The organism is Streptomyces chiangmaiensis, assembly GCF_036281785.1.
Lineage (GTDB): Bacteria > Actinomycetota > Actinomycetes > Streptomycetales > Streptomycetaceae > Streptomyces > Streptomyces chiangmaiensis.
This window is the reverse complement of the sequence record NZ_JAYWVC010000051.1, coordinates 1-42,502: the sequence shown is the minus strand read 5'-3', so window position 1 is coordinate 42,502 and position 42,502 is coordinate 1. Positions and strand designations below refer to the sequence as shown.

38 protein-coding genes, 1 tRNA gene and 5 pseudogenes are annotated in these 42,502 nt (G+C 69.5%); 21 read left to right on the top strand and 23 right to left on the bottom strand.

Features of this window, described 5'->3' with window-relative positions:
- Positions 1–129: pseudogene (locus VXC91_RS17575) on the top strand (site-specific integrase); the annotation flags it as partial.
- Positions 130–210: 81 nt separating this feature from the next.
- Here the strand turns inward: VXC91_RS17575 and VXC91_RS17570 are convergent.
- Positions 211–284 (bottom strand) — tRNA-Thr (locus VXC91_RS17570).
- 225 nt (positions 285–509) lie between these two features.
- Here VXC91_RS17570 and VXC91_RS17565 point away from each other — a divergent pair.
- The 3 genes from VXC91_RS17565 to VXC91_RS17555 all read left to right on the top strand — a co-directional run bounded on the left by VXC91_RS17565 (position 510) and on the right by VXC91_RS17555 (position 3,109).
- Entirely contained in the window at positions 510–1,646 is a 1,137-nt protein-coding gene (locus VXC91_RS17565) for an ABC transporter ATP-binding protein (protein WP_329508200.1), read from the top strand.
- Between the two features lie 233 nt (positions 1,647–1,879).
- The gene (locus VXC91_RS17560; RefSeq protein ID WP_329508199.1) at positions 1,880–2,326 is read left to right on the top strand and encodes a hypothetical protein; all 447 of its coding nucleotides are present in this window, start codon (positions 1,880–1,882) and stop codon (positions 2,324–2,326) included.
- 51 nt (positions 2,327–2,377) lie between these two features.
- Positions 2,378–3,109 (top strand): nucleotidyltransferase family protein, encoded by a 732-nt coding sequence (locus VXC91_RS17555; protein ID WP_329508198.1) that lies wholly within the window; start codon positions 2,378–2,380, stop codon positions 3,107–3,109.
- An 88-nt stretch (positions 3,110–3,197) separates the two neighbouring features.
- Here the strand turns inward: VXC91_RS17555 and VXC91_RS17550 are convergent, their stop codons facing one another.
- The 6 genes from VXC91_RS17550 to VXC91_RS17525 form a co-directional block, all read right to left on the bottom strand.
- Positions 3,198–4,889, bottom strand: coding sequence for a DoxX family protein (locus VXC91_RS17550; RefSeq protein WP_329508197.1), 1,692 nt, complete (start codon positions 4,887–4,889; stop codon positions 3,198–3,200).
- Between the two features lie 137 nt (positions 4,890–5,026).
- Positions 5,027–5,968 (bottom strand): 23S rRNA (guanosine(2251)-2'-O)-methyltransferase RlmB, encoded by a 942-nt coding sequence (rlmB, locus tag VXC91_RS17545; protein ID WP_329508196.1) that lies wholly within the window; start codon positions 5,966–5,968, stop codon positions 5,027–5,029.
- Positions 5,969–6,064: 96 nt separating this feature from the next.
- A complete protein-coding gene (gene cysS, locus VXC91_RS17540) occupies positions 6,065–7,465 on the bottom strand; it encodes a cysteine--tRNA ligase (protein WP_329508195.1) in 1,401 nt (466 codons plus the stop codon).
- A gap of 275 nt (positions 7,466–7,740) precedes the next feature.
- Complete coding sequence (ispF, locus tag VXC91_RS17535) at positions 7,741–8,235, bottom strand: 2-C-methyl-D-erythritol 2,4-cyclodiphosphate synthase (RefSeq protein ID WP_329508194.1); 495 nt, start codon at positions 8,233–8,235, stop codon at positions 7,741–7,743.
- The gene (gene ispD / locus VXC91_RS17530) at positions 8,225–9,013 is read right to left on the bottom strand and encodes a 2-C-methyl-D-erythritol 4-phosphate cytidylyltransferase (protein ID WP_329508193.1); all 789 of its coding nucleotides are present in this window, start codon (positions 9,011–9,013) and stop codon (positions 8,225–8,227) included. Before ispD ends, ispF begins: the two co-directional genes overlap by 11 nt.
- 348 nt (positions 9,014–9,361) lie before the next feature.
- A complete protein-coding gene (locus tag VXC91_RS17525; RefSeq protein ID WP_003953493.1) occupies positions 9,362–9,844 on the bottom strand; it encodes a CarD family transcriptional regulator in 483 nt (160 codons plus the stop codon).
- Positions 9,845–10,476: 632 nt separating this feature from the next.
- Here VXC91_RS17525 and VXC91_RS17520 point away from each other — a divergent pair.
- On the top strand, positions 10,477–11,142 hold the full coding sequence (locus tag VXC91_RS17520) for a copper chaperone PCu(A)C (RefSeq protein ID WP_329508192.1): 666 nt from the start codon (positions 10,477–10,479) through the stop codon (positions 11,140–11,142).
- A gap of 220 nt (positions 11,143–11,362) precedes the next feature.
- Here VXC91_RS17520 and VXC91_RS17515 read toward each other — a convergent pair whose 3' ends face one another.
- Together VXC91_RS17515 and VXC91_RS17510 are read right to left on the bottom strand one after the other, a co-directional pair.
- On the bottom strand, positions 11,363–12,043 hold the full coding sequence (locus tag VXC91_RS17515) for a response regulator transcription factor (RefSeq protein ID WP_009340348.1): 681 nt from the start codon (positions 12,041–12,043) through the stop codon (positions 11,363–11,365).
- Positions 12,040–13,308 carry a sensor histidine kinase gene (locus tag VXC91_RS17510; RefSeq protein WP_329508191.1) on the bottom strand — a complete coding sequence of 423 codons (1,269 nt, stop codon included), beginning with the start codon at positions 13,306–13,308 and terminating at the stop codon, positions 12,040–12,042. Before VXC91_RS17510 ends, VXC91_RS17515 begins: the two co-directional genes overlap by 4 nt.
- Positions 13,309–13,549: 241 nt before the next feature.
- Between VXC91_RS17510 and phoU the strand changes: the two genes are divergently transcribed.
- The 3 genes from phoU to VXC91_RS17495 all read left to right on the top strand — a co-directional run bounded on the left by phoU (position 13,550) and on the right by VXC91_RS17495 (position 14,987).
- Positions 13,550–14,239, top strand: a complete 690-nt coding sequence (phoU, locus tag VXC91_RS17505; protein WP_329508190.1) for a phosphate signaling complex protein PhoU — start codon at positions 13,550–13,552, stop codon at positions 14,237–14,239.
- A 180-nt stretch (positions 14,240–14,419) separates the two neighbouring features.
- Positions 14,420–14,572 carry a hypothetical protein gene (locus tag VXC91_RS17500; RefSeq protein WP_329508189.1) on the top strand — a complete coding sequence of 51 codons (153 nt, stop codon included), beginning with the start codon at positions 14,420–14,422 and terminating at the stop codon, positions 14,570–14,572.
- A 163-nt stretch (positions 14,573–14,735) separates the two neighbouring features.
- Complete coding sequence (locus VXC91_RS17495) at positions 14,736–14,987, top strand: SCO4226 family nickel-binding protein (protein WP_329508188.1); 252 nt, start codon at positions 14,736–14,738, stop codon at positions 14,985–14,987.
- A gap of 355 nt (positions 14,988–15,342) precedes the next feature.
- Here the strand turns inward: VXC91_RS17495 and VXC91_RS17490 are convergent, their stop codons facing one another.
- The gene (locus tag VXC91_RS17490) at positions 15,343–16,539 is read right to left on the bottom strand and encodes a protein kinase domain-containing protein (protein WP_329508187.1); all 1,197 of its coding nucleotides are present in this window, start codon (positions 16,537–16,539) and stop codon (positions 15,343–15,345) included.
- 504 nt (positions 16,540–17,043) lie between these two features.
- Between VXC91_RS17490 and VXC91_RS17485 the strand changes: the two genes are divergently transcribed.
- Complete coding sequence (locus VXC91_RS17485) at positions 17,044–19,359, top strand: peptidoglycan recognition protein family protein (protein WP_329508186.1); 2,316 nt, start codon at positions 17,044–17,046, stop codon at positions 19,357–19,359.
- A 713-nt stretch (positions 19,360–20,072) separates the two neighbouring features.
- Positions 20,073–20,258 carry a hypothetical protein gene (locus VXC91_RS17480; protein ID WP_329508185.1) on the top strand — a complete coding sequence of 62 codons (186 nt, stop codon included), beginning with the start codon at positions 20,073–20,075 and terminating at the stop codon, positions 20,256–20,258.
- Positions 20,259–20,314: 56 nt separating this feature from the next.
- Here VXC91_RS17480 and VXC91_RS17475 read toward each other — a convergent pair whose 3' ends face one another.
- On the bottom strand, positions 20,315–20,668 hold the full coding sequence (locus VXC91_RS17475; RefSeq protein WP_329508184.1) for a hypothetical protein: 354 nt from the start codon (positions 20,666–20,668) through the stop codon (positions 20,315–20,317).
- A gap of 442 nt (positions 20,669–21,110) precedes the next feature.
- Between VXC91_RS17475 and VXC91_RS17470 the strand changes: the two are divergent.
- Positions 21,111–21,783 (top strand): annotated as a pseudogene (locus tag VXC91_RS17470) (tyrosine-type recombinase/integrase); the annotation flags it as partial.
- 201 nt (positions 21,784–21,984) lie between these two features.
- Here the strand turns inward: VXC91_RS17470 and VXC91_RS17465 are convergent.
- Complete coding sequence (locus VXC91_RS17465; protein WP_329508183.1) at positions 21,985–22,152, bottom strand: hypothetical protein; 168 nt, start codon at positions 22,150–22,152, stop codon at positions 21,985–21,987.
- Positions 22,153–22,258: 106 nt separating this feature from the next.
- On the opposite strand from VXC91_RS17465, the gene VXC91_RS17460 reads away from it, so the two are divergent.
- The 4 genes and pseudogenes from VXC91_RS17460 to VXC91_RS17445 all read left to right on the top strand — a co-directional run bounded on the left by VXC91_RS17460 (position 22,259) and on the right by VXC91_RS17445 (position 27,126).
- Positions 22,259–22,594, top strand: coding sequence for a trypco2 family protein (locus VXC91_RS17460; protein WP_329508182.1), 336 nt, complete (start codon positions 22,259–22,261; stop codon positions 22,592–22,594).
- Positions 22,595–22,607: 13 nt separating this feature from the next.
- On the top strand, positions 22,608–25,991 hold the full coding sequence (locus VXC91_RS17455; RefSeq protein WP_329508181.1) for an NACHT domain-containing protein: 3,384 nt from the start codon (positions 22,608–22,610) through the stop codon (positions 25,989–25,991).
- Positions 25,992–26,159: 168 nt separating this feature from the next.
- Positions 26,160–26,810 (top strand): annotated as a pseudogene (locus tag VXC91_RS17450) (tyrosine-type recombinase/integrase); the annotation flags it as partial.
- A 40-nt stretch (positions 26,811–26,850) separates the two neighbouring features.
- Positions 26,851–27,126 (top strand): ribosomal protein L7/L12, encoded by a 276-nt coding sequence (locus VXC91_RS17445; RefSeq protein WP_329508203.1) that lies wholly within the window; start codon positions 26,851–26,853, stop codon positions 27,124–27,126.
- Between the two features lie 103 nt (positions 27,127–27,229).
- Here VXC91_RS17445 and VXC91_RS17440 read toward each other — a convergent pair whose 3' ends face one another.
- Complete coding sequence (locus VXC91_RS17440; protein ID WP_329508180.1) at positions 27,230–27,991, bottom strand: phosphoglyceromutase; 762 nt, start codon at positions 27,989–27,991, stop codon at positions 27,230–27,232.
- A 175-nt stretch (positions 27,992–28,166) separates the two neighbouring features.
- Here VXC91_RS17440 and VXC91_RS17435 point away from each other — a divergent pair, with 175 nt between their 5' ends.
- Complete coding sequence (locus VXC91_RS17435) at positions 28,167–29,423, top strand: MDR family MFS transporter (protein ID WP_329508179.1); 1,257 nt, start codon at positions 28,167–28,169, stop codon at positions 29,421–29,423.
- Positions 29,424–29,452: 29 nt separating this feature from the next.
- On the opposite strand, the gene VXC91_RS17430 is transcribed toward VXC91_RS17435, so the two are convergent.
- Both VXC91_RS17430 and VXC91_RS17425 read right to left on the bottom strand, forming a co-directional pair.
- Positions 29,453–29,947: a cupin domain-containing protein gene (locus VXC91_RS17430; RefSeq protein ID WP_329508178.1), complete on the bottom strand. Its 495-nt coding sequence runs from the start codon at positions 29,945–29,947 to the stop codon at positions 29,453–29,455.
- Positions 29,948–29,979: 32 nt separating this feature from the next.
- On the bottom strand, positions 29,980–30,351 hold the full coding sequence (locus VXC91_RS17425) for a DUF4267 domain-containing protein (RefSeq protein WP_329508177.1): 372 nt from the start codon (positions 30,349–30,351) through the stop codon (positions 29,980–29,982).
- 86 nt (positions 30,352–30,437) lie between these two features.
- Here VXC91_RS17425 and VXC91_RS17420 point away from each other — a divergent pair, with 86 nt between their 5' ends.
- Positions 30,438–31,019 carry a TetR/AcrR family transcriptional regulator gene (locus VXC91_RS17420; RefSeq protein WP_329508176.1) on the top strand — a complete coding sequence of 194 codons (582 nt, stop codon included), beginning with the start codon at positions 30,438–30,440 and terminating at the stop codon, positions 31,017–31,019.
- Between the two features lie 4 nt (positions 31,020–31,023).
- On the opposite strand, the gene VXC91_RS17415 is transcribed toward VXC91_RS17420, so the two are convergent.
- The 3 genes from VXC91_RS17415 to mshA all read right to left on the bottom strand — a co-directional run bounded on the left by VXC91_RS17415 (position 31,024) and on the right by mshA (position 34,728).
- On the bottom strand, positions 31,024–32,703 hold the full coding sequence (locus tag VXC91_RS17415) for a glycosyl hydrolase family 28-related protein (protein ID WP_329508175.1): 1,680 nt from the start codon (positions 32,701–32,703) through the stop codon (positions 31,024–31,026).
- A 161-nt stretch (positions 32,704–32,864) separates the two neighbouring features.
- Positions 32,865–33,365 carry a type III secretion system chaperone family protein gene (locus VXC91_RS17410; RefSeq protein ID WP_329508174.1) on the bottom strand — a complete coding sequence of 167 codons (501 nt, stop codon included), beginning with the start codon at positions 33,363–33,365 and terminating at the stop codon, positions 32,865–32,867.
- Between the two features lie 22 nt (positions 33,366–33,387).
- Positions 33,388–34,728, bottom strand: a complete 1,341-nt coding sequence (gene mshA, locus VXC91_RS17405; protein ID WP_329508173.1) for a D-inositol-3-phosphate glycosyltransferase — start codon at positions 34,726–34,728, stop codon at positions 33,388–33,390.
- A 325-nt stretch (positions 34,729–35,053) separates the two neighbouring features.
- Here mshA and VXC91_RS17400 point away from each other — a divergent pair, with 325 nt between their 5' ends.
- The 3 genes from VXC91_RS17400 (at position 35,054) to VXC91_RS17390 (ending at position 38,727) form a co-directional block, all read left to right on the top strand.
- On the top strand, positions 35,054–35,872 hold the full coding sequence (locus tag VXC91_RS17400) for a class I SAM-dependent methyltransferase (RefSeq protein WP_329508172.1): 819 nt from the start codon (positions 35,054–35,056) through the stop codon (positions 35,870–35,872).
- 228 nt (positions 35,873–36,100) lie between these two features.
- A complete protein-coding gene (locus tag VXC91_RS17395; protein ID WP_329508171.1) occupies positions 36,101–37,183 on the top strand; it encodes a C40 family peptidase in 1,083 nt (360 codons plus the stop codon).
- A gap of 248 nt (positions 37,184–37,431) precedes the next feature.
- The gene (locus VXC91_RS17390; protein ID WP_329508170.1) at positions 37,432–38,727 is read left to right on the top strand and encodes a PP2C family protein-serine/threonine phosphatase; all 1,296 of its coding nucleotides are present in this window, start codon (positions 37,432–37,434) and stop codon (positions 38,725–38,727) included.
- Between the two features lie 81 nt (positions 38,728–38,808).
- Here VXC91_RS17390 and VXC91_RS17385 read toward each other — a convergent pair whose 3' ends face one another.
- The 4 genes from VXC91_RS17385 to VXC91_RS17370 all read right to left on the bottom strand — a co-directional run bounded on the left by VXC91_RS17385 (position 38,809) and on the right by VXC91_RS17370 (position 41,138).
- Positions 38,809–39,150 (bottom strand): DUF2516 family protein, encoded by a 342-nt coding sequence (locus VXC91_RS17385; RefSeq protein WP_329508202.1) that lies wholly within the window; start codon positions 39,148–39,150, stop codon positions 38,809–38,811.
- A 129-nt stretch (positions 39,151–39,279) separates the two neighbouring features.
- Positions 39,280–39,930: a hypothetical protein gene (locus tag VXC91_RS17380; protein WP_329508169.1), complete on the bottom strand. Its 651-nt coding sequence runs from the start codon at positions 39,928–39,930 to the stop codon at positions 39,280–39,282.
- 103 nt (positions 39,931–40,033) lie between these two features.
- Entirely contained in the window at positions 40,034–40,483 is a 450-nt protein-coding gene (locus VXC91_RS17375; RefSeq protein WP_329508168.1) for a helix-turn-helix domain-containing protein, read from the bottom strand.
- Between the two features lie 244 nt (positions 40,484–40,727).
- A complete protein-coding gene (locus tag VXC91_RS17370) occupies positions 40,728–41,138 on the bottom strand; it encodes a GNAT family N-acetyltransferase (RefSeq protein WP_329508201.1) in 411 nt (136 codons plus the stop codon).
- Positions 41,139–41,272: 134 nt separating this feature from the next.
- On the opposite strand from VXC91_RS17370, the pseudogene VXC91_RS17365 reads away from it, so the two are divergent.
- Positions 41,273–42,054, top strand: a pseudogene (locus VXC91_RS17365) (alpha/beta fold hydrolase); the annotation flags it as partial.
- A gap of 254 nt (positions 42,055–42,308) precedes the next feature.
- Here the strand turns inward: VXC91_RS17365 and VXC91_RS17360 are convergent.
- Positions 42,309–42,502 (bottom strand): annotated as a pseudogene (locus tag VXC91_RS17360) (ABC transporter permease); the annotation flags it as partial.

The following is a 42,502-nucleotide window of genomic DNA, read 5'->3' as shown; positions in this document are numbered from 1 at the left end:
ATGGAGATCCTCGGTCACAGCCAGATCAGCATCACAATGGATGTCTACACGCACGTGACATCGGACACACAGCGTGAGGCCATCAGCCACATGGACCGTCTGCTCAGGCGCCGCCTCGCCCGTGAGTGACCGTCCTCGTTGATGTCACCCGTGGATGTCAAACGCCCCGGACCGATCATGGTCCGGGGCGTTGGTACTGCTGGGAAAGGGAGCCCCCTGTCGGATTCGAACCGACGACCTTCGCTTTACAAGAGCGGCGCTCTGACCAGCTGAGCTAAGGAGGCGTGCGCATGCGTGCCCGAGCAGTGTACCCAGGTCCCGGCCCGGCCCTGTCGAAAATTTCCGCGAAGGTCACAGTCCTCCGGGTACTGACAGAGCAGGTGAATGGCAGGTACGGTCCAGATCCAGTTCACTCTTGTGGACTACACCACGACGGAACCCCGTAGTGGCAACCACCTTTGCAACGGATCGTCCGGCACGTTCCTGCCGGTGAAGGGGGCCCATTCACCATGGCCACTGTCTCGTTCGACAAGGCGACCCGGATCTACCCGGGTTCCGAGAAGCCCGCCGTCGACTCGCTCGACATCCAGATCGAGGACGGGGAGTTCCTCGTCCTGGTCGGCCCGTCGGGCTGCGGCAAGTCCACCTCGCTCCGCATGCTGGCGGGACTCGAGGACGTGAACGCCGGCACCATCCACATCGGCGACCGCGACGTCACGCACCTGCCGCCGAAGGACCGGGACATCGCCATGGTGTTCCAGAACTACGCGCTGTACCCGCACATGTCCGTCGCCGACAACATGGGCTTCGCGCTCAAGATCGCCGGCGTGCACAAGGCGGAGATCCGCAGAAAGGTCGAGGAGGCCGCGAAGATCCTCGACCTCACCGAGTACCTCGACCGCAAGCCGAAGGCGCTCTCCGGCGGTCAGCGTCAGCGTGTCGCCATGGGCCGCGCCATCGTGCGTGAGCCGCAGGTCTTCCTCATGGACGAGCCGCTGTCCAACCTGGACGCCAAGCTCCGCGTGTCGACCCGTACGCAGATCGCCTCGCTCCAGCGGCGCCTCGGCATCACCACCGTCTACGTCACCCACGACCAGGTCGAGGCCATGACGATGGGCGACCGGGTGGCCGTGCTCGACAAGGGCATCCTCCAGCAGGTGGACTCGCCGCGGAACATGTACGACCGTCCGGCCAACCTCTTCGTCGCCGGCTTCATCGGCTCCCCGGCCATGAACCTGGTCGAGGTCCCGATCACCGACGGCGGTGTGAAGTTCGGCAACAGCGTGGTGCCGGTCAACCGCGAGGCGCTGAAGGCCGCCTCCGACAGGGGTGACCGTACGGTCACGGTGGGCGTCCGCCCCGAGCACTTCGACGTGGTGGAGCACAACGGCGAGGCCGCCTCGTCGCTGTCCAAGCACACCGAGGACGCGCCGGCGGGCCTGGCCGTCTCCGTGAACGTCGTCGAGGAGCTCGGCGCCGACGGCTACATCTACGGCACCGCCGAGGTCGGTGGCGAGACCAAGGACCTGGTCGTCCGCGTCGGCGGCCGCCACGTGCCGGAGAAGGGCGCGAAGCTGCACGTCGTGCCGCACCCGGGCGAGACGCACGTGTTCTCGACCTCGACCGGCGAGCGTCTCTCCGACTGAGCTCGACCGCCGGCCGGACCGGCCCGACCCGCCCCCAGCGGGTCATATGCCCCGGCATAAAAAGAGGGCCCCGCAGCAGACTGCGGGGCCCTCTTCGTTGTCGATAAATACCCCAACATAAGAGACATTTCACCTGGCTGCGTCAACCCCATACCCCGAAATCGTCGCTTCTTCATCCCCCGAACCGGTGACAAATTGTCGCCAAATCACTACCGCGCGCTACCCTCACTCGCGTGAAGCACACCACTACTCCACGGACACGGCGCGGCCGTGGCCCCGCCCGCCGGATCGGGCGCACTTTCGCCCTCGTACTGCCCGTCGTCCTGGTGCTCTCCGGGACCCTCGCGGTCGCCCGCGTCAACTGGTCGGGGGCCCCTTCCAACTCGGTGCTCGCCGCCGCCTCCGGAGACGTCTCGACGCGCGCCTCATCCCGCGCGCCGCAGGAGGTGCTGCGCGACAGGCTGCTGCTGGAGCTCCAGGAGAAGGACCCGGGCACCGCGCTCACCCACCTCCAGCAGGCCGTCAACAACCGCCCCTCGCTGGCGAAGCACTGCGTGGCCATCGCCCGCGCACTGGGGCGCGCCGCCGTCCGCGTGTACGGCGCCTCGCGCGCCCAGTCCTACGCCCGCCCGGTCTGCGACACCTCCTTCGCCTCGGGCGTGGCCACACAGCACAGCTGAGGCCGCCGACCGCCCGACGTGAGGACGGGGCGCGCGACGTACAGTTCGGTCATGACCGATCCGAACGCCGCCGTGCGCCCCGTCCAAGCCGTCATCCTGGCTGGTGGCCAGGGCTCACGGCTGCGCCCGTACACCGACGACCGGCCGAAGCCGATGGTGGAGATCCCGGGTACCGGAACCCCGATCATCGGGCACCAGCTCACCTGGCTCGCCGAGGAGGGCGTCACGGACGTCGTGATCTCCTGCGGCCATCTCGCCGACGTCCTGCAGAAGTGGCTGGACACGGCGGACCTGCCCGTCCGCGTCACGACGGTCGTCGAATCGGAGCCGCTCGGCCGCGGTGGCGGCTTGCGCTACGCCGCCGGGCACCTTCCACACCCCGACAAGCCGTGGTACGCGACGAACGGTGACATCTGGACCCGGTTCTCGCTGCGCGACATGGCGGACTTCCACACCGAGCGCGACGCCGTCGCCACCCTCGCCCTGGCGCGTCCGCGCATCCCGTGGGGCGCGGTCAAGACGGACGGCTTCGGCCACGTCACCGACTTCATCGAGGCCCCGCCGTCGACGTTCGAGATCAACGCGGGCGTCTACGTCTTCTCCGCCGAGTTCGCCGGGATGCTCCCCGAGCGCGGCGACCACGAGCGCACCACCTTCCCCCGACTGGCCCGGGAACGCCGTCTGGCCGGCTTCACGATTCCCCAGGGCGCGTACTGGCGGGCCATCGACACCGCGAAGGACCTCACGGAGGCGGCGAAGGAGCTGGCGGCACTGGGGCGTTGACGCTCCGTCGGCGCGCCGCGCCCCGCCCGCGCCCCACCTCGCACGAAGGGCCCGCACACCGATGTGCGGGGCCCTTCCACGTGCAGGGCTACCCCAGCAGGCCGCCCACCAGGTGGTCCGAGCCTCCGGAGCCGCCCCCTCCGTCACTGCCTCCGCCACCGCTCGCTCCGCCCGAGGAGCCACCGGTGCCGCTGCCGCCCGAGGACGACGGGCCCGCGCTCGCACTCGGGGCCTGCTGTGCCGGCGCCGAGTGACGCGGCGGGGCCTGACCCGCGGCGCCCTGGGTCTGGCTCGGCCGGCCACCCGGGACGGTACCGGTCGCGCCCGGCGTCCTGGCCGGGCTGGACGGAGACGATGTCGTGTCCTGCGTCGACGCCGGGGAGCGCGAGGCCGAGGGGCTCGGCTCGTACTGCTGCTCGCCCGGCGTCTCGGGCAGCGGGGAACCCGGCAGTTCGTTGCGCGGTGCCTCGCCGGGTCCTGGTACGACCACGCGGTCCGCGTCCCGCACCGCCCCGCCGAGGAGCGATCCGACCAGCAGCGTCACCCCGGTCACGAGCGCCGTCACGAGCGCCCCGCGGCGCAGTACGTACTGCCGCAGCTCCCAGATGTCCGCCCGCGGCCCGAGCCTGCGCCACGCGCCACCCGCGAGGCGACCGTCCACGGAGTACACAGGCGCCCCCGCGATGATCAGCGGCGACCAGGCGGCGAGGAAGATGATGTCGGGCGTGTGGTATGCGGGGACCGTATGCCAGCTCACGGTGACGATCAGGGCGGCCGAGAGCATCGCCCCCACCGCGGCCGCGACCCGCTGCCACAGACCGAGGACCGTGAGCACGCCCACGATCACCTGGAGGAAGGCGATGACCAGCCCCGTGCCGACGGGGTGATGCAGGGCGAACTGCCGCAGTGGCTCGGCGACTTCCCAGGGATGCAGTGTGTGGAGCCATGTGACCATGGAGCCCCGCTTCCTGCCGTCGAAGTAGACGGGGTCGCAGAGCTTGCCCATGCCCGAGTAGACCGAGATGGAGCCGAGGAAGATGCGCAGGGGCAGCAGAACCACCCCGAGGTTCATACGACGGCCGGGATAGTAGGCGTGCCGCACGTGATCGCCGGCGTGCCGCCGCGTCCGCGGCTCGGCCCCGCCCCCCTCCGCACCGTCGTACGGGGATTCAGGGCGATCGGGTTCGTCGAGGGCGCGTTGGTCATAGCCGGGTGCCGCATGGACGGGTTCGTCGTACGCGCTGCCGACGCTCCGCATCTGCGGCAGCAGCCGGGTCTCGCCGTGACGGTGGCCACGTGGGACACCGATGACCGGGGCCTGGAGGGTCCGGCCGTCGTCGTAGCCGTCGGCGCCCGACAAGCCCTCGACGTCGATGCGCGGGATGACCTGGGTCGCGCCTGCGTCGACGGCCGCATCGTTGCCGTGGCGCACACTCGAGCTCCGCACGGCCTGCAGCAGCCGATGGGCGCCGGTGTCGTCGGGTGCGGACTTCCCGCTCCAGACGACGGGCCGACGGCGGCCGTCGGCGGCGTCTTCTCCACCCGCCGAACCGACGACGGGCATACGCACGCCGTTCTGGGCGATACCCGAGTACCGGGCGACCTGTGGGAACTGGGCGCGCCGCGTGGACGCGCCCAACTGCACGCGGAAGCTCGCGTGATTGACGATGACCTGCGCCGGGTCGCTCGGCACCTTGACCATGCTCAGCACGGGAGTGTCGTCGAATCCCGACGATCGGTCCCCCGTGGGTGTGCGGGGCGTTCTGGTCTCCACACTCATCTAACCGAGTGACGTGTGATTAGGACACTGCTTTGACCGCGTGGATCTGTCCGGACCCCGTCAAGCGTGCCCTGTACGACCGAATGACCCCGTACGAGTGAGGGTTCGAGCGTCCGTTCAGGCCCCCGGCCCCGGCGTCAGCCCCGCCTGCGGGCCGCCTCGTACAGCACGATGCCCGCCGCCACACCGGCGTTGAGCGACTCGGCGCCGCCCGGCATCGGGATCCGGACCCGGACGTCGCACGTCTCGCCGACCAGTCGCGAAAGCCCCTTGCCCTCGCTGCCGACGACGATGACGACCGGCCCGTCCAGAGCTTCCAGCTCGCCGAGTTCGACGTCCCCGTCGGCGGCCAGACCGACGACCATGATGCCCGCCTTCTGGTACGCCTCCAGGGCACGCGTCAGGTTGGTGGCGCGCGCGACGGGCGTACGGGCCGCCGCGCCCGCGGAGGTCTTCCAGGCGCCGGCGGTCATCCCGGCGGCACGCCGCTCGGGCACGACGACCCCGTGCCCGCCGAAGGCGGAGACGGACCGGACGACGGCGCCCAGGTTGCGCGGATCGGTCACCCCGTCGAGGGCGACGATCAGCGGGTCCTCGCCCTCGTCGTAGGCGGCGTCGGCGAGGTCCGCGGGGTGGGCGTACTCGTAGGGCGGGACCTGGAGGACGAGCCCCTGGTGGTTGAGGCCGTTGGTCATCCGGTCGAGCTCGGGGCGCGGAGCCTCCATGAGGTTGATCCCGCCGCGCTCGGCCGCGAGCTGCAGCGCCTCGCGCACACGCTCGTCGTTGTCGATGAACTGCTGGACGTAGAGCGTGGAGGCGGGCACACCCTCGCGCAGTGCCTCGACGACCGGATTGCGCCCGACGACCAGTTCGGACGAGGACTTCCCACCCGTGCGACGCTGCTGCGGGCGCCCCTGCGCCCGGCGCGTCTTCGCCTGGGCGGCACGCTGCTTGGCGTGCCCCTTGCGCATCTCGGCCGGCGGAGTCGGGCCCTTGCCCTCCAGCCCGCGGCGCCGCTTGCCGCCGCTGCCGACCTGCGCGCCCTTCTTGCCGGACATGCGGCGGTTGTTCGCGGCCATGACCTACCCGTCTGTTGAAGCGTCGTACGTACGTCTATGAAGTGTGCCGCCCGGAGGGCCGGGCGGCACAATCGATCACCGGATCCGGCGGTGGGCTCAGCGCGGGCCGAGTGACCACCGCGGGCCCTGGGGGCTGTCCTCGATGACGAGCCCCGACTGGTTGAGCTGGTCGCGGATGCCGTCGGCGGTGGCCCAGTCCTTGCGGGCCCGGGCCGCCTCGCGCTGGTCGAGGACCATGCGCACCAGGGTGTCGACGGCACCGTGCAGGTCCTCACCGCGGTCACCCTCCCCGGCCCACTCGGCATCGAGCGGGTCGAGGCCCAGGACGCCCAGCATGGCCCGCACCTCCGCGAGCCGGGCCACGGCGGCGTCCTTGTCGTCGGCGGCCAGCGCGCTGTTGCCCTGCCGGACGGTGGTGTGCACCACGGCGAGCGCCTGCGGCACGCCCAGGTCGTCGTCCATCGCCTCGGCGAAGGCGGGGGGCACCTCGTCGGCCGGCTCGACGACCCCTCCGGCCTTCTCGACGACCCGCTGCATGAAACCTTCGATGCGGGCGAACGCGGACTCCGCCTCGCGCAGCGACTCCTCGCTGTACTCGATCATCGAGCGGTAGTGCGGGGTACCGAGGTAGTAGCGCAGCACGATGGGCCGCCACCGCTTGACCATCTCGGAGACGAGCACCGAGTTGCCGAGGGACTTGGCCATCTTCTCGCCGGCGATGGTGACCCAGGCGTTGTGCAGCCAGTACTGGGCGAACGCGTCACCGAAGCCCTTGGCCTGGGCGATCTCGTTCTCGTGGTGCGGGAAGATCAGGTCGATGCCGCCGCCGTGGATGTCGAAGGCGGACCCCAGGTACTTGTGCGCCATCGCCGAGCACTCCAGGTGCCAGCCCGGGCGGCCGCGTCCCCACGGCGTCTCCCAGGTCGGCTCCCCCGGCTTCGCCGCCTTCCACATGGCGAAGTCGCGCGGGTCGCGCTTGCCGGTCTCGCCCTCCTCCGAGGGCTGGCGCAGGTCGTCGAGGTCCTGCTTCGACAGCGACAGGTAGCTCGGCAGGGAGCGCACGTCGAAGTAGACGTTGCCGTCCGCCTCGTAGGCGTGCCCGCGCTCGACGAGGCCGCGCATCATCTCGACCATCTCGGTCACATGGCCGGTGGCGCGGGGTTCGTAGGTGGGCGGCAGGCAACCGAGCGCGCGGTACGCCTCGTTGAACGCGCGCTCGTTCTCGTACCCGATGGCCCACCACGGGCGGTCCTGCTCGTGGGCCTTCCTGATGATCTTGTCGTCGATGTCCGTGACATTGCGGATGAAGGTCACGTCGAAGCCGCGGTACGCGAACCAGCGGCGCATGATGTCGAAGTTGAGGCCCGAGCGGACGTGCCCGATGTGTGGCGGGGCCTGCACGGTGGCGCCACACAGGTAGATCGAGACGCAACCCGGCTTGAGCGGGGTGAAATCACGGATCTGCCGGGCGCTGGTGTCGTACAGGCGAATCGTCACGAGTCCAGGGTAGTGGGCCGGAAGGAGTGCCTCACGCCCCTTGTGGTCGAGGAGCACGCATTCGTGACAAGCGGTTCGCCTGCATCCCGCCGTCCGCCCACTCGTACGGCGACGCAGGGTCCTGGACCACGACGCCCGCCCGGGGTCGCGGTCCAGGTTCTCCTTCCGGCGGGGTGCGAGGAGGGGCCCGAGCCGGCCGGGCGGTACGGCGGCCGCACCGAGGTCACCTCCGGGACCTCGGCCGTCGGTGACGCCCCGGGTGTCCTTGTGCGCCCTCAGTTCACCCGCGCCACGAGCGCGGTGGCGATCGCCATCAGTCCCTCGTCACGCCCGGGGAAGCCGAGACCGTCCGTCGTCGCGCCGGACACGGAGACCGGCGCGCCCACCGCGTCCGAGAGGATCTTCTGTGCCTCGTCGCGGCGCTTTCCGATCTTCGGACGGGGGCCGACGACCTGGACGGCGATGTTGCCGATGGTGAAGCCCGCCTCGCGGACGATCCGCGCGGCCTCCGTCAGCAGCGTGACCCCGGACGCCCCGGACCACTCGGGCCGCCCGGTGCCGAAGTGCTGCCCCAGATCTCCCAGCCCGGCCGCGGAGAACAGCGCGTTGCACGCGGCGTGCGCGACCACGTCGGCGTCGGAGTGGCCTGCGAGTCCCGGTCCCTCGTCCTCCCACTTCAGGCCCGCGCACCACAGCTCCCGCCCCTCCTCGAAGGCGTGGATGTCGGTCCCGATGCCCACCCGGGGCAGCAACGGCGCCTCAGAAGCCATCCGTCAGCCTCCTGCGTGCCAGGACCGCCTCGGCCAGCACCAGGTCCAGGGGCCGTGTGACCTTGAAGGCCTCCTCGTGGCCGGGGACGACCACGACATGCAGCCCGAGCTGTTCCACCATGCTCGCGTCGTCCGTGACGTTGTCCGTCACTGTCTCGTGGGCCCGGATCAGCGTCGCGCGGTCGAAGCCCTGCGGGGTCTGCACAGCCCGCAGCCGGGCACGGTCCGGTGTGGCGACGACGGGTTCCGGCTCGTCGGGCGCGGCGGCAGGCTCGACCTCCTTGACCGTGTCCGCGAGCGGCAGGGCCGGTACGACGGCCGGCGCACCCTCCCGCACCGCCTCGATCACCGCGTCCACCGTGTCCACCGGGACGAGCGGGCGGGCCGCGTCGTGCACCAGGACGATCTCGTACTCCGGCGGCAGCGCGTCGAGGCCCAGCTTCACGGATTCCTGGCGCGTCTCCCCGCCCGGCACGACCAGGAAATCGGTCCTCTCGGGCAGCGCGTGCGCGTCGAGCAGCGACTTGACCTCCGCGGCACCGTCCGGCGGGGCCACGACGATCACGAGGGAGACGGCACGGGACGCGGCCATCGCGCGCACCGCATGGATGAGCATGGGCGTGCCGTTCAGCGTGCGTAGCGCTTTGGGGGCGCCCGGGCCGAGGCGTACACCTCGGCCTGCGGCCGGAATCACGGCCGCGATGGGGGTCCCTGCTCGGGCGGAGTCGGGAGTTTCCGGGAGAGCTCCGGTGAGCGAAGGGCGCGAATCGTCAGACATCGGTTCCTGTCAGGTTTGTGTGCTCGGCCGGGATGGGTATGGCCACAGCGTGCCGGGCGCGACGCCTTGACCGGACCCTTCCGTGACCTCTGGTCGAGCCGACTGCCCGGGCCCGGCACGCCAAGTATCGGGGGTTTCCCGTGTCCGAGGGGTGTCCCGTCGGCGTACGGAATTCGGGCGGGGCTCCACCTTTCGGCAAGGCCTTACGTCGTGGCGTCCGGGTACGAACATGCCGCAGCGCCCGGCGACAGCTATTGCGTCATCGGGCACCGCGGCATGTGCAAACGTGCTGCGCGTTGCTCCGTCCGTCGCGCTCCCGGTCGGGGAGCGAGGGGGGCGGGATGGGCGTCAGGACGCGAGGACCTCGTCGAGCAGAGCCTCGGCCTTGTCCTCGTTCGTGTTCTCCGCGAGGGCGAGTTCGCTCACCAGGATCTGCCGGGCCTTGGCGAGCATCCGCTTCTCACCCGCGGACAGTCCACGCTCGCGCTCGCGGCGCCACAGATCGCGGACGACCTCCGCCACCTTGATGACGTCGCCGGAGGCGAGCTTCTCCAGGTTTGCCTTGTATCGACGCGACCAGTTCGTGGGCTCCTCGGCGTACGGCGCGCGCAGCACCTCGAAGACCCGGTCCAGCCCGTCCTGACCGACCACATCACGCACGCCGACGAACTCCGCATTGTCCGCTGGCACACGCACCGTCAGGTCGCCCTGGGCGACCTTCAGCACCAAGTAGGTCTTGTCCACGCCTTTGATCTGGCGAGTTTCGATGGCCTCGATCAGCGCGGCCCCGTGATGGGGATAGACCACGGTGTCGCCAACCTTGAACGTCATGTGACAGGTACCCCTTCCGTGGCTATCCAGGGTAACACGGAAACCGCGTCTTCTGAATGGCGTTTTCGCAGGTCAGGGCATATCTCGGGGCTTGACAACCACAACAGGAACGTGCTTCGAGGGGGCGACTGAAGGGGGTATTCGCAGGTCGGAGCGGCTCTGCGGGCGAAGGGAAACGCGCACGTTACACACATCGGAGTCCTCTGACTAGGTCCAGGATGCCCCTTTTTGTCCTCCCTCAAGCGATCGACTTCCGCTACTCCGTTCGGTGCCTCGAGGTGGGTACAAGACGAATCCGGAATTGATCACGGCGCACGGTGATCCCTGTTGTTGATCCGTTGATCCATTTTCGGTACCGCTGTGCATTCCTTGCGGTAAAACCCCGAGCCGGGGCTGGAGACGCTTATGTGAATACTGGACAACGTGAGGTCAAAGAGGCTGTTGCGGCGCTTGGGATCAGTGTGACGGGGGCCTCATCAACGAGCACGGCGAGGATGCCCCGCACACCTTGGGGCGGGTCGGGTGCGGCGGCCATGGAACGGCTCGGTAACCTAAGGCCGCTGACAGACACTTAGGGCGGCTTTATCAGGGAGTCGCCCTGCTCCGCCCACGTTCAAGGAGTTGCCGCCGCCGTGAGCAGCAGCCTTCGACGCGGCGCCCTCGCCGCCGCCGCCATCGCGTTCTCGATCGCCTCGCTCGCCGCGTGCGGCGCCGGCAACAACGCCCAGACGCTCGACATCAAGCCCGACAACGCGGCGACCAGCGTCGGAGACATCAAGATCCAGAACGCGCTCGTCATCACCCAGCCCGACCCGAAGGCCACCGGCCCGGCCGTGGTCTCGGCAACCATCTTCAACAGCGGCAGCACCCCCCAGACGCTGGACTCGATCAGCGTGGAGGGCGACGGCACCGCCGAGCTCTCGCCGGCCCAGGGCGGCGGCAGCGTGACCGTCCCGGCCGGCAGCTCCGTCATCATCGGCGGCAAGGGCAACGCCGCGGCCACCCTGAACAACATGGGCGCCGCTATGCAGAACGGCAACGCGCAGAAGATCACCTTCAAGTTCAGCAAGACCGGCGACGTCAGCCTGCGGGCGTTCGTCGTCCCGGCCGAGAGCTACTTCACCAAGTGGGGGCCGAGCAACATCCCCTCGGTGCCGACCGCCTCCGCCACGCCGACCGAGGGCACGACGCCGACGGAGTCGGTCACGGGTTCGCCTGCCTCGGGCGCGTCCGGCACGCCCGCCGGAGAGGAGCCGGGGAGCGGGACGGCGACCGAGTCGAGCTCGTCCGAGCAGTGACACCGAGCCGGGGCGCCGGCACCGGGTGATCGCTCACCGCACCGCACCGTCATGCTCGCGCAGCGGCGCGCCACGGCGGCGAGGTGACCCGACGCCGCGTCCCCGGTACGCACGAAGGGCGGTACCCCTCCAGGGGGTGCCGCCCTTGGTCGTGCCGTGCGCGCCGGTGCCGTTCAAGCCCCGCTCATGGGCCGTTCACGGCCGGCGTGCCCTTGTCGGCTCACGGCTCGAACTTGTAGCCGAGGCCGCGGACCGTCACCAGGTAGCGCGGGGCACCCGGATCCGGCTCGATCTTCGCGCGCAGGCGCTTGACGTGGACATCGAGGGTCTTGGTGTCGCCCACGTAGTCGGCGCCCCAGACGCGGTCGATGAGCTGCATACGCGTCAGGACGCGGCCCGCGTTGCGCAGCAGCATCTCCAGGAGGTCGAACTCCTTCAGCGGCAGGTCGACCTTGGAGCCGGAGACCGTGACCACGTGGCGGTCGACGTCCATGCGGACCGGGCCGGCCTCCAGGGCGGCCGGCGTGACCTCCTCGGGCTCCCCGCGGCGACGCAGGACGGCCCGGATGCGGGCGACCAGCTCACGCGAGGAGAACGGCTTGGTGACGTAGTCGTCGGCCCCTATCTCCAGGCCGACAACCTTGTCGATCTCGCTGTCCTTGGCGGTCACCATGATCACTGGGACATTGGAGCGGCCACGCAGCTGGCGGCAGACCTCCGTGCCGGGCAGACCGGGCAGCATCAGGTCGAGCAGGACGAGGTCGGCGCCATTGCGCTCGAACTCGTCGAGACCGTCGGGCCCGGTGGTCGCGATGGCGACCTCGAAGCCCTCCTTGCGGAGCATGTAGGACAAGGCGTCGCTGAAGGACTCCTCGTCCTCGACGACGAGTACTCGGGTCACGGAAGGACCTCCGGGGCGGGAAGCGGTTCGTACGGGGATGAGACGGTGGTCGTCCCGTCGGGCCGGCCGTCCTCTTCATCGAGGCCGGACGGGTGGTCGGTCGCACGGTCACGGGCCGCACCCGCCTCCGGCAGCCGCAGGGTGAAAGTGGAGCCCTGACCCTCGGAACTCCACACCGTGACCTCCCCGCCGTGCGAGGCGGCCACGTGCTTGACGATCGCGAGACCCAGTCCCGTGCCGCCCGTGGCACGGGAGCGAGCCGGGTCGACGCGGTAGAAGCGCTCGAAGATGCGCTCCTTGTCCTTGTCGGAGATGCCGATGCCCTGGTCGGTCACGGACACCTCGATCAGGTCCCCGCCCGACGCCGACACCCTGCGCCCGGCGATGCCGACGCGGGTGCGAGCGGGCGAGTAGTTGACGGCGTTCTCGACGAGGTTACCGAGAGCGGCGGCCAGCTGGCCGCGGTTGCCCCACACATGCAGATCGGCGGTGCCACCGGCGGCCATGGTGATCTGCTTGGTGCCGGCCTGGTGGCGGCAACGGTCGATGGCCTCGGCGACCAGTTCGTCGACGCGCACGGACTCGGCGTCCTCGAGGGGGTCGTCGTTCTGGACCCGCGAGAGGTCGATGAGCTCCTGCACGAGGTTGGTCAGCCTCGTCGCCTCGATCTGCATCCGGCCCGCGAAGCGCTCCACGGCCTCGGGGTCGTCGGAGGCGTCCATCACGGCCTCGGAGAGCAGCGACAGAGCACCGACAGGCGTCTTCAGCTCATGACTGACGTTGGCGACGAAGTCGCGGCGCACCGCCTCTATCCGGCGGGCCTCGGTGAGGTCCTCGACCAGCAGCAACACCAGCCGCGAGCCGAGGGGCGCCACGCGCGCCGACACCGCCAGGGCCTCGCCCCGTCCGGTGCCGCGGCGCGGCAGGTCCAGCTCGACCTGGCGTATCTCGCCGTCCCGTCTGGTGTCACGTGCCATCTGCAACATCGGCGCGACGGCGAGCTTGCCGCCCCTGACGAGTCCTAGGGCGTAGGCTGCAGAGCTGGCCTTCACCACGGCGTCGGCCTCGTCCAGCACCACCGCCGAGGAGCGCAGCACGGACAGCACCGTGTCCACGCCCGGCGGAAGCACGGGGTCGGTGTGCAGGGAAGTGCGGGTGGGGCGTTTCTGGTCGCGCTCGCTCCAGCGGAACGCCAGCATGGCGATCACGCCGGTGAGCACCCCGGCGATCGCTGCCGCTGCGGCGACCGCCGCGTTCACGTCCATGCACCCAGGTTAGGCATGTCAGGACACCGGACCACAGCCATCCGAGTGCGACCTCGGATACTCGTCGCCCAGAGTTCACCTTGGAGCCAGTGTCGATTCATTTGAGATGACTGAAACGGTCGCGTACGGACCAGAACGTGAGAGCGTGGGGTGCGTAGGGCGCCGTGTCGGCCGTGTTCACCATGGTGATGACGGGCCCGGGCCCCCGGCCCCCGAAGAGACGTAAGAGAGGGACACCCTGATGCGGGACGCGTACCACGAGGAACTTGACTCGATCGGTGAGGGTCTGGTCGACATGGCCCGGCTCGTCGGGTCGGCGATCGGACGCGCCACGACGGCGATCCTCGACGGCGACCTGAAGCTGGCGGAAGCCGTCATCGAGGGCGACAAGAAGGTCGACGAACTCCAGCACGACCTGGAGGCGCGCGCGATAGCCCTGCTCGCCCGTCAGCAGCCGGTGGCGACGGATCTGCGCATCGTCGTCACGTCGCTGCGGATGAGCGCCGACCTGGAGCGCTCGGGCGACCTGGCGCAGCACGTCGCGAAGCTGGCCCGGCTGCGCTTCCCCGCGCGCGCCGTCCCGCAGGACCTGTACGCGACCATTCTGGAGATGGGCCAGCTCGCCCAGCGCCTGATGGCCAAGGCCGCCGAGGTGATCGTCAGCAAGGACGTCGACCTGGCGATGCAGCTGGAGCAGGACGACGACGAGATGGATCTCCTGCACCGCACCCTCTTCCAGCACCTGATCGACGACCGCTGGCAGCACGGCATAGAGACGGCTGTGGACGTCACCCTCCTGGGCCGCTACTACGAGCGCTACGCCGACCACGCGGTGGCGGTGGCGAAGCGCGTGGTCTACCTGGTGACGGGCGAGCACGCGGACGAACTCCAGCCGGACATACAGCCGGTGACGGGCGTCGAGGGCGCCTGACCGCGGCCCGACGGGGAGGGGCCGGCGGTCCGCGCTCGGCGTCGGATTTCCGGACCGACACCCTCCCCCGGGGGGCTTGAAGGGGCCCGGCCGGTTTGTGCACAAGCCCCTGTGCGCCGTTGATGCGCCTGTCGGCGGGGGCATGAAATGAGCACAGGCACCAGTCTCGAGGAGGGACCCATGGCCGAGACCCCCAGCACGCCGGACCCCACGCAGGAGCGCGACACCCAACAGCCCGTCGAGATCAAGAGCCTCCCGCTGGTCGGAGCGTGCGGCTGCGGCTCAGGCTGCGGGTGCGGGTGCCAGTCCGGCGCGCCGTGCCAGTGCGGCTGAGGCCGGGCGGCACGGACGATCTCGCGGCACAACCGAACATCGAGCAGGACGAAGAGGGGCCCCGGTGCTGCGCCGAGGCCCCTCGCGTCCGTAGCAGGCGCCGTCGGACGGGCGCAGCATGGGAGGCAGAGCAGCGAGCGGACCCGGAAGGAGGTGCGAGGCGATGACTCAGTTCATGGACGTCCACCACGGCATGAAAGGCATCACGGACGACCAGCTGAAGCAGGTGCACCGGGCCGACCTCGCCCTGGAGAAAGAGGAGGGCGTGCACTTCGAACGGGCCTGGGCGGACCCCGAGTCCGGCACGGTGTACTGCCTTTCGGAGGCCCCCTCGGCCGAAGCGGTCCGCCGTGTCCACGAACGCGCCGGCCACAAACCCGACGAAGTACACCCGGTCCCGCTGTCCATCTGGTGACCCGCACCGAGAGGCCTCCTGCCCACGGCGGTCCGCGGGTGGGAGGCCGGAAGGTGCCAGAGCCTGCTTCTTCCTGTGCCGGTCCCGTCACCGACCTCGGTGACCTGCGCCGACGACACGAGCAGAGGCAGGCCCTTCACGGGAGGTGGACGGGCCTGCCCCTGCGCGATGCCGCCCGCGTACCTCCCCCCGGAGAGCAGGCGGCGTGACCCCGCCCGGGGTCACTTCCTCCAGCGCACCGCGGGCATCGCGTGTCACGGGTGTTCGGCCACTGTCGCGAGATCAACACAACTGTGCGGCTCAACGCCTTGCTCGGCCACAACTTCTGTACGACGTATCCACGCCCGGCGGCCGCTCAGCCGTCGGATCCCCCGTCCTTGCCCTTCCTCCCTCCGTGCCGGCCCTTGCCGTCACGGCCGTCCTTGCCGCCCTGGTCGTCCTCCGGCACGCCCGTGGCGATGGGGGAAGGCTCCGTCGTGGGCGGCTCGACGGACGCCGACGGCGTCGAGGAGACCGGTGAGGTAGGGGCGCCATGGCCGGAGTCCCCGTTCCAGGTGGCGCCGAGCGCGACGGCTCCGGCGAAGAGGGCGACGCCTACGGTGCCCAGCACGGCTTTCGACGGCGGCTTGCGGCGCCCGCGTCGTGGTGCACGTGTGCCACGCTCGGCCGTCCCGGGTTCCGTAGCGGTCGGCAGGGCGGCCGTAAGAGCCGCAGTGCCCGGGTGGTCCGGTTCCGGTTCCGCCGGATCCCGCGACTGCTGCCAGGCCTGGAGCCAGGCGGCCGCCTGGTCGGCGGTAGGACGGTCCGCCGCGTCCTTGGCAAGCAGGTGCATGACGTAGTCGGCCAGCGGCGGCGGTATGTCGGGACGCAGGTGCGTGGGCGGTGGCGGCTGGGAGTCGACATGCTGCTGCACCACGGCCAGCGAGGTGGTGCCGCGGAAGGGGGGACGGCCGGTGAGCAGTTCGTACAGGACGCAGCCGAGCGAGTAGACATCGGAGGCGGGCTGGGCCGAGTCGCCGAGGGCGCGCTCGGGGGCGAGGTAGGCGGCGCTGCCGACGATCTTGCCGGTGGCGGTGATGGTGCCGGCGGTGGCATCGGCGAAGCGGGCGATGCCGAAGTCGGTGAGCTTCACGGTCCGCTCGGTGGTGAGCATGACGTTGGCGGGCTTGACGTCCCGGTGGATCACACCCTGACGGTGAGCGGCGGCCAGTCCGGCTGCCATCTGGGCCGCGATGCCGGCCGCCTCACGCGGGGCCAGCACCCCGTACACGGAGCGCTCCTGGGAAAGGTTCCAGCCGTCGACGAGCTCCATGACCAGGTAGGGCCGGCCTTGATGGGAGCCGAAGTCGTACACCCCCACCACGTTGGGGTGGCTCAGGCTGCCTGCCGTCTGCGCCTCCATCCGGAACCGCTCGAGGGCCGCGGCGTCGTCGCCGCGCAGGACCTTGACCGCAACGGTGCGGTTGAGAACGTGGTCGGCGGCCCGCCACACCTCGCCCATCGCGCCGCGTCCCAGCGGTTCCTCCAGCTGATAGCGGTCCTCCAGCAGCACCCGCGCCCCCACCCGACGTCCGACAACACTCGACCACTGTGACGCCGTCTCTCACGGTTCATCACGTTGTGAGCCGCCACGGGCTCACGCCACCGGTGCCGGCGGGTCGACGACACGCCGCCCCGGCGACGGGCTCGCCAGGACAGGCGAGCGACGGGATCGCCTCCGCCTGACCGGCGCGTGAACACCCTGTACAGGCGGGACGAGCGTTGCCGGTGCCGACGGGTGCACTCCTACAGCGCACCGGAGCGCCGAGGCGTCACTCCCGCACCGGACGCCGCAGCGCGCGGGCCTGCCGGACCGTCACCTGCCCGAACCGCTCCGTCGTACCCGCCCCAAACCCCGGCCACCCCGGCCGTCGCAGTGATCTACGTCACTGCGACCTGTTTTCCCGTGATGTTCCCGGGCCGGGGCGCGCTGAAAGAACGGGTTGCCCCTGTGACGGGTGTGCCCCACGTGACCTTTGTCTGTGGCCTTTGACGGCCTTCTAGGGGTGGATACTTCGTGAGTCGTCGTACTTCGCATGCATACAGACCGCTGAGTCTCAAACGGCGCGCCTGGCTGACGCTGGGTGCCGTCGTTCTGGGCGGCGGCGGCGTGGTGACGTACGCCGTCGCCAGCCCGTCCGGCGATCACGCCGAAGGCCAGGCAAAACGTCCGCCGAAGGTCTTTGACCTGACGCTGAAGGGGGCCGGGAGCGGCAAGGCGGAGCTGCCGCAAACGGACACCAAGGAGTTCTCGCTGCTCGGTGTCGACTGGACCGGTCACAACCGGCTCAACGGTACGGCTCAGGTGCGCGCCCGTAGCGTGAAGACCGGCGAGTGGAGCGCCTGGCACGACCTTGACCTGAACACCGACCCGTTGGGCGACTCAGCGGAACGAGCCGCCTCGCCCAGCGAGTCCGAGCCGATGTGGGTCGGCCCCTCCGACGGCGTGCAGGTGCAGATCGTCCGCAAGAACGGCACCACCAGCTCCGACCTGCCCAAGGGGCTCACGGTCAGGCTCGTCGATCCCGGTGTGGTGACGGAGGCCGAGACAAAGGCCGAGCCGGCCGCGTACGTGGCGGGTACCGTCAGCGAGACGAGCGCGTCGCCCACCGACTCCGTCTCCCCGACCGACAGCACCAGCGCCGCGCCGACGGACAGCACATCGGCGTCTCCGAGCGACAGCACCAGCGCCGCGCCGACGGACAGCACATCGGCATCTCCGAGCGACTCCGCGGGATCGCCCTCGGCGAGTACGTCCGCGAGCCCGTCGGCCAGTGCGCCGACCACGCCACCGGCGCGGCCGTCCACGGTGCCGCGACCGCCGATCGTCTCCCGTGCCGGCTGGGGCGCCGACGAGTCGCGCAGCCCGGACCCGTCGGAGTACAACGCCGATGTGAAGGCCGTGTTCGTCCACCACACGGACGATGGCGCCTACACGTGCGACCAGTCGGCGGCACTGGTGCGCGGTATCTACGTGTACCACACGAGCCCCAAGCCGAATGAGGACGCCTGGAACGACATCGGCTACAACTTCCTGGTCGACAAGTGCGGCACGATCTTCGAGGGCCGCAAGGGCGGTGTCGACCAGCCGGTGCTCGGCGCCCACACCTACGGCTGGAACAGGGAGTCCGCGGGCATCGCGGTCCTCGGTGACTACACCACCGCCGGCGCCTCCAACGCCGCGCTGTCCTCGGTCGCCCGCATCGCGGCCTGGAAGCTGGGGCAGTACGGTGTCGATCCCGCCTCGACCGTGAGTCTCAAGGCGGGCGCCACCCAGACGAACTACTTCGGCAAGAGCTTCACCGCGGGCACCTCGTACACCTTCAACCGGATCTCCGCCCACCGCGACGGCTTCAACACCGTGTGCCCCGGCGGGTCCCTCTACGCCCAGGTGCCGACCATCCGGGCCTGGGCGGCCGGACCGGTGCAGGGCCTGAAGACCACCACGGTCGACGGCGCGGGCCTCTCGGGCTCGACGTACTACACCAAGGGCGCCATCACGGTGCACTGGACGGCCACCACGCCCTCCTCGCTCATCAAGAACTTCCAGCTGCTGGTGGACGGCAAGACGGCCGCCACCACCTCCGGCACCGCCACCTCCGCCGGCACCACCGTGGCCCTGGGCAGCCACACCGTCGCCGTGCGGGCCGTCCACCAGTCCGGCAAGACGGCCACCACCGCCTCGCTGAACGTCATGGCGGAGACGACCGCGCCGACCTTCACCACCGCCCCGAAGCTCACCCTGCGCTCCGGGACCGTCAACACCACTGCTGTTCCGGTCACCCTCGGCTGGAAGGCAACCGACGACAAGGCCCTGCGCAATGTGAAGCTGCTGGCCCCGACCGCGGCCACCTACGGCGCGACGACCACCAGCGCCAGTAGCACCGCCAAGTCCGGCGTCGCCACGACCTGGTCGATGGGCGCCTACGACTACGCCGGCAACTCCCGTACGTCGTCCGCCGCCTTCACCCCGATGATCCTGCAGGAGAGCTCCGCCACGAGGTCCGGCAGCTGGACCACCCGCTCCTCCACCAGCTACCTCGGCGGCAAGTCGTACTCCAGTGCCTCGAAGAACGCCAGCCTCACCTGGACCTTCACGGGTCGCTCCGTCTCCTGGGTGGTCTCCCGTGCCAGCAGCTCCGGCCAGGCCTACGTCTACGTCGACGGCGTCAAGGCAGCCACCGTCGACCTGAAGTCCTCGGCCACCCTGTACCGGCAGGCGATCTGGTACAGGTCCTGGTCCACCAGTGCCAAGCACACCATCAAGATCGTCGTGGTCGGCACCAGCGGCCGTCCGACCATCACCACCGATGGCCTGATCTACATCAAGTAGGCCCTGAGCCGCGGCGATCCGAACCGCGGCCGTGGTCCCGGCACGGCACCATGCCCCCTACCGGCGGAGATTCCGCGGGTAGGGGGCATGGCCGTTGCGGCATGCGCGGACCAACGGCGACGCGACGGCCCGGTTGAGGCGGGCCACCGGGCTGTCGGTGAGGCGCACCAGTTCGTCGTACCACTTCAAAGACTCCGCGCTTCGGCCGGCTCGCACTCGTCAGCGGCTCACCCCCTTGTGTCGGCCAGGTGTCAGCCAGGATGTGCGGCTGCCGTGGTAGGTGGGTTCCAGAGAGGTTCCAGCGCATGAAAATGCCTCCCGCCCGCGCCGTATGCGCAGGTAGGAGGCATGATCACACAACCCGCTTCTTCTTGCCCGGCCTTTCCGGAGCAGCCTGGTCATCTCGGCCAGCGGGGTAATTTCACTGCCATTCAGCCCTGCGATCACCAGCTCCCTTTTCGCCGGCCTGTGTGAGATGTGCAAGAACTTTGGCAACCGTCTCTTTCGTGCCGTTCGGCAGACCCAACGGGGCCGGAGCCGGTCCGACCGGGCGGGGCGGTGCGACGCGCACACGTTCCTCGACGCCTGGACAGTTCACCGGGCCGATCGAAGGATGGCTAGTGGGCCTGCCACGGCCTCGTCCGTGGGTGAGGACGGGACACGCGGACGTACCCGCCCGAGTTCGCCTACGGCGGCGACCCGCGCCACTCCGGGTGACCAGCCGCTGCGGCTCCGGTGCCGTCGTACCGGCGACGAGCTTGCTGACCCGCATCCCGTCCGCTCAGCAATTCCGCTGCATGGTGCTGAGTGTGTTGCGCGGCGAGTTGAGCTTCGGCGACGACATCACCGCGTTCTCGTATCAGGCCCTCATAGATCGGCAGGTGATCGCTTTCAGTTGAAATGTGTGTCATGTTGGCCCAGTTTGATTGCGATCAACAAAGAGGCCGGTCCACTGTCAGGCTCGGTTGAGCCGGGCAGCGATCCCGTGACCGATCAGCAAATAGATGACGGCCGGCAGGCCATAATTAAGGACAACGCGTAGGATCTCTGTGTCCATCGTGAAGATGTCCTGTGACCACCAGGTCAGCCAGTCCGCCGTGCCTCGCACGAATTCGACGAACACATTCGCGCGGTTCGCGTCGAGCAGGAACAGCAGGATCCACAGGCCCAGCAGGCCCGCCGCGGTGTCGGCGATCGTGCAGATGGTGATGGCCGTACGCCGTGTGGTGGCCTGACGGCGCACGGCGCGGTCCGGGCCCGGGGGCTCGTTGTATGCCCGGTATCCGGGAGTCGGGTCGATGTTGCTCACAGGGAAATCCGATCTGACGTAGTGCCATGTCTGCACGCTCGCGCCGGGGCGCCGAAATTCAGCCGGGTCTGCACCCCGCTTCTCCCTGCTTCTGCGTTCCGCATGCACTGCGGTGTTACACCGCCGTCCGAGATGCCTCAAATATGGCCGCCTATGCAGGCACTTACCCATATGTTCACGCGTCAGGGCGCTTTTCCGGACTGAATGAAGGGGTGCGATTCGGGTGCCGCCACAGTCCTCGGCCGTCAGTGTCTGCGCAATTCGTTACCAAGTTAAGAGGTGAACCGGTGCGTCTCTTCACAGGGGTGTCGGTTTCGAAACTGTCTCCCTTCCCTCGTGCCGCTCCTGACGTGCGGTGTGCTGTTGGAAGTGACCCCGGGCGGGGTCATGGTGCCCATCCTCCGGGGGAGGGTTTGCAGGTTCGTGGGAAGAAGGGAGCTCCCTTCCATGGACACCGGAACGCGTCTTTGCCGTCCAGGCCGCCACGCCGGAGCGGCATCAGACCATGGTCGACCTCGGCGGCGGCTGCGGCCTCCGACAGGGCGAGATCCCGGGTGCCGCTGTCGACGCGATCGACTTCGAGTCAGACACGCTGCACGTCGTCCAGCAGCTCGAGCTGAGCCGGAGCAAACCCGTGTTCGCCCCGCCCAAGGGAGGCAAGCTCCGTGACGTTCCTCTGCCCGATCCCGTGGCAGAGGCGCTCAAGGAGCACATCGAGCGGTTCCCGCCCGTCAAGGTCACGTTGCCGTGGATGCGAGCGGGCGGCCGGCCTGTGACCAAGCATCTGATCTTCAGTGGGCCCAACGGTAGTCACGTCTAGTACATCGCTGAACGAAGACCATTGGAAGCCCGCGCTCGCCAAGGTTGGCGTCATCCCAAGGGCGAAGAGTCGCGAGCACAGCGCCGCACGTGAACAGCGCATGCACGCCCTGCGGCATTTCTACGCGTCCGTTCTGCTGGACGCCGGGGAGAGCATCAAGGCCCTCGCCGAGTACCTGCGGCACTCCGACCCGGGGCTGACGCTGAAGGTGTACGCGCACCTCATGCCGAGCAGCCGCGACCGGGCCCGGAAGGCTCTCGGCCTGGCACTCCGGCCGCAGGACCCGGGGCACTGAGGGCCCGCAGTGGGCCCAGGTCGTGAAAACGCCCCCGCTCCGCGCCGTATGCGCAGCTCAGAGGCATGATCACACAACCTACTTCTTCTTGCCCTGGGTCTGGCGGGCCCGTTTTTCGGCCCTGGTCAGAGCGTCGCGCACCGCAACTGATCTGCGGCCGGGCGGTCGTTGTTGGCCGTTGTTGGTCGTCATCAGTCGACCTCAGAGGGCCCACAGTGGGCCCAGCCGGGGGCCTGTCATGACCTCTAGCCAGGTGACCGGACTCCTGCGGAATCCGGGGTTCACGCCGGGGAGGAATCGCCTCCCCACACCGCATGTCGGCGCGGTGGCCGCCTCGGCGACCGGCAGCAGAGCGTCCAGGCTGGTCACCGCCGGTCTCCTGTTGATGGCAGCCATCGGGAAGCCGCTGTCACCGCTTATGCTCCCGGGCGCGAACTCGTGGCGCAACCACACGCGTTGGAATAGCCTTGACCAAGTGAGTGACAACTTCACCGGGATCGAGCTGGCGGACGCCATCCAGGCCGTACGCGATGAACTGCTCACCGCTGCGGCGCGCGGGACTGGTCGTGACCTGCGTTTTGAGGTGGGAGACATCAACCTTGAGTTCACGGTCGAACTGCGCCGCGACGCGCGCTTGAAATCCGGCGTGCGGGCGTGGGTGATCTCGGCCGATGCCGACGCCGGCCTGTCCACGGCCCGCGCCCACAGGGTCAGCTTCACTCTCCGGCCCAAGAACACGCAAACGAGCGGCGGTTGGGAGGTCGGCAACGACGCCCCCGCCGATACCTCGGCCTTCGGCCGTACCGAGTAGGCGGTCGACGCCCATGTCCGGCCCCCGCAAGGAGCGCATCGCTGCCGTCCTGGGTCCCTCTCGCCAGGGCAGCGGATACCTCCTCGGTCCACGGCTGGTCCTCACCGCCGCCCATGTCGTCGTCGGCCAGGACGGTATTCATGCCATCGTGCCCGGCGGCCGTGGAGAGATCACCTGTCGGCTCGTCTGGGAGGGTACTCACGAGGACTGCGACGTGGCATTGCTGCTGGCCGCCGATGACCTGGTCGGGCCCGAAGCCGCAGTCGACTGGGCGCCGGTCCGCTGGGGTCAGACCAGCGACCTGCGCCCGCGTCCCAACTGCCAGACGATCGGCTTCCCGGCTGTCCAGCGCGCTGGGTCAGGGCAGCTCGACAGCGAACAGCTGATCGGAACGCTCAAGCCGGGGTCGAGCATGGTGCGGGGCGGCTATGTGGTCGACCTCGACCACACTCCGCCGGCACCGCCTCAGGACGGCACCTCACCGTGGGCGGGGATGTCCGGGGCAGCTCTCTTCGACGGAGAGCTGCTGGTGGGCGTGGTGACCACCGACCCCGGCGGTTGGCAGCACAGTCGTCTCATGGCGGTCCCGGCAACCGCGATTCACATCGTCGCGGGGTTCTACGACGCGTACCTGGAACACCTCGGGGAGCTGCCCATCTTGGAAGACGCGGGACGGAAACGCGCCCCGCGCACCGGCTTCGAATCCGAGTACGGTTCGTATGTTGAGCAGAACTATGGCGAACTCCGTATCTTCGGGCTCGACTTCAGCAGGAGTGCCCGTGCGCAATGGCCACTCGACACCGCCTACCTGAGCCTGGAGCTGTCCCACCAGAGCAGTCAGGACCGTGCCGACTTCCTGGAAGCCGCCCCCAGACATGAGGCCTCCAGCGGCCGTCAGCGCGTCGAGGCCGCCCTGTCCGGAAAGCGCCGGATACTGCTCCGTGGTCTGGCCGGATCCGGGAAGACCACCCTGATCCAGTGGCTGGCCATCACCGCGGCCCGGGACGACTTCAGTTACCGCCTCGGCCATCTCGACGACAGTGTGCCGTTCGTCCTGCCGCTCCGCACCCTGATCAGACGCGGCGAACTGCCCCGTCCCGGGGACTTCCTGGCTGCCACCGGGACACCACTTACCCCGCCGCCCGACTGGGCGGAGCAGGTGATGCGCGACGGCCGTGCGCTGCTCCTCATCGACGGCGTGGACGAGATCCCCGAACGCGACCGCGAACGAACGCAGCAATGGCTCACCGGGCTGCTCGCCGCCTATCCGGACTGCAACTGCGTCATCACCACCCGCCCCACCGCTGTGAGCGAGGGCTGGCTGGCGCGCCGGGACTTCACCGAGCTGAATCTGCTGCCTATGAACCAGCAGGATGTCGAGGCATTTGTGGGACGCTGGCACCGGGCGGCATTCGAGGGTGCCGAGGCCGAACCGGAACGGGACCGGTACGCTGAGCGCCTGCTGGACACCCTGCGGCGCAAGCGAGATCTGGCCCGTCTCGCCACCAACCCGCTGATGTGCGCGATGATCTGCGCGTTGCACCGCGACCGCCGCACCTATCTGCCGGAAAGCAGAATGGAGTTGTACAGTGCGGCGCTCACTATGTTGCTCGTCCGCCGCGACAAGGAACGAGATGTGGGCGCCCCGGAGGGCTTCGACATCCCGGAGGATGCACAGCGCCAACTCCTCCAGGAGTTCGCCTGGTGGTTGATCCGCAACGGCCAGACCGAGGCGGAGCAGGACAAGGTGGTCAGGCTGATCGAGCGGCTGCTGCCCGCCATGCCTGGTGTGGCCCCGCCCGAACGGGCCCGGGATGTGCTGCGCCACCTCCTGCGCCGTAGCGGCCTGCTGCGTGAACCCACTCCGCAGACCATCGACTTTGTCCACCGCACTTTCCAGGACTACCTCGGAGCGAAGGCGGCGGTCGAGGCCCAGGACCTTCCGCAGATCGTGGAACACGCCGCCGACCCCCAGTGGGAGGACGTGGTCCGGATGGCCGTGGGCCACGGCCGCCCCGAGGAACGGGCCACCCTGATCGGCGGCCTGCTCGAGCGCGGAGACGCCGCGCAGGACGACGAGATCTGTACTCGGCTGCACCTTCTTGCCGCCGCCAGTCTGGAACACGCCACAATGCTCGCGCCGCCGGTGCGGCGCAAGGTGGAGGAGCGGGCGACCAAGCTGGTCCCTCCACGGGATTCCGAGATGGTCGACAGGCTGGCCAGTGCGGGCCCGTTCGTGCTGGATCTCCTTCCGGGGCCGGACCAACTCGACGACGGGGAAGCTGCCGCCACCGCCGAGACAGCCGCGCGGATCGGTGGCGAGCATGCCTTCCAGATACTGCGGCGATTCCGGGACCATCCGGACGCCCGCGTACGGAAAAGGGTGGTCGACGCCTGGAGTGCGTTCGACGACCAGCGGTTCGCTGATGAGATTCTGTCCGTGATGGAATTGGCCGATGCACAGCTCACGGTGGGTACGGAAGCCCAACTCTCCGCACTCGACAGGGTGGGGCGAGTAAGGGCCCTGGAGATGAACGGCTCCTTCTCGGAGGAGCTCATGGTGGCCGGGTTGCTCGCGACGGAACCCACCGAATTGCGATTGGTGAGCAATGACTCCTTCCGAAATCTCGGTTTTCTGAATGCTTGCGCGCCACGCCTGCGCTCACTGGGACTCGTTGACTGCGGCAGCCTCAAGGACTACTCGGGCATCTCCGACTCGAACGTCGAACATCTGCAGCTGGAAATGATGCCGGTAGGGCCCGACATGAGCCCACTTGCCGGACTGGAGGGCCTGGTATCGCTCTCCATCAACAGCCGTCGGCCTTGGGGGAGCCTGGCGAGCCTGCCCTTGCCTTCAGGGCTGCGGAGCCTTGCCCTGGGCCCGTCGACTCTGCGGGCGCCATCACTTGACGGCATACGACGCTGGCGGCGTCTCACGAAGCTTCAGCTGTCTGCCGGTGCCGATTCTCCCTTCGCGGTGGAGGAGTTGAAAAAACTGGTGGTGCTGCCCGAGCTCAACGAGCTTGACATTGCCCTCGCTGACATATCCCACCTTGCGGAACTTCGCCTTCCAGCACTGCCGCAAATCCAGAGACTGCACCTGAGGGCGGAAGTTCAAAAGCGCATGGATTTTGGTGAACTCCTGGCTCTGTTTCCCGGTCTCGGGACACTGAGTATCCAGATGGACCAGCGCTCCTTCGCGACTCTGGACGTGGATGTGTCGGCTCTGCGGTCCGTTCCCGCCTCCTCCGTCACGATCAACCTGTCTGGGAAGCTACGCCTGACCGGCGAAAAGGTCCTGCCGAAGGGGAGCAAAGTGATTATCTGCGAAGGAGGGAGTCCGCGGCGCCTACCCCCCACGGCGAAGTCCTTCTTCGGCTTTCGACGGTTCCGCTGACCGTGGCCCGGGAGGACTCGTCACAGTGAGCCGACCGCAATCGGCTGCTTCAGCCGACGGGTGGTCGGCTGGTCCATCGCCGACCCAAAATCAGTCGACCCGACGCAGTGCCTGAGTTTCGTCTGTGAAACCGTGCTCGGCAGGGCGCGCTGCGCGAGCCAGCTCGACGCCGCCATGGTCGAGCGCTTTCGGCCCATGGTCGATGTAAGCGCCAGCTGCGGCCTGCGGCGAGGCGAGATCCTGGGTGTCGCTGTCGACGCGATCGACTTCGAGTCGGACACGCTGCACGTCGTCCAGCAGCTCAAGCTGAGCCGGAGCAAACCCGTGTTCGCCCCGCCGAAGGGTGGCAAGCTCCGGGACGTTCCGCTCCCCGGGCCGGTCGCCGAGGCCCTCCAGGCGCATATGAAGGAGTTCCCGCCGGTAGAGATCACGTTGCCGTGGAAGGTCGCGGACGGTCCCCTGGCAACCAAGCGGCTGATCTTCGCCGGACCGCGCGGGGGCCATCTCTGGCGGACGTCGCTCAACGAGGAAGCCTGGAAGCGGGCGCTGGCCGGCGCCGGGGTGATCCCGTTCCCCACACGTGGAGAGCCGTATGCCGAGTCCCGCAAGAACGGCATGCACGCGCTCCGGCACTTCTATGCCTCGGTGCCCCTGGACGCCGGAGACAACATCAAGGCCCTCGCCGAGTACCTCGGCCACTCGGACCCCGGTCTTACGCTTCGCGTCTACGCGCACCTGATGCCGTCCAGCCAGGAGCGGACCCGCAAAGCCGTGGCTGCTGTCTTCGACCCGATCAAAACGATGCGACATGACGGCTGAGGGCTCGTACGCTCCGGACCGGAGAGGGGCGGGGAGAGCCTTGGCAGACGAGTACTTCTTGCTGGTGTGCGACGACGTGCCTCATGACGTGGTGCTCACCGACCCTGGTCTCCGCGTGATGGACGTTGTCCAGGTCGTGCGTCGGCTGAAGGGGTTGAGCCTCTGGCACTGCAAGGTTCTGGTGATGCAGGTTCCCGCCGTGATTCTTGCCGGCGTCCCCAAGGAAGACGCGGCGGCAGCCGTCTCGGCCCTCCGCGATGCGGGAGCCCAGGCAGAGACGAGAGAACAGCCGGAGCCGGACTTCCTGAAGCACTGAGCACGGCCCGATCAACCGGCTGACGGTCCAGAGACGGCCCCAGCACAGCAGCAAGCCCCCTACCGGCGGAGAACCCGCAGGTAGGGGGCTTGCTCAGTCCGTCTTACTTCTTCTTGCCCTGGTTCTTGACCGCCTCGATCGCCGCCGCGGCCGCCTCCGGGTCGAGGTACCTGCCGCCGGGAGTGGTCGGCTTGAAGTCGGCGTCGAGCTCGTAGTAAAGCGGGATGCCCGTCGGGATGTTCAGGCCCGCGATGTCGGCGTCCGAGATGCCGTCCAGGTGCTTGACGAGGGCGCGCAGGCTGTTGCCGTGGGCCGCGACCAGGACCGTGCGGCCGGTCAGCAGGTCGGGGACGATGCCGTCGTACCAGTACGGGAGCATGCGGAAGACGACGTCCTTCAGGCACTCCGTCCTCGGGCGCAGCTCCGGCGGGATCGACGCGTAGCGCGGGTCGTCCGACTGGGAGAACTCCGCCCCGTCCTCGAGCGGCGGCGGCGGCACGTCGTAGGAGCGGCGCCACAGCATGAACTGCTCCTCGCCGAACTCCTCCAGCGTCTGCGCCTTGTCCTTGCCCTGCAAGGCGCCGTAGTGGCGCTCGTTCAGGCGCCAGCTGCGGTGGACCGGAATCCAGTGGCGGTCCGCCGCCTCCAGCGCGAGCTGCGCGGTGCGGATCGCGCGCTTCTGGACGGAGGTGTGGACCACGTCGGGCAGCAGGCCGGCGTCCTTCAGCAGCTCACCGCCGCGGACCGCCTCCTTCTCGCCCTTCTCGTTCAGGTTGACGTCCACCCAGCCGGTGAACAGGTTCTTCGCGTTCCACTCGCTCTCGCCGTGGCGGAGGAGGATCAGCTTGTACGGTGCGTCGGCCATGGCCCCGAGCGTAATCGACGCCTCCGATCGCTTGCGCACCTGCTCGCCAGGCGGACGGCCGCCCCCTCGGGCGTCCGCCAGTTGACGGCATCTGTTAATCGAGTGGCCGCCCCGGCCCGCACGCCCGTAAGTTGTGCTCACTGCTCGAGCCGCTTACATCCGTGGGGGACCTCTCATGTCGCTCGCCGCCCTCAGACGTGCCGCCCGCGAGACGGTCTCCGGACTGCCCCGCGAGTTCTGGTGGCTGTGGACCAGCACGCTCGTCAACCGGCTGGGCGCCTTCGTCGCCACCTTCATGGCGCTGTACCTCACCCTGGACCGCGGCTACTCCGCGTCGTACGCCGGTCTCGTCGCCTCCCTGCACGGACTGGGAGGAGTGATCTCCTCCGTCGGCGCGGGTGTGATGACGGACCGGCTCGGCCGGCGGCCGACCCTCCTCGTCGCCCAGTCGTCCACGGCCGCCTCCGTCGCCCTGCTCGGCTTCATGCACGACCCGGTGGCGATCGCCGCCGTGGCCTTCCTGGTCGGTATGGCGAGCAACGCCTCCCGCCCCGCCGTGCAGGCGATGATGGCGGACATCGTCCGGCCCGAGGACCGGGTCCGCGCCTTCTCCCTCAACTACTGGGCGATCAACCTGGGCTTCGCGGTCTCCTCCATGACCGCCGGGTTCATCGCCGAGTTCAGCTACCTCGCCGGGTTCCTGATCGAGGCGGGGATGACGCTGATCTGCGCGGTCGTGGTGTTCGCCAAGCTCCCCGAGTCACGGCCCGTGGCCACCGCCAAGGAGGCGGCCAGGGAGGACGTGGGGCTCGGGACCGTCCTGCGCGACGGGCGCTTCATGAGCGTGGTCGGACTGTCCTTCCTCGTCGCGGTCGTCTTCCAGCAGGGGTCGGTGGGCCTGCCGGTGGCGATGGGCCGGGCCGGTTTCACGCCCGCGGACTACGGCATGGCCATCGCGGTCAACGGCGCGCTGATCGTCGCGCTGCAGATCCCGGTCACCCGTTTCATCGAGCACCGCGATCCGCGCCGGCTGCTGGTGGTCTCGTCCGTGCTGGCGGGGTACGGCTTCGGGCTCACCGCCTTCGCGGGCTCGGTCGGCGTCTTCATGCTGACGGTCTGCGTGTGGACGCTGGCGGAGATCGTCAACGCCCCCACCCAGACCGGCCTCGTGGTGCGCCTCTCCCCCGTGCACGGGCGTGGGCGCTACCAGGGCATGTACACCCTGTCCTGGGCGGTGGCGGCCCTGGTCGCCCCGCTGATGTCCGGTGTCGTCATCGACCGGTTCGGTGCGGAGTGGCTGTGGGGGCTGTGCGCGGTGGTGGGCACCGGCGCCGCGGCCGGGTACGCGGCGTTGATGCGCCGCCTCCCTGCGGAGGAGACGACGACGGAGGCGAGGGTGGGGACGCCCGAGGCGGAGGCCAGCGCGGCCTGAAGGGGGCGCCCCGGTCCCGGCGCACCCGCTCAGCGCAGACGCCCCTCCCACGCCTCGCTCGTCAGGAAGTGGTTGTCGTAGAGCTCCTGCACCTCCAGGAGCGTCTCCGGCGGCACCTTCCCGAGGCCGACGCGCTCCAGGTGGCGGAAGTACTCGAACCGTTCGACGCCCGGAGTGATGACGATCAGGAGGTCGGCGTCCTGTCCGGGCGCGGCGGCGAAGGCGTGCGCCGCGCCCGGCGGTACGGCGACCAGGTCGCCCTGCTCCGCCGTGACGACCCGGTCGCCGGAGAGCAGCTGCGCCGTGCCGTCGAGGATGTAGAACATCTCGGCCGAGCGGGCGTGGTAGTGGGGCCGCGCCCCGTCCGCGCCTCCAGTCAGGGTGACGCGTTGCGTGGACAGTGCCCCGCCGGTCGCGCTGCTGTCGGCCAGCAGCCGTACGGTCGTGGGGGCCCGGCCGACGACTTCCGCGTCGGCGGAGCGGACGATCACGGACGAGTCGAAGTGCGGTACGAACAGCGACATCTGAGAACTCCTCGGTAGACGCGTCGGCGGGATCAGACGAGGAAGAGCAGCGCGGCGGAGGCGAGTACCACCACCGCCGTGGCGAAGTGGATGCCGAAGGCGGCGGCCCGCGTGCCGCCGTGACGCAGGACGATCAGCGTGTCGCCGAGCGGAACCAGGGCGGCGGCCACCATGAACCAGGCCTCGGCGTGCGCTCCGGCGAAGGCGAGCAAGGCGAGGCCCAGTATGCCGGTGGCGGCGTCACGCAGGCCCTTGATCTCCAGGTACGCGGCGTCGCCGCCCGGCTTGGCGGGCACGCCGTAGCCGGTGGCGGCGGCCCGGGGTTGCAACAGGAAGCGCGCACCGATCACGAGAACGAACAGGTCGAGCAGAAGGGCAAGGCCGTAGGCAGCCGTGGTGAGCATGTCGGTCTCCTTGCTAGCGCTGCTAGATGTTGAAGCGACGCTAGCATAGCGACGACAGGAGAGCTAGCAATGCTAGAATCTCAAGCATGTCGATCCAGACGCGCCGCGAGCGCGAACGAGCGGAACGCGAGCGGCTCATCGTCACGGCCGCCAGGGAACTCGCGGAGGCCGAGGGCTGGGACGCGGTGACCACGCGCCGCCTCGCCGCCGAGATCGAATACAGCCAGCCGGTCCTCTACAGCCACTTCAAGGGCAAGGACGCGATCATGGCCGCTGTCGCCGTACAGGGCTTCGAGGACATGGCCGGCGAACTGCGCACGGCGCGCACCTCCGCGTCCTCACCGCGCGAGGCTCTCGCCGCGGTCGGCCGCGCGTACGCCGACTTCTGCGAACGGCGGCCGGCGCTGTACGACGTGATGTTCACGCACGCCGTGGACCTGCCGTTCGCGACGGCCGAGGCGCCCGCGCCGCTGCGCGCCGCCTTCGGCGAACTGCGCCTGGCCGTGGCGCCGCTCGCCGTGGGCGAGGAGCCGGGTGTCGTCACCGAGACCCTGTGGGCGGGCCTGCACGGGCTGCTCACACTGATGCGCAGCGGCCGGCTGCCCCGTGAGCAGCACGACCGCCGACTCGCCTTGCTGATCGACCGCTTCTGTCCGGCGGAGGAGTGACGGGCTACAGCTCCCGCTGCGCCTCGTGGAGGTTCCGCGGCCGCACGACGTCCGTCGTGCCGTACAGCTCGAGGCGGGAGTGCAGATCGCCCGTGAAATCGGGGACGTCGATCTGGTCGAACTCCGTGACCTCGTTCAGAGCGACGGTGGCGGAGTACGGCGCCAGGCCGTCGATCTTCATCAGTCCCGCGCGGCCGTTCGTCACTCGGACGTTCCAGTGGGTGAAGCGGGCGCCGAAGAGGGGTCCGGCGGACGCGTCCCCACCGTGGCGGCCGTTGTTGTTCACCGTGATGTCCGTCCGGACGTTCGCGAAGGGCAGTCCGCGGTGCGAGTCGAAGGTGCCCATCTGCATCTCGCCGCGCGACCAGACATTGTACGAGGACAGGCCCTCCACGTTGATGCCGTGGAGCTGGGTGTTCGGCGGGGCCGGGACCGTGCGCTGCTCGATGGTGAAGTCCTCGATCAGGTTGTCGTGCGAGCCTTCCCGGCAGAAGTACGGGTGGTGCGAGCCCCGGCCGGCCACGCGGGTGCGGCGCAGCGTGCAGGAGGAGGCGGCGACCAGGCCGAAGCCGTTGTCGACGTGACGCACCACGACGTCGTCCGCCCAGCAGTCGTACGTGCACTGGAACGCGACCCCGTTGTAGCCCTTGTCCAGCAGGTGCGGGGACTGCGGGGTCTCGACCGCCTGGAGGGTCAGGCCCTCCACACCGGCGCCGGTCAGCGCCGGTACGTGCGTCGTCAGACGCGGGTCCCACTCCGGGCGCACGTCCAGCGGAAGGGGCCGCTCGAACGTGACCTTCCGGCCCGCCACGCGCGCGATGCGCACGGGCCACTCATAGGGGACGTACGACGTCAGCTTCGTCTTGTCGTCCCAGTAGTACGCCTCGGGGCCCGGGCCGCCCCCGGACATGTGCTCCAGGAGGGTGTGCCCGGCGTCGTCCGCGAGGCGCAGCAGGACGAGTTGCCCCCGCCTCAGGTGCCGGGCGTCGGCGACCGTCACCGTCCAGGAGCCCTGCCGGGCCGGGGACACCGTGGTCAGCGTCTCCCACTCGTCGCGCTTGTTGCCCGTCCAGCCCTCGAACGGCCACGCCTTCGCCTGGATGGCCGCGACCAGGGAGTCCCAACGGGCCTTCGGCGCGAGCCAGATGAGGCCGCCCGCCCAGGACCAGGAGGACTTGTCGCCGCCGTACCGGGAGCCGTAGACACCGATCAGCTCGGTGAGGTTCTTGGTCGCGTACAGCGTCGTACGGTCGCTGCCCGCGCCCTTGAGGACGACGTTGTCGTATCCGATGCGGATCAGGTCGTCGATGCGGTACGTGCCGGGCGGGATGAGTACCGTGCCACCGCCGGCCCCCCCGGCGTCGGCGATAGCACGGTTGATCGCGGGGGCGCAGTCGGTGGTGCCGTCCGGCACCGCTCCGTACGCGGTCACGTCGGCCACCACGGGGCGGCGGGGGAAGGGGAAGTGGGCGGCACCGCCGCGACAGCCGGCCCGGCCGATGTACGGGATCTGCGGATGGGTGAAGGGGGTGCGGACGAACTCGTGCCACAGGAGGGGAACTTCACCCGTCCCGCGGCTGGGTGCGGCGGCCGTCGCCGGTGTTCCGGTCACGGCGACGGCCGCCACGGCGATGGCGCTGCCGAGCAGGCCCCGTCTGCTGATGTCCACGTGCCCCATGCCCATGTCCGAACCGCCTTCCCAGGATGTCGAGGACTCCGACCACTCCGAGACGTGCATTTCCATGGATATGAACGCCGTTCATAATGGCGTCGGACGTGAGCATGCCACGGAGCCCCTGGGCAGGGAAAGGGTCGTGCGCTGATCGATGTGTATGGTCCGGAGGGTCAGTTCTGGGGACGTTCGGTCAAGTGGCTGAACGCTGCCAGGTTGCGGGTCGACTCGCCGCGCGACACCCGCCAGGCGTACTCCTTGCGGATCGCGGACGCGAAACCGAGCTCCAGCAAGGTGTTGAAACTGCCGTCCGCCGCTTCGAGCACCGAGCCGAGCAGCCGGTCCACCTCGTCCACGGTGACCGCGTCCAGCGGGAGCCTGCCGGTCAGGTAGATGTCGCCGAGCGGGTCGACGGCGTAACTCACCCCGTACAGCTTGAGGTTGCGCTCCAGCAGCCAGCGGTGCACCGCGGGCTCGTTCTCGTCGGGGTGCCGGATCACGAAGGCGTTGAGGGAGAGGGAGTGCCTGCCGACGATCAGCGACACGGTCGTCGACAGCTTGCGCGTCCCGGGGAGCTTCACGACGTACGAGCCCGCTTGCGGACTTTCCCACTCCAGTTCGGCGTCCTCGAGCACCCCTTCGATGACCTGGGCCGCCTTCTGTTCATCGGACATGCGGGCAGCGTACGTGACGGGGTCAGCCGTGGTGCTCGCGCAACCGGCGCCGGTGTGCCTGCATGGCTTCCGTGTAGACACCGGCCGTCGCCGAGGCCGCCATGTCCCAGCCGAACGACTTGGCGTGCCGGGCCGCGGCCTCGCCCATGCTGGTGCACAGGCCGGGGTCGTCCGCGAAATCGCGCAGCACGCGCGCGTAGGCGGCGGGATCGTGCCCCCGGACGAGGAAGCCGGTCCGTCCGTCCTGGACGGCGACGGGCAACCCGCCGACCGCGGCGGCGATCACCGGCGTACCCGTCGCCTGCGCCTCGATGGCGACGAGCCCGAAGGACTCGCTGTACGACGGCATGACCAGAACGGACGCGGCACGGAACCAGTCGGCGAGGCGGGCCTGTTCGACGGGCGGCCGGAAGCACACGACATCGGCTATGCCCAGCCGGGCGGCGAGCTTCTGCAGCCCCTCCGGCTTGGCGAGGCCGCTGCCGCTCGGACCGCCCACGACGGGCACGACGATGCGGGAGCGCAGTTCGGGGCGCTCGTCGAGCAGCACGGCGACGGAGCGCAGCAGCACGTCGGGCGCCTTGAGGGGCTGTATGCGTCCCGCGAAGAGGGGGATCAGCGCGTCCTGCGGCAGCCCGAGCCGGGCCCGGGCGGCGGCGCGGCCGTCGGCCGGGCAGAACCGCTCCAGGTTCACCCCCGGATGCACCACGGCCACCTTGCCGGGATCAGCCGCGTAGTGCCGTACGAGTTCGTCGGCCTCTTCGGCGGTGTTGGCGATGAGCCGGTCGGCGGCGGACACGATCTGGGTCTCGCCGATGACACGAGCGGAGGGCTCAGGGGTGTCGCCCTCGGCGAGCGAGGCGTTCTTGACCTTGGCCATGGTGTGCATGGCGTGCACCAGGGGGGCGCCCCAGCGCTGGGCGGCGAGCCAGCCGACATGGCCGGAGAGCCAGTAGTGGGAGTGCACGAGGTCGTAGTAACCGGGGCGGTGACCGGCCCAGGCCTGCATCACGCCGTGCGTGAAGGCACAGAGCTGCGCGGGGAGATTCTCCTTGGCGAGCCCCTCGTACGGTCCGGCGTCGACGTGCCGGACGAGGACGCCCGGAGCGAGCTCGACGACCGGCGGGAGGGCGGCCGTGGTGGCCCGGGTGAAGATCTCGACCTCGATGTTGATCTCCGCCAGGCGTTGGGCCAGTTCCACGATGTAGACGTTCATGCCGCCGGCGTCGCCCGTGCCCGGCTGGTGGAGCGGTGAGGTGTGCACCGAGAGCATGGCCACGCGGCGGGGCCTGCGGTGCGGCAGCCGCAGCCGCGAGGGAGCCGCCGGGGAGCGACGCCCGAGCCTGCTGATGTACTGGCTCACGTGGCGTTTCCTCCTTGTTGCGGGCATGCCTTCAGGAGAGCGTGGAACACCCTCCAAGGTGCGAACGCCGGACGACGACACTCCATTTCCCGCACGGACGGATTTGCCGAATCATTACCGTCCGTCGCTCAACCGTTCGAGGGATGGCGGCGTGCAGGGTCGGGGCGGCGTGGCACCGTGGTACGCCGGACACACCGGAGCTGCTCGCTGCCGACGAGGACCCCGGCCATCGCGGCCCGCCCGGTCCAGGAGTTGTCCACAGGCCGCTCCAGGAGTTGTCCACAGGACGGCCTGCTCCCCGTCCCGGCCGCTTACCCTCGTACGCATGTCGACCCGCGCCGTGTCCCGCCCCGTGGGTACGGTGACGCGCGGGACCACCAATCCGAACCGGTTGCGCCGGATGGACCGTTGGATCACCGCGGTCCACGGTGCGGAACTCCGCCGTGCGGCGGACCCCGTGGCCGTCGACCTCGGATACGGCGCCGCCCCGTGGACCGCGGTCGAGCTGCTGGTGCGCCTGCGTGCCGCGGCGCCACGGACCCGCGTGGTGGGCGTCGAGATCGAGCCCGTCCGGGTCGCGGCCGCTCAGCCGTACGCCCGCGAGGGCCTGGTCTTCCGGCACGGCGGCTTCGAGCTGCCCGTACCCGGCCGGCCGTCCCTGATCCGCGCCGCGAACGTCCTGCGGCAGTACGAAGAGCGCGAGGTCGCCGCCGTCTGGGAGCGGCTGTGCGCCAGGCTCGCCCCCGCCGACCCCGCGGCCGGCTTCCGCGGCGGACTGCTCGTCGAAGGCACGTGCGACGAGATCGGACGCCGCCATGTGTGGATCGCGCTCGGCCCCGAGGGCCCGCGCACAGTCACCTTCGCCACCCGGCTCGGCTCCCTGGACCGCCCGTCCGACCTGGCCGAGCGGCTCCCGAAGGCGCTCATCCACCGCAACGTCCCGGGCGAGCCCGTGCATGCCTTTCTGCGCGATTTCGACCACGCCTGGGCCGCCGCCGCGCCCTATGCCTCGTACGGCGCGCGCCAGCGCTGGATACGCACCGTCCGCCGGCTGACGGCGGACTGGCCGGTCGCCGACGGCCCGGCGCGCTGGCGCCAGGGAGAAGTCACCGTGGCATGGGGGGCGTTGGCGCCCCGCGACTGAACCCACCTGACCTGCGGGGAACGATCTTCCTGAGTCCTTCGTCACATTCGCGGAAAGATCGTCGTACGAAGACGGCCTGCGGGGGAGGGAGATCGTCGTACGAGGTGCGGCAGGCGAGGGAGTTTTTTGCGCCCCTAAGTCCTGCCTCTGTCACTTTGCGCGCCGTCGTGACACGATCCCCCAGGTGTCTGGGAGTTACTGACAGTTAATCAGCTTTGGGGGCGAAGTATGGGATCCGGGAAGCGGACCCTCACCGCGTCGGCCATCGCCCTGGTCTGCGCAGTCACCGTGCTGGGCGCGCCGGCACAGGCGTATGCGAGCCCGGGCAGGCCGACCCCGACGCCCACGCCGTCCGACCGGTCGGCGACGGCGCCCGACAAGGACCTCGAAGCCGTGCGCGCGAAGCTGGACACGCTGTACCACGACGCCGCGGTCGCCACCGACGCCTACAACGCGGCCGAGGAGAAGAGCGAGACGCAGTCGGCGCAGATCGTCCGGCTGGCCCAGGAGATCGTCAAGGGCCAGGAGAAGCTGGCCGAGTTGAAGGACCGCGCCGGCGCCGCGGCCCGCGCCCAGTACCGCGGCGGGGGCCTGCCCCCCGAGATGCGGCTCTGGCTGAGCAACGACCCTCAGGCGTTCCTCGACGACGTGGGCACCGTCCGCCAGGGCGAGCGCGCGACCCAGGGCCTGCTCGCCGAGATGACACGCACACAGCACGACTTGGAGCAGTACGTACGCGACGCCTCCGACCGCTGGAAGGAACTCGACGCCCACCGCGAGGCCAAGGCGGAGGCCAAGAAGAAGATCGAGAAGCAGATCGCCGCAGCGGAGAAGCTCGAGTCGCAACTCCAGAAGCAGGAACAGGAGCGGCTGCGCAAGCTCGAGGACGAGGCCGCGTACAGGGCCCAGACCGCCTGGCTCGACTCCGGGATACTGAAGGAGATCAAGGCCAAGGCGTCCCAAGAGGGCAGGAAGGCCGTGCAGTTCGCCACCCGCCAGATCGGCAAACCGTACGTATGGGGCGCGGAGGGCCCCAAGTCGTACGACTGCTCGGGCCTGACCTCCCAGGCCTGGAACGCGGCCGGCACGCAGATCCCACGCACCTCTCAGGAGCAGTGGAAACAACTCAGGCACATCGGCGTCAAGGACATGCGCCCGGGCGACCTCATCATCTACTTCCACGACGCCAGCCATGTCGCGATGTACATCGGACACGGAGCGATCGTCCACGCCCCTCGGCCGGGCCGGACGGTGACGATCGCGGGCGCGGGATCGATGCCCATCCTGGGGGTCGTACGGCCGGACGCGTGATGTGGCCCACGTGACGTGGCGCACATTGCCTCGGTCCCAAACCTCAACCGCACGTGACTTTCGTCATCCCCGACGGGGTCCGCCGTGTCCAACTGCGGTACCTGATGCGGCATATGACTCCGGCCGATTGCCCTGCGCCACTCCGCCGGGCATTCCGTTGCGCCCTCAGCTACCGCTATGGTCCCCGTCGGTGGGTCGAGGTCCCTCGCCCCGCCATGCCCTCGGGGGGAGGGAAGGAACCCACGACGATGCCCGTACCCGTACCGCGGCAGAGGGCCATCCCGGCCGCGGAGAGTGGTCAGGCTCACGCCGAGTCCCTGCCCGGGGCCCCGGCCGCACCGGGGCCGGCCGCCCGCAGCAAGACCCCGGCCGAGACGCTCACCCTGCTGGTGATCGAGGACGACCCGGCCGGTTCGCCGATCGTGCCCGAGATGCTCGACACGGCGGGCCGTCCCATCCGGCTGCGCACCGCCCGCAACCTCACCGAGGCCGGGCGGCTGCTCACCGACGACGTCCACTGCATCCTGCTGGACCTCGCGCTGCCCGCCCCCGGCCGGGCCGCGGCGGAGGACGACGAGCTGGCCGTGTTGCGGCACGTGCTGCAGCTCGCGCCCCGGCATGCCGTCCTCGCCCTCACCGCGTCCTGTGACGCCGAGCGCGGCGCCGAGGCCGTGCGCGTCGGCGCCCAGGACTACCTGTTCCGCGACGAGCTGGACGGACGGCTGCTGAGCCGCGCGATCCGGTACGCGGTCGAGCGCAAGCGCTCCGAGACGGCCGAGCGACGGCTGACGGAGTCCAGACTGCGGGCCCAGGAGAACTCCCGTCTGGAGCGCGGTCTGCTGCCCAACCCGTTGCTCGACGGCTCTTCGCTGCGCTTCGCGGCCCGCTACCGCCCCGGCCGCTCCCGTGCGCTGCTCGGCGGTGACTTCTACGACACCGTCCGTACGCCGGACGGCACGGTGCACGCGATGATCGGTGACGTCTGCGGCCACGGCCCCGACGAGGCGGCGCTCGGCGTGGAGCTGCGCATAGCCTGGCGCGCCCTGACGCTGGCGGGCCTGTGCGGTGACGAGCTGCTGTCCACCCTCCAGCAGGTGCTGGAGCACGAGCGCGGCAACGACGAGATCTTCGCGACGCTGTGCACGGTGGACATCGCGCCGGACAGCCGCCGCGCCGGACTGTGCCTGGCCGGCCACCCGTCCCCGCTGATCGCCCGCCCCGACCGGCCGGCCGAGCTGCTGCCGTACGACAACAACGGCCCGGCACTGGGTCTGCTGCGGCACGCCCGCTGGCCGCGCCTGCAAGTCGAGCTCGGACCCGTCTGGAGTCTGATGCTCTACACGGACGGGCTGATCGAGGGGCGTGTCGGTGAGGGCCGGGAGCGGCTCGGCCAGGAAGGAATGTTGGAACTGGTGCGGCGCCGGCTGGCCGACGGCCTGACCGGCGAGGAGCTGCTGCGCACGACGGTCAACGAGGTCCGCGATCTCAACGGTGGTGAGCTGGCGGACGACGTCGCGGTCGTCCTGCTCGACCGCGGACGGTGACGCACGGCGACCGGCATGACGACGGCGGGCCGTGGCCCGCCGTCGTCATGCCGGGACCGCGGCCGGGCCGCGGTCCGTCGCCTACCGTCCGCCGTTGTACGGGCCGTACGGCCCGTCGCTGCTGCTCCCGCGCCGGCGCCGGCCCCAGCCGCCGCCCGAGATCTGCTTGAGGGCGGGCCGGACGTCCACGAAGAAGACGATGCTCGCGACCAGGCCCGCGAGCTGCAGGAAGAGCATCGGTACCAGCAGGTTCACCGCCACCGCGATACCCAGGATGATCAGCCAGAAGCCCTTGTTCTGCTTGTCGGCCGCCCGGTATGCGTCATCCCGGTACAGCGCGGCCATCACCAGTGCCACTACGGCCAGCACCAGCATGGCGAGGTAGAGCAGCGAGAGAAAGCCGCCGAAAGCCGTCAACAGCACAATGCCCACCACCCGGGTCGAGTCCTTTGTACGGCCACCGTACCCGTCTCCGGCAGCCGTGTATCAGTGAGAACGGACCGGGCACTCCCGGAGTGCCCGGTCCGTCCGATGTCACTCGGTCCGCCGCGCCTACTTCGCCGGCGGCGTGGTCTTCTTCGCCGTGGCCTTCTTCGTGGCCGGGGCCTTCTTCGCCACCGGCTTCTTGGCCGAGGCGGCGGGCTCGGCCGCGACCTCGGCCGGCTTCGGCTCGTCCTTGACCACGACGGGCTCCGGGGCGCCTTCGACGGCGACGGCCAGCTCCTCGATCTCCTCGGCGGCCTCGCCGCGCCAGGTCTTCACGGTCTGCTCGCCGTGCTCGGCGACCTTCTCATAGGTCTCGCGGGCCTTGACCGCGTACTCGGCGGCGACACCGACACCCCGCAGGGCGAGGTCCTGGGCGGTTTCACCCAGCTTCTTCAGGTCGGCGTCGAGGTTGCTGCCGAACTTCTTGATGTCGGAGTCCAGGCCGTTGATGAACTCGTTGAACTTGACCTGGATGGTCTCCTGCGTCTCCTTGACGCGGGCGCCGGCCTCCTTGGCGCGGGCCGCGGCCTTCTCCTGGACCGCCTTGGGGTCGGTGTTGCGCACGGCCTCGATTCGGGCCGGGGCCTCGGAGCGCAGCTGCTCCACCAGGCCGGGCACCTTCTTGGCCTGCTGCAGAGCCAGGTCGGCGGTGCCGGCGGCGAAGTAGAGCGGGGTCGGGTCGCTGAAGGTCTTGCGCAGGTCGTCGGTGATGGCCATGGGAACGGTCCTCCCGGATCGGCTTTCGTTTGAGGGTTTTGGGTGGTCCGCGGGGCGCTTTCCAGTCGTCCCGTGCGTTTCGCCGGTCGTCACGGTCCTGAGGTCACCCCTCGCTCTTCCGCGGACCGGCATCGCCGTCGTCGGCCGTGCGGGGGCCGGGGGCTGCGGTGTCGTGGGCGTCGTCCGTGTCCGTGCGGGCGATCTCGAATCCGTTCTCCTTGCGGAAGGACTCGTAGATCTGGAGCAGCACCTGCTTCTGCCGCTCGGTGAGTGTGGGATCGGCGAGGATAACGGCGCGCGTCTCCACCTCGTCCCGGTCCCGCTCCGCGTCGAGGATGCCGGCCCGCACGTACAGCGTCTCGGCGGAGATCCGCAGCGCCTTCGCGACCTGCTGCAGCACCTCCGCGCTCGGCTTGCGCAGCCCGCGCTCGATCTGGCTCAGATACGGATTGGACACCCCGGCGGCGTCGGCGAGCTGCCTGAGCGACAGCTGCGCATTGCGCCGCTGCTCGCGCAGATACTCACCGAGATTGCCGACGTTGAGCGATGCCATGCCTCCACCTTGCCGCATACCTGCTAACAATTGCAAGCAGCTGCTTGCAAAAGTGCGCCGCGCCGCGTGAGGGTGTGGCACCACCGTTGTCCTGCAGGACTGATCAACATGGTGGTGGTGGTCACCACCGCCACCGCGAGGCCGTCAGCGAAACCCCCGACGCCCGCCAACCCCAAGCTCCTCGTTCGAACTCTGAGCCGGGCGGATACTCAACGGACCTTTGCACACATTCCTGACAGCACCTTCATGCAGTGCCGGCATGCTCCCGATGCCGCCGGAACTCGATCCTGTCAGGTCCGTCGGTTTCCAGCTTCCCCGACACCGACCAACCGCACGCCTCATAGAACGCGACGGCCGTGACGTTGCTGGCAAAGGTTTCCAGGCGAATTTCCTGGTACTCGGCGAAGAGCAACTGCTCAGCCTGCGACAGGAGCAGTCTCCCCAGACCCTGACGTTGACGGTCCACGTCGATCATCAGCAAGTCGATGGTGGACCCCTCTGTGATCAGCAGCCCCACGAGGACCCCGCCCGCCTCCAGGCAGTGGAGGTGCCCTTTGCGAAAGTGCGACTCGATGTGATCATCAGAGGCCCCGCTGGCTGTTGATGAACCAGTCGACGCCCTCGTCTCCCAGGAATGAACGGTAACGCGCGTCAATGGTGCGCCGCGCGAACTCCTGAAGGACCACAACGTCCTCCTCGAGAGCAGGACGGAGGACCGGGACCGGTCGAGGCAGCGGCATTTCAGAGAGCTCCAGACAGGACAAGACTAACCACGTCAGTCTGCCAGCCGCCGAGCTCGCCTTGCTCGGGCACCGCTCGGTCGCGGTCGACCTTCCGGGGCACGGATTCGAGGCGACCTTCCCCGCGACCTACCAGGCTCCCCAGATTCTCGACGCTCTCGCCGCAGAACCGGGGAGCATCAAGGGAGTCACGCTCGCCGACAACGCCGCCCGCGTGATCGAAGTCCTCGAACGGGCCAAGAGGAACGGGCCCGCCATCCTCGTCGCCCACAGCAGGGGCGGCATCACGACCACCGTCGTCGCCAAGCCCGGCCCGAGCTGATCGACCGGATCGTTTACGTCTCCGCCTGGTGCCCCGTCGATCTGGACGTGAACGACTACTACGCCCAGCCGGAGATGGCGGATGTCGACTCGGGAGCCTTCGCTGCCACGCTCATCGGGAACCCGGCCGAACTCGGTCTGCTCCGGACCAACTTCCGCACTGCCGACCCGGCGGCGCTCGCCGCGTTCAAGCGAGCGTTCGCCGCCGACCTCACCGATGACGAGTTCCGGACCTTCCTGAACACCTTCCAGCCCGATGAGAACCTTGACGCCGGTACGTCCGCCGACCGGGCACAGGCCACGACCTGGGGCCGGATTCCCAAGACCTATGTGCGCCTGGCCGCCGATGCCAGCGTTCCGCTCGCCGTGCAGGACCGCATGATTCGCGAAGCCGACGCGCTCACACCTGACAACCCCTTCGACGTCCGGACACTCGAGGGGAGTCACCTGCGTTGGCTCGTCCACCCGAAGCCCGCCGCCGAGCTGCTCGCAAATCTCGTAGCGCGCTGACACTCCACCAGGCGCTTGGCGGTGCCGCAGTAGGTGCGCCGGGCCGAATCGCATGAGCAGGCTCAGGCCTGCGCACCGGCTCCGAGCTCCCCGAAGCCGATGAGTTGCCCGTCCGGGTCTGAGCGGCCCGCCGCAGGGCTTCGTCCATGGCGAACCAGCGCAGGCCCGGCAGGCGGCGGAGAACGCGGACGGGGCGGCGTACGCCGAGACGGTGTCGGAGTACGCCGCCCTGAAGTGGGACGAGCCGCCGGCCCCTACTTCGGGTCGCGATGGAACAGCGACTTGGACCAGACATAGCCGAGCACGGCCAGCCCCAGGCACCAGACGATGGTGATCCACCCGTTGTTGCCGATCTCGGTGCCGAGCAGCAGGCCGCGCAGGGTCTCGATGGCGGGCGTGAACGGCTGGTACTCGGCGATCGGCTGGAACCAGCCCGGCATCGCGTCGA

Bases quoted from the DNA above. Each gene is read 5' to 3' on its own strand.
- VXC91_RS17455 (WP_329508181.1), top strand. From the start codon at position 22,608: ATGTCCGGCCCCCGCAAGGAGCGCATCGCTGCCGTCCTGGGTCCCTCT.
- VXC91_RS17510 (WP_329508191.1), bottom strand. From the start codon at position 13,308: ATGGACGTGAACGCGGCGGTCGCCGCAGCGGCAGCGATCGCCGGGGTG.
- VXC91_RS17500 (WP_329508189.1), top strand. From the start codon at position 14,420: ATGGCCGAGACCCCCAGCACGCCGGACCCCACGCAGGAGCGCGACACC.
- ispD (WP_329508193.1), bottom strand. From the start codon at position 9,013: ATGTCTGACGATTCGCGCCCTTCGCTCACCGGAGCTCTCCCGGAAACT.
- rlmB (WP_329508196.1), bottom strand. From the start codon at position 5,968: ATGGCCGCGAACAACCGCCGCATGTCCGGCAAGAAGGGCGCGCAGGTC.
- VXC91_RS17390 (WP_329508170.1), top strand. From the start codon at position 37,432: ATGCCCGTACCCGTACCGCGGCAGAGGGCCATCCCGGCCGCGGAGAGT.
- VXC91_RS17565 (WP_329508200.1), top strand. From the start codon at position 510: ATGGCCACTGTCTCGTTCGACAAGGCGACCCGGATCTACCCGGGTTCC.
- VXC91_RS17555 (WP_329508198.1), top strand. From the start codon at position 2,378: ATGACCGATCCGAACGCCGCCGTGCGCCCCGTCCAAGCCGTCATCCTG.
- VXC91_RS17400 (WP_329508172.1), top strand. From the start codon at position 35,054: ATGTCGACCCGCGCCGTGTCCCGCCCCGTGGGTACGGTGACGCGCGGG.
- VXC91_RS17380 (WP_329508169.1), bottom strand. From the start codon at position 39,930: ATGGCCATCACCGACGACCTGCGCAAGACCTTCAGCGACCCGACCCCG.
- VXC91_RS17425 (WP_329508177.1), bottom strand. From the start codon at position 30,351: ATGCTCACCACGGCTGCCTACGGCCTTGCCCTTCTGCTCGACCTGTTC.
- VXC91_RS17550 (WP_329508197.1), bottom strand. From the start codon at position 4,889: ATGAGTGTGGAGACCAGAACGCCCCGCACACCCACGGGGGACCGATCG.
- ispF (WP_329508194.1), bottom strand. From the start codon at position 8,235: ATGGCTTCTGAGGCGCCGTTGCTGCCCCGGGTGGGCATCGGGACCGAC.
- VXC91_RS17440 (WP_329508180.1), bottom strand. From the start codon at position 27,991: ATGGCCGACGCACCGTACAAGCTGATCCTCCTCCGCCACGGCGAGAGC.
- VXC91_RS17495 (WP_329508188.1), top strand. From the start codon at position 14,736: ATGACTCAGTTCATGGACGTCCACCACGGCATGAAAGGCATCACGGAC.
- VXC91_RS17435 (WP_329508179.1), top strand. From the start codon at position 28,167: ATGTCGCTCGCCGCCCTCAGACGTGCCGCCCGCGAGACGGTCTCCGGA.
- phoU (WP_329508190.1), top strand. From the start codon at position 13,550: ATGCGGGACGCGTACCACGAGGAACTTGACTCGATCGGTGAGGGTCTG.
- VXC91_RS17395 (WP_329508171.1), top strand. From the start codon at position 36,101: ATGGGATCCGGGAAGCGGACCCTCACCGCGTCGGCCATCGCCCTGGTC.
- VXC91_RS17410 (WP_329508174.1), bottom strand. From the start codon at position 33,365: ATGTCCGATGAACAGAAGGCGGCCCAGGTCATCGAAGGGGTGCTCGAG.
- VXC91_RS17420 (WP_329508176.1), top strand. From the start codon at position 30,438: ATGTCGATCCAGACGCGCCGCGAGCGCGAACGAGCGGAACGCGAGCGG.
- VXC91_RS17375 (WP_329508168.1), bottom strand. From the start codon at position 40,483: ATGGCATCGCTCAACGTCGGCAATCTCGGTGAGTATCTGCGCGAGCAG.
- VXC91_RS17525 (WP_003953493.1), bottom strand. From the start codon at position 9,844: ATGACGTTCAAGGTTGGCGACACCGTGGTCTATCCCCATCACGGGGCC.
- VXC91_RS17415 (WP_329508175.1), bottom strand. From the start codon at position 32,703: ATGGGCATGGGGCACGTGGACATCAGCAGACGGGGCCTGCTCGGCAGC.
- VXC91_RS17430 (WP_329508178.1), bottom strand. From the start codon at position 29,947: ATGTCGCTGTTCGTACCGCACTTCGACTCGTCCGTGATCGTCCGCTCC.